This is a genomic window from Priestia sp. MDV22-iso46 (genome assembly GCF_058629175.1).
This window is the reverse complement of record NZ_JBZVWT010000005.1, coordinates 627-58297: the sequence shown is the minus strand read 5'-3', so window position 1 is coordinate 58297 and position 57671 is coordinate 627. Positions and strand designations below refer to the sequence as shown.

51 protein-coding genes and 1 pseudogene (1 of these 52 only partly in view) are annotated in these 57671 nt (G+C 34.6%); 9 read left to right on the top strand and 43 right to left on the bottom strand.

Annotated features, from left to right (window positions below; all coding sequences use genetic code 11):
* Window positions 1–490, bottom strand: the 5' portion of a protein-coding gene (gene dndB, locus AC4NPH_RS22985; RefSeq protein ID WP_491938965.1) for a DNA sulfur modification protein DndB. 608 nt of this gene lie to the left of the window's left edge; only the first 490 of its 1098 coding nucleotides appear in the window; it begins with the start codon at window positions 488–490; its stop codon lies off the left edge, out of view.
* Between the two features lie 243 nt (window positions 491–733).
* Between dndB and dptF the strand changes: the two genes are divergently transcribed.
* The 3 genes from dptF to dptH are packed head-to-tail and all read left to right on the top strand — an operon-like array spanning window position 734 to window position 9764.
* Window positions 734–3034: a DNA phosphorothioation-dependent restriction protein DptF gene (dptF, locus tag AC4NPH_RS22980; protein WP_491938964.1), complete on the top strand. Its 2301-nt coding sequence runs from the start codon at window positions 734–736 to the stop codon at window positions 3032–3034.
* 6 nt (window positions 3035–3040) lie between these two features.
* Window positions 3041–4474, top strand: a complete 1434-nt coding sequence (gene dptG / locus AC4NPH_RS22975; protein ID WP_491938963.1) for a DNA phosphorothioation-dependent restriction protein DptG — start codon at window positions 3041–3043, stop codon at window positions 4472–4474.
* A complete protein-coding gene (gene dptH, locus AC4NPH_RS22970) occupies window positions 4455–9764 on the top strand; it encodes a DNA phosphorothioation-dependent restriction protein DptH (protein WP_491938962.1) in 5310 nt (1769 codons plus the stop codon). The genes dptG and dptH overlap by 20 nt, the downstream gene beginning before the upstream one ends.
* Before the next feature lie 24 nt (window positions 9765–9788).
* Here dptH and AC4NPH_RS22965 read toward each other — a convergent pair whose 3' ends face one another.
* The 4 genes from AC4NPH_RS22965 to AC4NPH_RS22950 all read right to left on the bottom strand — a co-directional run bounded on the left by AC4NPH_RS22965 (window position 9789) and on the right by AC4NPH_RS22950 (window position 13046).
* Window positions 9789–10157 (bottom strand): hypothetical protein, encoded by a 369-nt coding sequence (locus AC4NPH_RS22965; protein WP_491938961.1) that lies wholly within the window; start codon window positions 10155–10157, stop codon window positions 9789–9791.
* A gap of 4 nt (window positions 10158–10161) precedes the next feature.
* Entirely contained in the window at window positions 10162–12177 is a 2016-nt protein-coding gene (dndD, locus tag AC4NPH_RS22960; protein WP_491938960.1) for a DNA sulfur modification protein DndD, read from the bottom strand.
* Between the two features lie 14 nt (window positions 12178–12191).
* Window positions 12192–12377, bottom strand: coding sequence for a DNA modification system-associated small protein (locus tag AC4NPH_RS22955; RefSeq protein WP_098383127.1), 186 nt, complete (start codon window positions 12375–12377; stop codon window positions 12192–12194).
* 342 nt (window positions 12378–12719) lie between these two features.
* Window positions 12720–13046 carry a nucleotide pyrophosphohydrolase gene (locus AC4NPH_RS22950; protein WP_491938959.1) on the bottom strand — a complete coding sequence of 109 codons (327 nt, stop codon included), beginning with the start codon at window positions 13044–13046 and terminating at the stop codon, window positions 12720–12722.
* Between the two features lie 105 nt (window positions 13047–13151).
* Between AC4NPH_RS22950 and AC4NPH_RS22945 the strand changes: the two genes are divergently transcribed.
* A complete protein-coding gene (locus tag AC4NPH_RS22945; protein ID WP_491938958.1) occupies window positions 13152–14057 on the top strand; it encodes an HNH endonuclease in 906 nt (301 codons plus the stop codon).
* A gap of 427 nt (window positions 14058–14484) precedes the next feature.
* Here the strand turns inward: AC4NPH_RS22945 and AC4NPH_RS22940 are convergent, their stop codons facing one another.
* From AC4NPH_RS22940 to AC4NPH_RS22900, 9 genes are all read right to left on the bottom strand, one after another.
* Window positions 14485–15036, bottom strand: coding sequence for a hypothetical protein (locus AC4NPH_RS22940; RefSeq protein ID WP_491938957.1), 552 nt, complete (start codon window positions 15034–15036; stop codon window positions 14485–14487).
* 1076 nt (window positions 15037–16112) lie between these two features.
* On the bottom strand, window positions 16113–18809 hold the full coding sequence (locus AC4NPH_RS22935) for a hypothetical protein (protein ID WP_491938956.1): 2697 nt from the start codon (window positions 18807–18809) through the stop codon (window positions 16113–16115).
* A 651-nt stretch (window positions 18810–19460) separates the two neighbouring features.
* Window positions 19461–19892 (bottom strand): hypothetical protein, encoded by a 432-nt coding sequence (locus tag AC4NPH_RS22930; RefSeq protein WP_377548726.1) that lies wholly within the window; start codon window positions 19890–19892, stop codon window positions 19461–19463.
* Window positions 19893–20440: 548 nt separating this feature from the next.
* On the bottom strand, window positions 20441–20695 hold the full coding sequence (locus tag AC4NPH_RS22925; RefSeq protein WP_491939021.1) for a L,D-transpeptidase: 255 nt from the start codon (window positions 20693–20695) through the stop codon (window positions 20441–20443).
* Window positions 20696–21161: 466 nt separating this feature from the next.
* Window positions 21162–22601, bottom strand: a complete 1440-nt coding sequence (locus AC4NPH_RS22920; protein WP_491938955.1) for a GntP family permease — start codon at window positions 22599–22601, stop codon at window positions 21162–21164.
* Window positions 22602–22803: 202 nt separating this feature from the next.
* Window positions 22804–23856, bottom strand: coding sequence for a ketopantoate reductase family protein (locus AC4NPH_RS22915; RefSeq protein WP_098383136.1), 1053 nt, complete (start codon window positions 23854–23856; stop codon window positions 22804–22806).
* A gap of 312 nt (window positions 23857–24168) precedes the next feature.
* A complete protein-coding gene (locus tag AC4NPH_RS22910) occupies window positions 24169–25020 on the bottom strand; it encodes a beta-keto acid cleavage family enzyme (RefSeq protein WP_098383137.1) in 852 nt (283 codons plus the stop codon).
* Window positions 25021–25788: 768 nt separating this feature from the next.
* Window positions 25789–26814, bottom strand: a complete 1026-nt coding sequence (locus tag AC4NPH_RS22905; RefSeq protein ID WP_098239903.1) for a LacI family DNA-binding transcriptional regulator — start codon at window positions 26812–26814, stop codon at window positions 25789–25791.
* Between the two features lie 575 nt (window positions 26815–27389).
* Complete coding sequence (locus AC4NPH_RS22900) at window positions 27390–27878, bottom strand: DinB family protein (RefSeq protein WP_491938954.1); 489 nt, start codon at window positions 27876–27878, stop codon at window positions 27390–27392.
* Between the two features lie 386 nt (window positions 27879–28264).
* Between AC4NPH_RS22900 and AC4NPH_RS22895 the strand changes: the two genes are divergently transcribed.
* The 3 genes from AC4NPH_RS22895 (at window position 28265) to AC4NPH_RS22885 (ending at window position 29892) form a co-directional block, all read left to right on the top strand.
* Window positions 28265–28774 carry a DUF3916 domain-containing protein gene (locus tag AC4NPH_RS22895; RefSeq protein WP_491938953.1) on the top strand — a complete coding sequence of 170 codons (510 nt, stop codon included), beginning with the start codon at window positions 28265–28267 and terminating at the stop codon, window positions 28772–28774.
* Window positions 28775–28863: 89 nt separating this feature from the next.
* Window positions 28864–29382 (top strand): hypothetical protein, encoded by a 519-nt coding sequence (locus AC4NPH_RS22890; protein ID WP_491938952.1) that lies wholly within the window; start codon window positions 28864–28866, stop codon window positions 29380–29382.
* Between the two features lie 45 nt (window positions 29383–29427).
* Window positions 29428–29892 (top strand): DUF2691 family protein, encoded by a 465-nt coding sequence (locus AC4NPH_RS22885; protein ID WP_491938951.1) that lies wholly within the window; start codon window positions 29428–29430, stop codon window positions 29890–29892.
* Window positions 29893–30519: 627 nt separating this feature from the next.
* Here AC4NPH_RS22885 and AC4NPH_RS22880 read toward each other — a convergent pair.
* From AC4NPH_RS22880 to AC4NPH_RS22860, 5 genes are all read right to left on the bottom strand, one after another.
* Window positions 30520–31077: a L,D-transpeptidase gene (locus AC4NPH_RS22880; RefSeq protein ID WP_491938950.1), complete on the bottom strand. Its 558-nt coding sequence runs from the start codon at window positions 31075–31077 to the stop codon at window positions 30520–30522.
* A 290-nt stretch (window positions 31078–31367) separates the two neighbouring features.
* A complete protein-coding gene (locus AC4NPH_RS22875; protein WP_491939020.1) occupies window positions 31368–31781 on the bottom strand; it encodes an NUDIX hydrolase in 414 nt (137 codons plus the stop codon).
* Window positions 31782–31855: 74 nt separating this feature from the next.
* Window positions 31856–32497, bottom strand: a complete 642-nt coding sequence (locus AC4NPH_RS22870) for a restriction endonuclease (RefSeq protein ID WP_491938949.1) — start codon at window positions 32495–32497, stop codon at window positions 31856–31858.
* A complete protein-coding gene (locus tag AC4NPH_RS22865; RefSeq protein WP_491939019.1) occupies window positions 32490–33443 on the bottom strand; it encodes a toprim domain-containing protein in 954 nt (317 codons plus the stop codon). The genes AC4NPH_RS22870 and AC4NPH_RS22865 overlap by 8 nt, the downstream gene beginning before the upstream one ends.
* Before the next feature lie 123 nt (window positions 33444–33566).
* Window positions 33567–34598 (bottom strand): guided entry of tail-anchored proteins factor 1, encoded by a 1032-nt coding sequence (locus AC4NPH_RS22860; RefSeq protein ID WP_491938948.1) that lies wholly within the window; start codon window positions 34596–34598, stop codon window positions 33567–33569.
* A 197-nt stretch (window positions 34599–34795) separates the two neighbouring features.
* Here AC4NPH_RS22860 and AC4NPH_RS22855 point away from each other — a divergent pair, with 197 nt between their 5' ends.
* Window positions 34796–34951: a hypothetical protein gene (locus AC4NPH_RS22855; protein WP_491938947.1), complete on the top strand. Its 156-nt coding sequence runs from the start codon at window positions 34796–34798 to the stop codon at window positions 34949–34951.
* A 419-nt stretch (window positions 34952–35370) separates the two neighbouring features.
* Here AC4NPH_RS22855 and AC4NPH_RS22850 read toward each other — a convergent pair.
* The 21 genes and pseudogenes from AC4NPH_RS22850 to AC4NPH_RS22750 all read right to left on the bottom strand — a co-directional run.
* A pseudogene (locus AC4NPH_RS22850) lies at window positions 35371–36396 on the bottom strand (ArdC-like ssDNA-binding domain-containing protein); the annotation flags it as partial.
* Complete coding sequence (locus AC4NPH_RS22845) at window positions 36389–36664, bottom strand: hypothetical protein (RefSeq protein ID WP_043977016.1); 276 nt, start codon at window positions 36662–36664, stop codon at window positions 36389–36391. The gene AC4NPH_RS22845 and the pseudogene AC4NPH_RS22850, both read right to left, overlap by 8 nt.
* Window positions 36665–36711: 47 nt before the next feature.
* Window positions 36712–37149, bottom strand: a complete 438-nt coding sequence (locus AC4NPH_RS22840) for a hypothetical protein (protein ID WP_491938946.1) — start codon at window positions 37147–37149, stop codon at window positions 36712–36714.
* Window positions 37150–38346, bottom strand: coding sequence for a MobP2 family relaxase (mobP2, locus tag AC4NPH_RS22835; protein WP_491938945.1), 1197 nt, complete (start codon window positions 38344–38346; stop codon window positions 37150–37152).
* Window positions 38343–38600, bottom strand: coding sequence for a hypothetical protein (locus AC4NPH_RS22830; protein WP_098526575.1), 258 nt, complete (start codon window positions 38598–38600; stop codon window positions 38343–38345). The genes mobP2 and AC4NPH_RS22830 overlap by 4 nt, the downstream gene beginning before the upstream one ends.
* 258 nt (window positions 38601–38858) lie before the next feature.
* Window positions 38859–39746 carry a hypothetical protein gene (locus tag AC4NPH_RS22825; RefSeq protein ID WP_491938944.1) on the bottom strand — a complete coding sequence of 296 codons (888 nt, stop codon included), beginning with the start codon at window positions 39744–39746 and terminating at the stop codon, window positions 38859–38861.
* 10 nt (window positions 39747–39756) lie between these two features.
* Window positions 39757–40338 carry a YddI family membrane protein gene (locus AC4NPH_RS22820; RefSeq protein ID WP_491938943.1) on the bottom strand — a complete coding sequence of 194 codons (582 nt, stop codon included), beginning with the start codon at window positions 40336–40338 and terminating at the stop codon, window positions 39757–39759.
* 14 nt (window positions 40339–40352) lie between these two features.
* Window positions 40353–41465: a bifunctional lytic transglycosylase/C40 family peptidase gene (locus tag AC4NPH_RS22815; protein ID WP_491938942.1), complete on the bottom strand. Its 1113-nt coding sequence runs from the start codon at window positions 41463–41465 to the stop codon at window positions 40353–40355.
* A 3-nt stretch (window positions 41466–41468) separates the two neighbouring features.
* Window positions 41469–43403, bottom strand: a complete 1935-nt coding sequence (locus AC4NPH_RS22810; RefSeq protein WP_491938941.1) for a VirB4 family type IV secretion system protein — start codon at window positions 43401–43403, stop codon at window positions 41469–41471.
* A 17-nt stretch (window positions 43404–43420) separates the two neighbouring features.
* Entirely contained in the window at window positions 43421–44134 is a 714-nt protein-coding gene (locus tag AC4NPH_RS22805) for a TraC-like domain-containing protein (RefSeq protein WP_491938940.1), read from the bottom strand.
* Between the two features lie 13 nt (window positions 44135–44147).
* Window positions 44148–44438 (bottom strand): DUF5592 family protein, encoded by a 291-nt coding sequence (locus AC4NPH_RS22800; protein ID WP_097813629.1) that lies wholly within the window; start codon window positions 44436–44438, stop codon window positions 44148–44150.
* 39 nt (window positions 44439–44477) lie between these two features.
* Window positions 44478–47210, bottom strand: coding sequence for a pLS20_p028 family conjugation system transmembrane protein (locus AC4NPH_RS22795; RefSeq protein WP_491938939.1), 2733 nt, complete (start codon window positions 47208–47210; stop codon window positions 44478–44480).
* A gap of 23 nt (window positions 47211–47233) precedes the next feature.
* Window positions 47234–47440 (bottom strand): hypothetical protein, encoded by a 207-nt coding sequence (locus AC4NPH_RS22790; RefSeq protein ID WP_029325363.1) that lies wholly within the window; start codon window positions 47438–47440, stop codon window positions 47234–47236.
* Between the two features lie 20 nt (window positions 47441–47460).
* Entirely contained in the window at window positions 47461–50043 is a 2583-nt protein-coding gene (locus AC4NPH_RS22785) for a VirD4-like conjugal transfer protein, CD1115 family (RefSeq protein WP_491938938.1), read from the bottom strand.
* Entirely contained in the window at window positions 50033–50542 is a 510-nt protein-coding gene (locus tag AC4NPH_RS22780) for a hypothetical protein (RefSeq protein ID WP_491938937.1), read from the bottom strand. The genes AC4NPH_RS22785 and AC4NPH_RS22780 overlap by 11 nt, the downstream gene beginning before the upstream one ends.
* A gap of 15 nt (window positions 50543–50557) precedes the next feature.
* Window positions 50558–51685, bottom strand: coding sequence for a hypothetical protein (locus AC4NPH_RS22775; protein ID WP_491938936.1), 1128 nt, complete (start codon window positions 51683–51685; stop codon window positions 50558–50560).
* Window positions 51686–51752: 67 nt separating this feature from the next.
* Window positions 51753–52058, bottom strand: coding sequence for a hypothetical protein (locus AC4NPH_RS22770; protein ID WP_047933325.1), 306 nt, complete (start codon window positions 52056–52058; stop codon window positions 51753–51755).
* 21 nt (window positions 52059–52079) lie between these two features.
* Window positions 52080–52328 carry a hypothetical protein gene (locus AC4NPH_RS22765; protein WP_491938935.1) on the bottom strand — a complete coding sequence of 83 codons (249 nt, stop codon included), beginning with the start codon at window positions 52326–52328 and terminating at the stop codon, window positions 52080–52082.
* A 28-nt stretch (window positions 52329–52356) separates the two neighbouring features.
* Window positions 52357–52821: a hypothetical protein gene (locus tag AC4NPH_RS22760; protein WP_491938934.1), complete on the bottom strand. Its 465-nt coding sequence runs from the start codon at window positions 52819–52821 to the stop codon at window positions 52357–52359.
* A gap of 482 nt (window positions 52822–53303) precedes the next feature.
* On the bottom strand, window positions 53304–53552 hold the full coding sequence (locus AC4NPH_RS22755) for a hypothetical protein (protein WP_491938933.1): 249 nt from the start codon (window positions 53550–53552) through the stop codon (window positions 53304–53306).
* A 37-nt stretch (window positions 53553–53589) separates the two neighbouring features.
* Entirely contained in the window at window positions 53590–53886 is a 297-nt protein-coding gene (locus AC4NPH_RS22750; RefSeq protein WP_491938932.1) for a helix-turn-helix transcriptional regulator, read from the bottom strand.
* A gap of 59 nt (window positions 53887–53945) precedes the next feature.
* Between AC4NPH_RS22750 and AC4NPH_RS22745 the strand changes: the two genes are divergently transcribed.
* Window positions 53946–54365, top strand: coding sequence for a helix-turn-helix domain-containing protein (locus tag AC4NPH_RS22745; RefSeq protein WP_182030597.1), 420 nt, complete (start codon window positions 53946–53948; stop codon window positions 54363–54365).
* A gap of 155 nt (window positions 54366–54520) precedes the next feature.
* On the opposite strand, the gene AC4NPH_RS22740 is transcribed toward AC4NPH_RS22745, so the two are convergent.
* Genes AC4NPH_RS22740 through AC4NPH_RS22730 form a run of 3 tightly spaced genes read right to left on the bottom strand, consistent with a single transcriptional unit; the run spans window position 54521 to window position 57163 of the window.
* Window positions 54521–55150 carry a response regulator transcription factor gene (locus AC4NPH_RS22740; RefSeq protein WP_491938931.1) on the bottom strand — a complete coding sequence of 210 codons (630 nt, stop codon included), beginning with the start codon at window positions 55148–55150 and terminating at the stop codon, window positions 54521–54523.
* Window positions 55119–56531, bottom strand: coding sequence for a sensor histidine kinase (locus AC4NPH_RS22735; protein ID WP_491938930.1), 1413 nt, complete (start codon window positions 56529–56531; stop codon window positions 55119–55121). Before AC4NPH_RS22735 ends, AC4NPH_RS22740 begins: the two co-directional genes overlap by 32 nt.
* The gene (locus AC4NPH_RS22730) at window positions 56528–57163 is read right to left on the bottom strand and encodes an HAD-IA family hydrolase (RefSeq protein WP_251623069.1); all 636 of its coding nucleotides are present in this window, start codon (window positions 57161–57163) and stop codon (window positions 56528–56530) included. Before AC4NPH_RS22730 ends, AC4NPH_RS22735 begins: the two co-directional genes overlap by 4 nt.
* Between the last annotated feature and the right edge of the window lie 508 nt (window positions 57164–57671).

Here is a 57671-nt window from a genome sequence, read left to right as displayed (position 1 = left end):
TCGTATTTACTGCATGTCTATTCAAATCCGAAAAAATTTGTTGGGATTTTTTTAGACCTTCATCATGAAAAAAAACAACTGATATTGTTTCATTTCCAAGCTCTGGAGATATTTTCAATGCTTCCTCAATAGCTGCTCTTCGATGTTGACCATCATTAATTAAGAACCTTGCATCAAGTGAAATTCTTAATTGCCCTAGATCTTTCGATGATGGGTCATTGTTATAAGGTTTAAATTCGATTTCTCCATCTATCGATGCGGTAATGGACGAGAATACATAATCTTCTTGGTTTTCTACTATGTAGTTTGTCATCTCCGGTATTCTGGCTTTATTTAAAATTCTTTGAGCTCTATATTCAGGTGGAATCTCTTCCTCATCAAAAAGAAAGATTTTTGGAATGATGCGAAGTGGACACATCGCAACAAAGTATTCTTTACCAGCCTGCATTCCTCTAATAGAAGGAAAATTATAACTAAATGTGGCGTCCATGTTCGAACCTCCTTATTACGTACGTAAAAGATAAATTGATTATAAAACAATTGACGTTAAGATACAATAAAAAAAGCCGAATGAAAGTTCGGTTTTTTTATATTTACTATTTAACTTTATTATTTGAATATATTCTATTTGGAAAATATAACCTCTAATACAACCATAGGGAAAATATAAAGAAGATATGTTAAAATTGAAATGAAATGGAAAATGATTATAGTAATCGGAGATGATTAATAAATGAGTTCCCAAGAGGTCTTTTTTTTAAGCTTCTTAGAAGATATAAATCCTACAGCAGCTCAAAGTGCTAAAAAGATGCAAGAATTAATATATGAAGATCCGAGTAGTTCTATTATGAAGGCCAGACTGTTCGCTGAAGCAATTCTTAATGACATATTTAAACTCGAAAAAATACAAGAACCTTATGTAAATACTTTATATGAGAAGATCTCGTATTTAACAAGAAATGATTATATTGAAAGAGAAATTCAAAAATCATTTGATACCATACGCTTATCTGGCAATAAGGCTGCTCACGACGGGCAATTTAATGATATTACAGAGGCTTTCAAGCTGCATAAAGAAATGTATAAGATTGCAGTTTGGTTTTATGAAGTATATACCTCAGAACAACTAGATTTACCTGTCTATGAGCTCCCTAAACCTCGACACCAAGAGAATATAGAAGATATTGTAAAAAAACAATTACTCGACCTTTTTGGCCCTGAAGGGTTAAAGATAGCCCAAAAGGAGACAACCTCGGAGAAAGAAAAACCTCAATTTGTAGAGGAAATGGCATCTCCAGATCATAATTATAAGCCTTCTCTTTTAAATAAGGATTTAGAAAAAGGCCAAAGTTACCTAATAAGGGAGTTAAACAGATTAAAAGATTCATCTAAAGAAGCAATTGAAAATGCAAATAATTTTAGTACTTTCAAGGACTACATGCATGTAGATCGAAACATTCAACTAGATTTGGAAAACATATTAGAACGTAATAAAAACAGAGAAAAAGGTAATTTAATTTTATTATGCGGTAGTGTGGGAGACGGAAAATCTCACCTTTTAGCATACCTCAAAGAAAAGAAACCTGAGTTAATAAAAGACTATAAGATCTTTAATGATGCAACTGAAAGTTTCTCGCCTGACAAAGATGCAATGGAGACTTTAGAGGAGATCTTAAACAACTTTTCTGATGAGAAAATTGACCATTCAACTCAGAAAGTAATTCTCGCAATTAATATGGGAGTATTACATAACTTTATTAATGCAAAGCACGAAGAGTATTCGTATAAAACCTTAAGGCATTTTATTGAACAAAGTGATTTATTTTCTCAAAGTATAACTACTTACTTTAGTGACGAGAATTTCGATTTACTAAGTTTTGGTGATTATCAATCATATGAGCTAACTGAGAAGGGACCTAATTCAACCTTCTACTCTTCCCTACTAAAGAAGGTATGCACCCCTTCAGAAGAGAACCCCTTTTATTTAGCCCTGGAAGAAGATAAAAAGAATGAAGTTAATAGTATTGTTCATGCAAATTACCAATTAATACAGAATAAATTTGTTCAAGAGCAGATTATACAGCTGATTATACAGACAATTGTTAGAAAGAAATTAGTTATCTCAGCTCGTGCTTTCCTTAATCTCATTGCTGATATTTTAATTCCGGACAATATTCAAAACATAGAGCTTATGTCCAAATTTGATATTCTGGAGTTCTCATTACCAAATCTTTTGTTTAATCGAAAAGAACGATCTTCAATTCTTCAAGCTTTAAGCCAATTAGATCCTATTCATCATCGATCTGTTTTTATTGATCAATTAGTAGTTGAGCTTAGTACGCTCAATGATTGGAATAATGTAATTGAAAATTATATACAAGAGGAAATATCACAAAGTTGGTTTAAACCTTTTATCTGCAAAGAAAATTTGACAGACTATTCTTTCAATTTGTTTTTTGAGACATTTATTAGAAGTACGTTTTTAACCAATGAGAAATTTGCTTCTAATATTGCTGATCACAATTATTTAGACTTTCTTAAAAACCTTTATTATTTCAATGTCGGAGATAAAAGAAAAATCAAAAGCTTTTATGATGAAATTAAAACAGCGATCTTTAAATGGAAAGGCAGCCCAAAGAAAGACTACATTTACGTAGATAAAGCTTCTGAAAAATATCGTCTAGCACAGAAATTGGAGTTAAAACCTTCAATCTCTCATCTAAAACCAAGTACAAAAGAGATAATAGAGTCATTTAGATCTTTTATCACACTTGCTTATAATGATGGAAAACAAGAAAATAATATCTTTTTAGATATTGATTTTCCTTTATATCAATTACTAATGAAGGTACGAGAGGGATACTGTCCAAATAAAAAAAATGAAGAAGACGCAATTAAATTTGTCGAATTTATTGAAAAACTTATGGTATATGGAGATAAGAAAAAAGAAATGCTTGTCCATTTCCCTAAAGATAATAGGTTTTATACGATTAAGCGTGATACTTTTGATTCATTTGTATTTGAAAGGGAGTAAATTTAAATGGTTCAGACCTTGGATAGAGAATATTTAAAAAATCATCTAGAGCAAACAAAAAGGCACGACACAGGAAAGGTTTTGGATATATTACCTTTTTCGTCCAACAGAAAAAAATCTATTAGAGGACAATTTAATCAGATTCTTGGTGAATATATAAGAAATATCTGTGATTTTGAGCTAAACAACAAGGCCTTTAGAGAAAAGGAATTTGTTCTATCTACAGACAGTCATGAATTGAGTGAGCATATTGCAAATAATGTAGATTACAACGATGACGACGATGCCTATGACTTTGTACGCTTTTTAGACCAATACTTATTTAATCAGAAAGATATTAGACCTATTCACCCTTTCTTATTTAATTATATAGAAGTAGAAAAGACCTTAAAAAATGAAGTTGGGAAATACGGTCAGTTTATGAATGGGACCTTGGTCAAGGAGTCTCCTGAGATAAAGGCTATTTTTAATAATAAAGAATCAGATGATATTTTAACCGAATTAATTTTAGAGATGCTTGACGGAATAGAAGAAAAACAGAGTCAAGGGAAAAATACAAAGAGTAAACAATACCAACCTCTTTTGGCTAATTTCACACGCATTTATCAAGAAGATATTCTGTATTTAAGTAAATATAAGGATTATTTTTTAAGTTCATTTCCTTTATTAACACAATACTATGTTTTTATGTATACATGTCAATTAACTTTGAAGTTCGAACAATTTATTGAAGCTAATATGGAAGATGCTCATCCTTTGTATTTTGCTTTAGAGTGGGAATCTATGAGTAAAAGAAGAAAAGCAACTGATGAACTGGAAAGCTATAAATATATAAAAGAAAACGCCATTAATCTATTCCGACATATTCATACTATCTCACATATTAGTCATAATTCTCTTAATAAAGGTGAAGATGGTACTGAAAAAATTAAGTTCGTTCCATACAGTACTCTTTATCAACTTATAAAGAATAAAGGTGTAGAATATGAGGAAGATTTTTTAAAAGAGATTAACCAATGGATTCAAGATTATTCAAGTTTAAGTTGGCTAAATCTTGATTCAGTGTCGGTTGACGAAGCGAAAACTATTCCTCAAGCCTTCAAATTACTATTCAATTGTCTAAAAGAAGGCACAAGTACAGATGTTGCTAAGAGATTTGGAGAAAATATAGGAGATTTAGGCGCGAACCAATTTTTAAAGACCCGTGGGAATTATGGACAAGTCTTCAATATTAAACATGATTTTCTACTTTTACTAACAGCAGTTTCTGTAAAGGATAAAAGAATCCCTCTAAATGATTTATTTAAAGAGTTAGAAAAAAGAGGAGTAGCATTTGATCGATACTCCAAAAAGGAAATCATAAGTTTATTTGATAACCTGAATATTTTAGATAAAAAAAGTGATAGTGGAGATGCACAGTATGTCAAACCAATTTTATAATTATATTTCTGCATTATTAACAGATTATTTTAAAGAAATAGGGATTAAAAAAGGAGATCGGTTTTACTTACAATTAGATAGTGAATCTGATGTTTCTTATTTAGTTCAAGCGTTAAAGGACATCGAAGGAACTAAATCATTTAGATACAAACATGAGTTAGGAGAGGAATATGAAACTTTTTCTATCCCTTTTCAGAAAATCAATTTAGTAGTAGCACATACCTCAAACAATGTTAAGCCAGATTTTCTTGTTACACTGAGAAATTTAGTTGGAGAGCAAAAAGGAGTTTGGGGAAACACAGCTTTGATTAGTATTGTTTCAGAGCAATTGGACTCCATTCAAGGCGGAAGTAGTGATTTGCAAAAAGAAGGAATGCCTTTACATCCAACCTCACTATTTAATAATTTAAAGAATGAGATTGAAAATAGCGTTTTAGTAAAAATTGATCAAATTATATTATTAGATAACCTTAATAATTTAGTAAAAGAGCAGCCTCTTCAACAAGTTACTTTTTTTGAGTTTGAGGATATTTTTGCTACCTTACAAAAAGGTTCTATTGAAGATAAAGATTATCATAAATTTGGACTTTTCAAAGACTCTGATCTAGATAGTTTCAAAGGTAAAGATCAGAGAGAGCGTCTAAGAGAGAATAGAGAACTTTTCGATTATGTAAGAAAGGTTCACAATTTCGGTCTTAACAAAGAAGACTTAGAAAAACGATTTTCACCAGAAGGTGCAAATGAGCTAATTGAAGAAGCATGGAGAGAAGTACCGTTCTCAAGGGTTTATAAATTTAATGAAGATTATAAGAAACTTAATAAAAAGAAAAAAGTAGACTTAATAGAAGTAAAGACTAACCAGAAGATTAAACCTTGGGATAAACCCTATAAAGAATCGGCTTCAGGGAAGAGAAAAAGACATATTGTAATTTTCAATCCAGATGGTAAAGATCAAGTTGAATTACAGGCTTCCTTTAATCTAGAGGGAAATGTGAAAAGTTTGAGTTCCGATTACCTTAAGGTGCAAAACACTTTTACAAAACACCTTACCATTGAGGTTAAGAAGGCTAATATTTTAGCAAATATTAAGACTGAAAAAGACAGAGCAACATTTGTCCGGTTCTCTTATAAACATGATAACAAAGCTTCCTTAGGTGCTGAATTTTTTATTGCTGTTTTACCCATTGACCCTATCTATCTAGACTTTTACAAATCCAAATATCTAGTTGATCCAAGTGGCGGGTACATAGAGCTTCAATATGAAGAAGATGAATTAAGCTTCGGAAACGGAATTGATATTAAGAAGATAGAAGTAACAGAGGGAAACCAAACGATTACCACCTCTCAAGATCAAAAATTGGTTGTTGTTCCCTTACCAGAAGCTTTTAATGATAATGATGAATTAAAAATCAACGTCAAATTCGAAGAATCCCTTGTACCTATCCTTTTGAAAAATGAACTACCTGAGGCTATGCCAATTACCGGTCAACGAATTTGGAAGCTCATTAGAGAGACAAATAAAGATATTCAATGGATCAAAGAAAATAATCGCTTAGTTTTGGAGAACAGAGAATTTTATTTCCACTCTGAATATCGAGAATTCTTTGAATGGGAAAATGAATGGGTTACAAATGGTTTAAAGTACGCAATATATGAATCCGATCGGTTACTTAACAATAAGGATTTAAAACTTGGTGACGACTTAAAAGAGGCTTATAGCAGATTTATAACATATTTTAAAATCAGAAATTCAATTCCTAGTTTATGTACTGTTACTGATGATTTAAAGAAGCGTTCAATTGATTATATAGAAGAATATAAAAAAGAGATCAGTAAATTTGAAAGTGGAGCCCCTGCTGGACGTAAAGGAAGGGATTTATTTAAATTAGGTACTATCCATTCACATGACATGGTATATTTTACGCCATTTCATCCTCTAATGGTTGCTTTTAAACTGAAAATGTTTGAGTTATTAGGTTCTGAAGATCTGGATAACAGTATTTTAAACAGATTAAATCCAAACGGACTTATTCCATTTTTGTATAATGAAACAGAAACGTTATTTAAACCAGATTATCAGCAGGCTGCTATGGAATGGTTGGCATTCAAGCCAGTGAGTCAAGTATCTGTTTCGGGAGCTAATCAGTATTTAGCGAAAGTTGTTACTGATAAAATCACACAGTTTAAAGAGCATTTTTCGTATCTATTTATTAAAAAATCGCAAGCGCCCCTGCAAATTAATGTAATAAATATTGCCAATGACAAAGAGGTTATTCGAGGAATTTTACAATGGATGATAAAGGAAATTAATAGAGAAGGTTCTGAAAGCTTAAAACCAGTGGAAGTTACTCTATATAAAAAAGAGCATATAGAAAGCTACTTTGATTTATATGCTAGAATTGAATCAATTGATCAGTTTGAGCACCTTTTTGATCTAAAGCTTAAATCAAAGGATGTAGATGCAGATGACATCCTAAGAACAATACGAGAAAAACTCTTCTTTTATAAACAAGAACCAGATGTAGAGCTAAGATATGCTCATATATCCTTTTATAAAATGCAGGCACAAGAAAATCATGCTGTCCAACCACTTAATGGAATGACTTCAGGAATTGCTATTGAGGGTCTTTATTCAAGTGTACCTTCTATGAAAGATGAAGAGACTTATAGAAGTGGTTTCGGAACAAAAGCATATAACATTGATTCTCAAAATTACTTAACTAGTACTGCGTACTATGTCAATGAATTAGCCGCAAATTTGCGCAACGGAGGTAATGATAGCTATAGAAAAGGTGAAGCTATCTTCTCAAGAACGACCACTGCAGATGAGGAAACGTTGAAAAGAATCTTTAAATCATCCTATTGGGTAACATTTGTAGATCCATTAATTGATTTAGAGTTTTTTCATGATTATGATGATGAATTAGTTGTAATTCATTACAACGATCAATATTCTTCTTCAAGTCGTTATGATGCTATAACAGTTACTGATAAAGCACAGCAATATTATGCGGTTATTAAAGAATTTCTGAAACAAAAAGACGTAGAAGGAACAGATGAAAATGTTCTCACCACAATTAAAGCTTTCAATACATTTAACGGTGAATGGCTATTAAGGATTATAGGAAGTAAAGGTCACTATGATCGAGAAAAATTAAGTATTATATCTGCTATCAAATATTCTGTATCTTACTTTGATCATCAAGATATTCTTTGGGTTCCAATTTCTCTCGAAGAGGTATTAAGAGTTGCCGGAGCCGTTAGTCTAAGTAAATCTGATGGAGTATTTACTGCTAAAAACCTTAATGTTACAGGAAGTCATAGTGATGACTTACTATTAATAGGTTTAGAAACTGATAATGAAGCAATTTCACTCCACTTTTACCCCGTTGAGGTTAAAATTGGAATTAATAGAGGAGAAATATTAGATAAGGCAAGGAAACAAGTTCGAAAAACAAAGCAATTATTTATCGAAGCTTTAACTAAACAAACAGAAGACACATTTACCAGTAAATTCTATCGTAACTTTTTTGCCCAGTTATTCATTTCTAATGCTCAAAAGTTGGAACAAAGTAACTTTTGGGAGGAAAAATCATATAGCTTATCAGACGATGTAATTGAAAAATTACTAAAAGATGAATATGTAGTGTCTAACAAGTTGAAAAGTTATATAGGAGATGGAGCAATACTATCTTTTCAAAAAGATGCTTTTCATAGAAGTGCTGAGTTAGAAGATGATGTATTACTATTAAACCTTACAGAAAAAGATGGATACGAAGGTTTGGTCTTTCCACTTAAAGACATGCATCAGTGGATTCAATTGGAGTCAAGCGATTTTATTAAAGAGGATATGCTTTCATTCCGTTATAGGTTAAACGGTGATCAGGAGGAATTGATAACGGAAAATGTTCAATCCGATATTATTCCAGCAAGTGATAAAAAAGAAGCATTTGAAGAAGAGGAACATAATACATCAATCGCCAAAGAATTACCTTCCTACGAGAAAGAGGCAGTAAGAGGCCAGGATACCAGTGTTGTAAGAGAGATTATACCTAACAATGGTATTGATATAGACAATAGCTCTTTATCCAAGGAAGACGATTTTCAGGAAAATGATGAAGATAATTCTTCTGTTGATCAGGTAGAAGAAGGGTCTAGTCCCCTCTCATTAGAACAGTACAGAATTAAGATTGGGAAAGCTGAAAATTCTAATCGGGAGATTTATTGGGAATACGGTAATAAGGGTCTTGCTAATAGACATTTACTGATTTCCGGTAATTCAGGACAAGGTAAAACTTACTTTATGCAATGTCTGCTTTTAGAGAAAGTCAAATTAGGAATTTCTAGTATCGTCATTGACTATACGGAAGGTTTTCTACCTAATCAATTAGAATCTGAATTTGTGGAATTTATGGGGGAGAAATTAAAACAAAAAATTGTTTACAGTGAAAAACTCCCAATAAATCCATTTCAAAAGAACACCCGTGATATTGGTGGAATTCATTTACCTGAATCTAACACTGATGTAGCAGAGCGAATTAAAAGCGTTTTTGCGGCCGTTTATAAATCCTTGGGTATTCAGCAACAAAATGCAATATATGAAGCGATTTTAAAAGGTTTAGAGCTTTATAATGAGCAAATGAGCTTAATAAAGCTAAAAGAACTTCTTGAAGAAGATGGTTCAAGCTATGCTAAAACAGCTCTATCACAAATTAGACCTTTAATCGATCGTAATCCATTTAGCAATGACAATACTATAAATTGGGAAGATATAATACACAGTAATGGAGAAGTTTATGTTATTCAACTTACTGGTTTCCCTAGGGATGTTCAATTAATCATCACTGAATTTATTCTCTGGGACTTATGGAATTATTCTGTGAGATACGGCAACAAAAATACACCTATGCCAGTGATTATGGACGAGGCTCAGAACCTTGACCATACAGAAAAATCACCTTCTGCGAGAATTTTAACCGAAGGTAGAAAATTTGGCTGGTCAGCATGGTATGCGACGCAATTTTTAAAATCGCAATTAGATGCTGGTGAATTAGCAAGGTTACAGATGTCGTCTCAAAAAGTCTATTTCTCCCCTCCAGAGCAGGAGTTATCTAATATTGCAGCAAGCTTGTCTAAAGATAACCATGAGAAAAAGCATTGGGAACATAAGTTAGCTTCATTAAAAAAAGGACAATGTATTGTTCATGGTCCTATAAAAAAAGAAAATGGAGAATTATCTAATCCTACGATCACAGTAGTGGATATTAGTCCACTATCAGAAAGAATATAAAAAAACCACCATTATGGTGGTTTTTTATATTATGCGTAATCTGAAATCTTCCATTGAGGTTTTATTTTCTAGATCTTCTTTTAAATTTCTTAATCCTTTTTCAATAAAAGCTAGCATATGTTTGTGTAAATCATCATCATTTAAAGGTTCATTCACTTCATTAATAATTAGATGTTTGAACAATAAAAATTCCTTATCTTTAATGATGTTATCTGGTATAGTCCACTTATTTTTTCCACTAGTGTATTGCTCTGAAACTGGACCTTCAGAAATTGAAATACCTTTAGCAAGAGCTATTTTTACAGCCATAGGTCTTTCACACTCTAAAGAATCTACAATTCTATCTAATATTGCTTTACCTTCTTCAGACAATGACATTCTTCGATTAGACACTCAATCACCCTTTAACAAAATTGAAATAACCATCTCTGATAACGGTATATTTCTTATTTTCATCATAATCTAACATATATTGTTTATAAGAATTCTTTTCCATTAACGTAATATATTCTTGTGTAATTTCTGTATCTGTAGAAAGAATAATTACCTGGTCGCTCAGTTCTTTATAATAATGGTTAATTAGATGATTTCTATGGTAACTATCTAGTCGACCAAGAGGTGTATCAATAACCATAGGCAACGATAAATCGGAAGCTTTTGTTAATGCCCATATTAGCGCAGAGGCAATCATCTGCATTTCACCAGCTGAACGGTCTTGAATACTGATCTCCTGCATGCGGTCATTATATAGACGAACAGTGTAAGTATTAATATCGAATTCTATCTTGCCAAATTCATCTTGTTTTCTAAATAATTGACGTAACATCTTTGAAAACTCTTCTTTTATAAATGTTGCTTTCATCTTTGTAAGCTCTGAAACATACTGTTCCATTACTTTAATAATGCTTTCTACTTGAATATAACGTTTTTGCAATTCCTCTAAATTCTCATCTTGACTAGACATTCGACTAAGATTATTTAATAAGTTTGCTCTTTCTTCAGAAACATTATTCAGTCTACGGTTTAAAGCTTTAAACTTGGTGTTAATCTCACCTGATTTTTCTACTAAGAGATCAATTCTCTTATTTTCTTCTTCAATATTTACTGCTTCTGGAGCATTACGAATATCGAATTCTAATTTATTTAATTCTTGTTGTAACTTTTCGATTTTGTTTATCAAGTTGACTACTTGGCTTTTATCTTTACTGGTTAGATTGATTAAATAATTGTAGTCATTATTAGATATATCATGAACTTCTTGAAAATCAGAAGGCACAGTATGCTTTATATCATTTTCTTTAATCCAAACCTCTTCACCAATTTTTTTTATTTGTTCCAACTGGTCATCAGTTAAAGCAGGAGTAATGCTCTTACTAAGTAACTGTTCAATAAAACGTCGGTAAGGAGACAAGGAAGCATTTTGTAATAATTTTTTATGATTTATCTCATTCTCTAATTTAAGTTGTTTTTTCAGATCAAGAACTTTATCTTTTAAAATAATGTTTATGATGTTCTTTTCTAGGAAATCATCAAGCTCTTTAGTCGAAAGTTCAAGTTGGGTAGATACACGAGACTGATTCTTTACGATTACTTCACGAGACTTTGAGTTCTGTAAAATTTTCGCATTACGCTCCTCATGTGCTTGACTAATTAACTGCTTATATTTTTGAATATCTGCTAAAAATTTTATCTTCTTACTTTCTAGAGTTGTAATTGTACCCTCAATTTCTTCTGCTTCTCTTTTAATATTATTAAGTTTCACCTGACTAACGGATTTAGCTAATTTATTCTCAAGAGAGTTTTTAAGTGAACGAAGATCAATTAAAAGATGTTTGTGAGCCTCCATACCTGTTATTTTTTGGATAGATTCCTTCATTTCATTACTATTTTGTCGTAGAATAATATCTTTAATTTCTTCCCCATCAAAAACAAAAAAAGGTGCAGCATGGTAAGGAATAATCCTATCTATAAATTTATTAAATACTTCAATATTCTCAATGCGGGCACGTTTAGCAAGACTAGATCCTCTTTTCTTAACATCAAGTTCTCTTTCCTCATGAGTCATTCTTTTGGATTGATCAAAATACCACTTAACTTTTAAACTCCATTCCTCACCTGAATCCGTTTCTAAAATTAAGGAAACAGAGCATTGACGTCCACCTTCATCAAAGAAAGAATTGTTAATAACGTTAGAAAATAATCTTTTATATTCTGATTCAGATATTCCTCTTTTACCAAATAACACATAGAGGATAGCTTTAAGAATAGTTGTTTTTCCAGCACCGTTCAGTCCACCAAGAAGAATAATATTTTGACCCTTTTCTTCTCTAACCTCTTTAGGAATATACAGGTCAATTTCTTGGTAACCATAGTAGGTTTTATAATTGTCAAAAATCAACTTTTTAAGTAACATTAAACCTCACCTTATTAATTATTTTTTGTATAGTAACTAATTAAATCCTCATATTCTTTTATTCTCGTACTTTGACTAACATTTTCATATGATAATTTTTCAGCCGATCGAATTAATTCACCCGCCAGTTTTAAAGGAATATTATTTTGATTACATATTTTAGCTAATAGTTCTAGCTCTCTTCTTTTAACTTCTTTCATTGGAACCACCTTTTTAAAATAGAAAATACAGAAATTTCAAAATATATAATGATAAAGTTTCATAAAAATACGCAATTAAACTAATGATACTATTACTTAAGAGATATTTCCATATAGTTTTGGTGGGAAATTTATTATTTAAACCGTTATAATGTGAGGAAGTTAATAAGCTCTTTATGTCATAATAGAAGTACACCAAGAGTTGAAGAGACTATTGAGGAATTAGAAGGGCATTCATATCCGTTCTGGAATGAAGTCAGTGTAAAGTATTTTGAATGGCATTACAATTACCATACAAAGATGTAATTTGAAAAATAAAGATGGCTTATTTCTAAGTCACCTTTATAAATCAGTATCTTTTTTATTGTAACCAAATGCTTTTTCTACAAGGTATTTAAAATCATTTTTATGTAGTTTTTGTTGTATGATCTCTTCAATATTTAAGTTAAGTTCATGACTTAATAATAAAGAGTATATTAGGGCATTAGCAAGTTCTGCCTTAATATTATCAATGTTTTTCATGAATTCTGTACTACATTTCCATTGGAAGTTTTCGAGCAACTCACTAGCTTCAAGTGAAAGAGAGATCGCAAGGTCCTTTGGATTGTGAAATTTATCCCAATCTCTTTCATCTCTAAATTGGATGACTGTTTTCTTTAGGTCTTCCATATTAATACCTTTCTTTAATTTGATGGATACCGTAGTTTAATCACTTATAACCATCATATCAATCTATAGAATAGAAACAAGTTTGTAATTTGAAAGGGGATATATATGCTTGCAATTGCACCAACTGATATCAATTGGTTTAATTTTTTTTATACCAAGAGTCCACCCTCATTAGTTAATTTCTGGACTCCTACTCCATGGAATGTTCGCCAACTGAAAGAAAGAGACCATTTATTATTCTTATTAAAATCACCATATAGAAAAATAGCTGGCTATGGTACATTTAAATACTATGAAAATCTGACTGCTAATGACGCATGGAGTAAGTATGGGATAGGAAATGGCTGTAGTAACTTAAATGAATTGGTGCAAAAGGCAACAGGATATGCAAGAATCCATTCAACAAAACCAAATACTTATGAAAATACGAACCCCGTGATAGGGTGTATTGTTCTTGAAAATCCTATCTTTCTTGATGAAGATGATTTTGTTAAGCCCGAAGATGTTGGACTAAGCTTTGCCCCACAAGTGGTTAAGTTAAAGTATTTTAACACAACTTTAGACCAAGTTATTGGAGTAACCATGTTACAAAATAACGATCCTTTTCAACTGGTAGATTCTAAAGCAGGTTCAAAAAAGAAAGTAACTGTGAAAGAAAGAAAAGGACAATCTTCGTTTCGGAAAAATGTGCTTTTGGCTTATAATAATACATGTGCAGTAAGTGGCGAGGACTGTTCCGAAATTTTAGAGGCTGCACATATACAACCATATATAAATGAAGAAAGTAACCATATTCAAAATGGTATTTGCTTAAGATCTGATCTTCATAAATTATTCGATGCTGGTTTATTGTCGATAGATGCTAATAATAAAGTGGTGTTAAGTGAACATCTTTTTTCGAATTACTACAGATCATTTAATGGGAAAAATATTGCATTACCTCTTAACCCAAAAGAAAGACCATCAAAAGAGGCTTTCAGTTTTCATTTCTCATCCCTTTTTAGAGGGTAAATCTAATTGTACTTACAGGCACCTAGTTAGTACAATTCAAACGATCAATTCTTTCAGTATTTTAGCAACCCCTTGATATGATATTATCCCCTTTAAATAGACAGGATAGGTTGCTTTCTTTTACTTGCCTACTATAGGGGGAGCATACCATACCAAACAGAAGTTGCTTTTTATTTTGTTAACTAAATGAAACGCACTTTTTATTTATTTTTATCCAAATTATGTAAATTAATTGATAATTTTAAAAATAAAGGTTGTACAGCTCATGCAGCTTTTGAAGAATATATGAACTTATTATCTTCCAAACTCTTATTCTTCTCACCTTTCTTTGTTTTGTTTAAAAACCATCTTAACTTTTAAACTTAACTTAGCTTAACTTAACCTTACTAGAAAACGGCTACCAATTTAGTGGTCGTTTTTTATTTAATCAAAGGAGATATATCGGCTGGATGAATTTCCTATGGAATATAAATAGATAAAGATGAAATAATAATGTTAATAAAAAAAGAACACCTTCATAACTGAAAGGAGTTCTATTAAATAAACTGTTGCAATTTGTAGAATTACTATCTATAGGAGTTATAATTAATTTAACATCTACAATAGCGATCTGGCTGTCCACAACCATCACAGCATTCGCATGGGTATTCATTACATTTAGAACAGCATCGACAGTCGGCATAACCACAAGTATCACAGCATTCACATGGATAACGGTCACATTTACTACAGCATCTACAATAGCGATCTGGTTGTCCGCATTCATCACAACATTCACACGGATATTCATTACATTTAGAACAGCATTGGCAATCAGCATAACCACAAGTATTACAGCATTCGCATGGATAACGGTCACATTTATTACAGCATCGACAGTAACGATCTGGTTGTCCGCATTCATCACAGCATTCACATGGGTATTCGTTACATTTAGAGCAGCATTTACAGTAGCGTCCAGGTTCTCTGCAACTATCACAAACGTTTTCCCACTTCTCATCCTCATAATCACGCTCAAATTGGTTTCGTTTCAGCTCATCATCCGCAGCATCAATTTTCCATTGAGGACCACCATGAGTACGATAGAAATAGGCTTCATCTTCTGCATTTCTAAGGCGCTTCTTTTCTTTTTCCATTATATCTTGCTCTTTCAATCTATTACTATTTAGAATTCCATGATTATACTTGTTGGTTTCGTAACCCTCATAATTTGCATTATCCCCATCTCGACTCTGATTTTCATACTCATATTCTTCATATATCTTATCTTCATTTGAGGTTGCTACTTCATTAAATGAGCGTACTTTAGTTGATTGTTTATATCTTTTAGTATTAGAGGTATGCGAAGTTTTCCTTATTTTGTTTCCTTTTTGAACTTCAGAATTTGTATATCGCGAATATTTACTATTGTAGTCTTTATAAGGGTTGTATTCTTGTGGCTTTTTGTAGGTTATTTTTTTTAGGCTACTTAATACCACAATAAACATAACAATTCCTACTATGGGATGAATGGTAAATCCTCCAATTGCAAGTAGAATAAATACTAAGAGCATTAGAAATTTTATCATTAAGTGCTTCCTCTTTTCTAACTTTGTTATTTTGTGTTCTTTTCCTTCTCAAAATTTTTAAATTATATTCTTATTTCACCATGACATACCTAATCTATTTATTATAAGGGTTATTAAATTGTTTTAATCTTAATGTTATTAGTATTCTTTCATTGATTCCTCTTTCTTTATCATATATATCCTTTTTCTGTATATTAGGAAGTCTGTTAGTATATTGCATAGCAGATTTTTTACTTAAAAGCGTTTTATTGTATATATCTATTAAGTTAGTAATAACTCAGAAAGCACTCATTCTTATTTTTCTGAAATAAGCGTATATGATGTAAACTAAAATAAAAGACCTCACCCATTTCTGAATGAGGCTGCTTATTTAAAACTTTATAATTTGAAAAACAGATACACTCCATTTAGATTTAGACCTTTGTAATTTTAGCCCGATCATTACAATAACTTAATTGCATAGTCTGTTCTTTTGTTACCTTCATTATTAATCAGCATTCACATCCATAACTTCCCCTGTTCTTGGGTCCACTGTAAAGAAACCATAAGGGGCTTCGTGCTCAGTTGAATCAGCTGTAGCTTCTTGATATTGAAATACACGTATTAAATACTTACCTGTCGCTGTATCACCATCATAAACATATGTCATATCACTATCAGCCGGTAACTGTACGAACTCTTTTACACGTTGTATTGCTTCTTCGTGTGTTAATAAAGATTGTGCACCTTCGATTGGCGTTTCCTCTGTAGCAGATTCTTCACTATCTTCTGTTGCCTGATCTTGACCTTCTTCCTGCCACCAATTTTCTTCAGGTATATTACCTTTTTTGTATTTACCTTCGTAGTAAACCCCTATTCCACCTTCTAACGAACAGTCTGCAATTTCTTCAACTTGAATATAACTATTGTAGTTCGTCATTTTAATCCTACATTCACTTCCTAAATCGTTTGTTATTTGAGTGGCCACATTACCTTCAACCTTAGCGGTACCCGCCACATCACCCGCACTCACAATACCATTTCGTGCAGCTTCTGCATCTTGAACGTGAGTAGCATTGAGTTTAAATCTAAATGTATTTCCTTCTAGTTGTGTAATATCAATACCAGCACGATCTGTATTAATATCTCTAGTCCAAGTACTTCCCCACAACTCTTTGTTGCCAGTTTCTTGTGCCTCTTTCTCTTTCTTCTCTTTTTCTTCTTTTTCTTTTCGTTTCTGAATTTCATCATAGTTGGTAATAAGAATAGGAACAGACAATTTATCTCCCTTTAAATTACCCCTTGTAACTGTCAAATTCATTGTTGTACTTTTTGCTTTTGGTTGTTCCTTGGCTGAAACAGACAAGGTTGTTTTATTCTTATTCGCAGTGGCTACACCACTTTGGTTAAAGTTCAGTTTTATTCCTTTGGTATTGAAGGATCTATTCTTTATTTCAAAGTTTTTAACATCAAAGTATTCTTCATCTACTTTTAAGTTTTGTGATTCTCCAGCTTTCATTTGTAGCTTAAACGGATTAGCTTTAACTGAAATGGTTTTTTCACATTCGCCAAACTCAAAGCTCTTTTTCAAGAAGGTGGCTTCAGCAATCTTCCAATCTACTAATTTCTTACGCTTCTTCCCTAGGCCATCAATTCCTAAGACTAAATTTCCGTTACCAACTAACTTAGCTTCAGCACTTCCGCAAAGGAACTTTAAGTCATTCTTAGACATTATACCGGATACTACTTTACCATCTGCTTTTGCCTTTACAGCTGTATCTACGCCAGCCCCAACTATTTTAAACGCTGTTAATGAAAATGACATTTTCGGACCTACGGCAAAACCCGCAGTTCCTATACCTGTAAATTCAGATTCTAATTTACCCGTGTTAGAATTAATCTTATTGATCTTTTTATTCTTATAAATTACTCCTTTTTTAGTTGTCTGTTTGAATGTAACCTCATACTTTATTTGACCTTTATAATCAATTTGACCCTGTAATACTACATCCCCTTCAATAAAGAGACCTGGGGTAGGTAAAGGAATAGAAAACGAGCCTAGTTTCTTTTCGAAACTTCCTTTCCCCTTATTTGAGCTTTGAATTTCTTGAACTAATTCTTTAGTTGTTAACTTTTCTGCTCCTTTACTACTACTAGTTACCAATAAATGTGCATCTGTTTTTGCAGTTGTTACAAATTCAACTTTTTTGATACCTAAAAGTTTAGCATCAATATCTACATCTACTTTAGGAGTATATAAATTCACATCCCCCGATAACTTAGCTTTTGATTTACCTAATTTTAAATCCTCTACCTCAATTTCAATTCCATTTCTCTCCACATCCATATCAAATGTTTTACTTTTATACTCGTATTTTTCCCCAGGAGAATTACTCGCAGAAATCTGAGTTTTTGGATCTAAACTTGTAATAGCTTGAGACTTTACACCTGGAGCCGGCTTGAAGTTACTTTCTGTTAAACTATAGGTTTTGTTAACATTTAAAGTATCAAATAATTCAAAAAAATTCGGAGCTTCCACAGCTACCGTGTACTTATTCACCCCACTATCAGTACTCGTAACTTTTACTGCTTGTCCTTGTGGATTTTTACTTGTCTTTAATACAAGAATGTCCCCTACTTTTACTATCTCGTTAATATCTTTTGAAATTTCCACTCTTGTACTTGAAGCACTAATTATGTTCTTGTTATCTATTATTTTTAATCTAGGGTTTAATTTGACCTCTTCTGCTTCTTCACGATCAGTGGAGAAATTTAATTGGTGAGATTTCTCTACCTTTTCACCTGTTGTATATCCTATCTGATCTTTAAAATGTATTTCATAATAGCTGCCACCTTTATAACCTCCACTAGGGGGGGAAACTAAAATTGTCTTCTGATCTCCACTTAGTTGAATCCCAGCATTCACTTTGTTTCCATCTTGATCTAAGACATATACATTATCCGATGTGACAGTACTAGTATCTAGCGGTTTGTAAAAGGAAAATTCCCAAACCTTATCTGTAGTGGTATTTAATTCAGTCTCTATGTCATTTTTTAGCTTAATTGTTTCTACTTCTTTTTCCTGTTCCACGTTAGTTGGTTCAGTTGTTGTTTGTACATCCCTTTTACTGATTACTTTATAGCCAGCAAAACCACCTAGGCCCAAAATAACCAGAACTAAAAACGAGACCAGTACTTTTTTCACCAAATCACTCCTTTTTATGTATTTTCAATAAACTATTTTACCATTATAACAATGGTATGTTTTAACTTTTTTTATAATTCTAACTATTTAATTTAGGAAATATGACATAAATGATCATTTTAGTATATTAAAACACCTATGAAACAAGAAGAGGGAAAATTATTAGAGTTTAGAGCTCTTCAGCTAGATTTCTAACTAAACCTATTTCGAATACTTATGGTTTTTATAATACTTTACTATGTGAACTAACTTACACTCCTAAAAAGTAAAATAAACCCTTTGATGAAATCTATAACACAAAGATTGAAATATAATGAAAGAGGACTGAAATCAGTCCTCCTGTATGTGTTTCTCTTTCTATCAATCTATTAAAAACGGTCGTAAAAGTGAAGGTACTAACGTTTTTTTATTAATGTTTTGGTGATCTCTATTTGTGGAGGATTGTTATTAACAAATGTTTTTATTTACTCCCCTATTATTGGTTGGCTTCTAGCAGGATTTTGTTTAATAAGGGCTTTATGGCAACTCAGTCCCTTACAACTAAGGTTTTTTATATATTACATAGCATGCTTTAACCTTCTAGAGACCTAACCTCTAACGGTCAAACTGTTGAATTCCACAACAAAAAAGACCTTCTAGCGAAGGTCTCCATTATTTATTAACACCCTTTGTTTCTGAACCAACTTTAGCTCGTTCTTTTCTTGCTACTAAAATTGAAGCTACAGCAGTAATCATTCCTACAGCAGCCATATAAAAACCATTTGCAGCAACCAGATCTTCACTCTTACTATTAAAACTTACAATACTCCATAGAAGAAAAAAAACTACAATTGCTGTTGTCGAAGATAAGGCACTGTTATACTTTCTATTCCATCCACAATATACATTTGCAACCCCCAATATAAGTAGCAAATAAATAAGGTTAAGTAAGAATGGTGGATCATACAACATTGTTTTTAACTCTGTACCTTTATAATAATTTAGACCCCCATCGTAAATCCAAGCTTGAAAGAAGCTAATAAAAACCATAATACCACTTAGGATTTGCAAAATTTCTTCCTTTTTAAATTTTTGTTTCATCATTTGTCACTCCTAATATATTTATTTTTTTCTATACTGATTTCAGATCCCTACTGCCCCCCTATTTAGCACTATGTATATTCCAGTATATGAGAAAATTTTACCATAATAACTATCGTTACAATAGTTAGATTTTTTAAATAATTTAATCCCTACCTCAACAGAAGAAAAATATAAAGTGGCTACTCCACAAACTAACAAAAAGCAAAAACTAGTCAATAACTTGACTGGTTTTATGGCTATAACTCCCCTTTTATTTCAAAACATACGTTGCTCTTAGCAGGTTATTTTACCCAAATATAATTTAAGTAAAGCGAATTAGTAACTAGATCAATAACTTTAATTATTTTGCACTGAGACTTTTCAGCATTTATATAGCAAAGAGCTACCTGCATTAAGAGGTAGCTCTTTGCATCCCTAATTTTTTTGTGCAATAGTACCTTTTAAAGCTACTATTAAGCCACATAGAAATATCTCCACACTGTGCGACTTACTCATAAGACAGGTATTATAATGCCCTTTCAAATCTCAACATAGTTTGATACCCAAAACTAAAAATAGAATAATACGCGAACATGCTCTCCAATGCTGCTTTCATTGTTGTTACCATGAATGCCGTATGTATCACCATACGAACCGTTTGCATTTAATCCTAACCAACGTTTTCCTAATGGATTGCGAGGATCGCCCCCAGGAATATGTCCTTTATAATAGGGACGGTTTTTAATCTTGTTCACTACTTTAAAAAAGCCAACGGGTGTTTTATCCCATGTTTTACCCGTTGCTACTGGATCAACGATTTCAATATAGCCATTATGAAAATACGCAAGCTTGTTGTAATACTTGTTAATGATGATTAAATCTTGATTCGCCAGTTTGCTTGCTGCTTCTGTTTTCCCTTGATTTACCCCACATAATGCAAGCTTAACAGGGTAAAAACAGTCATTGATTTCATAAACATGTTCTTCATAAAAACTCTCCTCTTTTCTATATTTTTATAAGAAACGCAAAAAGCACCTTTTAATTAGAAAGATGCTTTTTCTTTACAATCATTTATAAATAAAAATCTAGTTGATCTACGATTTTGACATGCAGAGAAACGTTCTCTGACGAAATTAACATTTGTTTTGCGTATAACTTATAACTACTCATTCAATGCAAATTTCATCTCCTCAAAAATCTAGCTGTTATCCGAGTTTAAGTCCCCTTAAATCTTTTAACACAAAATAAAATTCCGATTTATCTTATTTTAAAGTATCAATAAATGAAATATTAAACGATTCCAGTTAAACTATAAATTCCGATAATCACTAGAACAGTTAATGTTTTCAAAACAGTGATAGCAAAAATATCACGATATGATTGAACATGTGTCAACCCACAAACAGTAAGGATTGTAATGACTGCTCCATTATGGGGTAGTGAATCCATCCCTCCGGAAGCCATTGCAATTACTCGGTGCATGACTTCTGGAGGAATGTTATATTGGGCTGCCGCCTCCATATATTTTTCACCCATGACACTCAGTGCAATTCCCATTCCCCCGGAAGCTGATCCAGTAATTCCTGCCAAAACGTTAGTTGTTACTGCTCCGTTGACAAGTGGATTCGTAAATATATGCGAAACACCCTCTCGAACAATGCTAAAGCCAGGAAGTGCAGCAATAATACCGCCAAATCCATATTCGGAGGCTGTATTCATGGTTGCTAGTAAAGCTCCACCAATGCTAATACTTATCCCTTCTTTAAATTTAGATTGTACTTCTCTCCAGTTATATAATATGGTAGAAATTATTCCAAACAATAGGGCAAGTTCTACTGACCAAATTCCTGTAACCTGGGAAAGTTCGACCTTCCCAAAAGAATCCAGACCAATGGAAGAGAAATCAAATCCGTTTGGATACCACTTAGGAATAATCGTAGTGAAAAATTTATTAGTGACCCCAACAAGGATTAGTGGTACAAATGCAAAAAGTTCACGAGAACGACTGTTTGGAGTCTTGAGGTTTATTGAATAATTCTCCTCTTCAGCCTGGATAGTGGCTGCCATTTCTATTTCATTACCTTCAAAACCTGAATATCCTTCTCCAACTTTGCGAGCCTTTCGAGAACGTGATTCTAAATAAATCATTCCAACAGAAAAAACAATAACACCACCAATTATCCCTAGCATTGGAGCAGCGTAAATATCCGTCTTAAAAAAGGTAGTAGGAATTACGTTTTGTATTTGTGGCGTTCCAGGTAAGGCATCCATCGTAAATGTTGCGCCCCCTAAAATAATAGTTGCAGGAAGCAGGCGTTTAGGAATATTTGATTCACGAAATATGTTGGAAGCAAACGGGTAAACAGCAAAAGCAACAACAAACAAACTTACACCACTATAAGTCAGTATTGCACTTAGTAATACAGTAGCTAAAATTGCTCGTTTAGGTCCCACCCAACTGATTATAGTTTGAGCAATAGATTTTGCCACTCCAGACATTTCAACTATTTTTCCAAATATAGCTCCTAAAAGGAAAACGGGAAAATATAACTTAACAAAACCAACCATCTTTTCCATGAAAATATTAGAAAAGAAAGGGAGAACGTATGATGGCTCAGTTAACAAGACTGCAAACAACGCACAAAGTGGCGCAAAAAGGATTACTGAAAACCCTCTATAAGCAATAAACATAAGCAGTCCTAAAGATAAAAGAATAACAATAAGATCCATACAATCCTCCTTATTTTTAGTAAATAGCCAGTTTCTATAATACAAAATTCATGAAACTAGACCATTTAAGAAATTTTCAGTAGCCTATAAGTGATCTAACATCTATTATTTAAAGTCCCATATAATACACAATCTATTTATTGGATGCTCCCCTCCCTGTTCCGTAAATCCGTGGAGGCTTTACTCCAGACTATATAGCACGCTATTTTCTGAAGCTCATTTTACTCATAGTTGATAGATCAGGATTAAAGTACTTTATATTGTCTGTAAATCTTGGAGAACTACCTTTTTTTTCAGCTTCCTTTACTAATTTTACAACCAAATCATTATACGGAGTTTTGATTCCTGCCTCACTCCCCTTTCTACAAATAAAACCATTGATAAAGTCAATTTCTGTTTTTCTTTTCTTTTCTAAATCTTGTAACATGCTTGCTTTTGTATTACTATGTGGTCCCCAAACCTCTTGATAAAAATCCATTTTACTAGATATATCATTTTCATCTTGGAGTTCAAGAATCTCCATATCTTTTCCTTGAATCCTCTCTAATCTAATTCCATAAGCATGGGCAACCTTTATAGTTTCGTCTGCAATGCAGGCTAAGCTAACCATTGCCGACTCACTGGATAAAACCTCCCCAAAACAACAGCCTAATGCAGCTGACATGCCACTAAATGTTGCATTCATTAATAATTTTGCCCATTTTATTCCCATGATGTTAGAAGAGATATCACAATTTCCAACTAAATCTAAAATTCTCTTTACTTCCTTGAGTCGAGGAGTTATTGATCCATCTAATTCACCAATATCAAACGCATATTTTTTTAAAATTCGAGTTTCTGTTGCGAGTTCGGAAACACCTGGACCAAGCCAGGTAGCACCAAATCCTACAACGCCACCAATGGTTCTTTCATGTCCAATATAAGAAGCAACGAAGTCCTCAGGTATACCATTTTGCAACGTACATACAATACTAGTAGAGTGAAGATGCGGAAGCAATTGTTCTAAAGAGGCCTGATTGTAAACCTGTTTAGTTAATAAAAAAACTAAATCATATTGACCAGTTATTTCATGGGGTAACATGGCCTTTACAGGAACGCAAAGATCCATAAAGCCAGTGATCTTTGCACCGGAATGATTGAGCGCAGATACATGTTCCTTGTTGATATCGATTAAATCTACTTTTTGTCCTTCTGCAGTAATTAAGGCCCCTATTATAGTTCCTAAGGAACCTGAACCCATTATTGCAATTCTCATATGTATTCCTCCCTGGAGTAATGATTGACTTATTGAATGAACTTAAATTTATTAAGTGCATTTTCTTCTACTAAAGTTGATAAATAAAGAGACTATTAAAACTTGAATTTTCGCAATAATTATAGCAATCTCTTTTAATGCCTTTTTTGTGTCTTCTAAAATCCCACACGATAGGTCGAAAATCATTCAATCTACAATATTACTTTTTATTCAGAGGTGTTCATCCTCTCCTTTTACTCAGTTTAAGGAGCATTAGAAGATTCTGATTAGATTGATGCTTGGAAAAGAAAAGGGCATCCGAAATTTCCTAGGTTATTTACCAATGCTGCTTAAGCCCTTCAAATGCTTTGAATTACCCAAACCTAAAATTTCTCTAGCTTGGTTCGGAGTAGCGACATCTCTTCCTAAAGTTTTAGATAAATCTACAATTCTTTCTACAAATTGAGCGTTGGTTTTCGCCAGTTCACCCTGTCGATAATAGACACTGTCCTCCATTCCTACGCGAACATGTCCCCCCATTATAATACTCATTGTGTTGATAGCTAATTGATCTTTACTTGCTCCAATTGCTGACCAAGTTGAACCTGCAGGAATACTTTCAGCTAAAAATAATAAATTTTTAGGTGTAGCTGGCATCCCTCCCCTTATACCTAGAACAAACTGAAAATGAAATGGGGATTCGATGAAACCCTTTTTAGCAATTCGCAAGGTATTATCAATCATACCGACATCGAATATTTCAATTTCAGGCTTTATCTCATACTCCTTCATTTTTTTTGCCAAGCGCTCCAGAAAATTAGGTGAGTTAAGAAATACATCACTACCAAAATTCATTGAACCGGCATCAAAAGTAGCCAACTCAGATCCTAATTCACATACTCGAAGACGATCTTCATCGTTCATGGCCACTCCACCTGCTGTCGTTAAGTTAATAATAATATCGCATTTATCCCTTATGCGATTAACGACTTCTATATAGGTACCCAAATCAAGAGAATTATTCCCGTCTTTATCTCTTACGTGAATATGGGCTATGGATGCCCCTGCCTGCCACGCTTCATAAACAGAATGGGCAATTTCTTTTGGTGTAAAAGGTACATAAGGAGTATGTTTGCGAGTTGTCTGAGCTCCAGTTGGAGCAACGGTAATAATTAATTTTTCCAAAATAATCCCTCCATTTGATTAACATTACGAATATCCCAGCGAAACGTTTCGTTCAAAACACAATGAAAAAACTCCATAAATCATAAAAAAATATGAATTTTTCTTTATTTAATGGCTATTTTAATGGATTTTAAAAAGTTATACTTAAAATCTACTACATGAGTTAGCGAAACGTTTCGTTGATACTTATTATAATTTGTTAACGCTTACAAAATCAAGGGGTTTCTAAACAATTTTCAGAATATTATTAGTTATTTACCCTCTACTATTGAAATAATAAGCAAGTGTATATGATGATACCCTCTATTTGTTTATTAGTTTAGTTACGTATATTACGTACCATTGCTTATAAAATATAAGAAGTTTTTCTGGGGAAATTTAGGATCTTAGAGTCTATAAAAACAAGAAAGTCAGCATGAACTTCTTTGATATCATACCTACAAAATATCAAAAGAACCAGGACCACCAAGCGATTTAATAATCATGAAAAGATGAATACGTATGTTGGTATTGATTGTTATTCTGTGGTTCATCTCTACGACACTTTTTTACAAAGAAAAAATTAATAGGCAAGCTGTTAAATATTAAGACACATTAAAGACGCGCCTCTATAACGTTTGTTATAGAGGCGCGTCCATCAAATATGTGAATACGTTTTTAAAAACCTATTTTTTGCTTTTTAAATCATGATTGTGTTTTTACTTCATAGTATCTGTGGCATTAAATTAATTTAATCCCTTTAACTTTCATTGTTGCCCTAAAATCGATTTAAGAAAGATTATCAATCTTATTTCTTTTATATCCACAGCTTTCACGAACTACTAAAGATGGTGTAAGTATGATTTGTCTAGCCCGAGTTTCATCTTTTTCTTTGATCATTTCTAATAGAAACTCCATGGATAGTTTACCCATGTCATATGTAGAATGGTCAATACTGGACAAAGGAACAAGAAAATTTTCAGAAAAGGAGTTGTTATCGTTTCCAATAACCGAAATGTCCTCTGGAACACGAATACCAGAATCTCTTAGCCCCTTTATCACTCCGAAGGCTATTATGTCACTTGCAGTGCAAATAGCCTCTGGTAATACTTTCACCTGCTCAATCATCTTTTTCACATTGGTATATCCTGATTCTAAGGAATATTCTCCATCATAGATAAGCATTGGATCAATATCTAATCCAGTTTGAGTCATGCAGCTTATAAATCCTGCTTTTCTTTCTCTTGCAGTATTAATATCCGGATCACCTCCGAAAAAAGCAATTCTTTTGTAACCTTGCCTTACTAAATGATTAACTGCTAGTTCAGAAGAAAGTGGGTTATTAACTCCAACAAAATTTTTATCATAGAATGAGGGTTTTCTGTTGATTAAAACATATTTTAATCCTGTTTTTTCAACTTCATTTAAATCCTCCGAATTAGCAATATTGGCTAATAAGAGACCATCAACCTGCTTTTCCAGCATTAGTTCTAAATAAGTCAAAATTTTTTTGTGTCCATTTGATACATTACACAGGATTACATTGAAATTATTATTAAACGATACATCTTCTATACCCTCGATTAATGGGGGATAAAAGGGGTTTGAAAGATTTGAAACTATGACACCAACCGTGTTGGTTCTCTTCTTTTTCAAGCTTCTTGCTACTGCATTTGGTTTATAATTTAATTCTTCAATTGCCTGCATCACTCTATTGGTAAGTGCCGGACTGACGTATGCTGATTGATTAATTACAGCCGACACGGTAGAAAGTGAAACATTAGCTTTTTTAGATATGTCCTTCATCGTAGCCATGTAAAAACCTCCAGGCGAAACGTTTCGATATCTCTAATCTATAATAAGTTGAGAGCGATTGCAATTTAATAGTATTATCTCCAATTTAAAATAGTTTTTTCACTATTTTTGTGGAGCCTATCCTAGGTATGTATAATCTCTTCTTATTATCTCTATAGGATTACTAACTCTCATCGCTATAGAAAAAACTCTAAGTGCTTATGTTAAGTAGACAAATAGATAGTTTTTCTATAAGGTATGTAAATAATAAATTTTTTTTTAAGAAAGTGCGTTTAAGTTTACTTAACGATATGGAAGAAAATAAAGATAAATTTAGTTAGATTTACGTAACTAGAAATTACCTATCGTATATATTCAAAGTGCATAAAATAACGTATAAAAAGGTTAATTTCTTTTTGTACGTACCATAAGGTTTATTTCGAATGTTAAATAGACTGTCACTTTAGGAGTTATTTTGCACTATAAATAAACATAAAAAGCCCAATTTCTCAATATTAAAATTAAGAAATTGGACTTTTATCATCACTTCGGAATAGTGCTCTATAGTGGAATAACTGTAAAGCTAATAAAACTTTTTAAAAGTTGCGTTTCCCTGCCCAAGCTCCTTGCATTTTACTAAGGAATACAATTTGCCCAATATGATATGCGGCGTGCATTGCTAAACTCTTCAGTTCAAGCACTAATGGATTGTCATCAGGAATCGGTCTATACAAATCTTCTAGTTCTGATTTTGCTAGTATTTTTTCAAGTTCACGATGAACAGAAAAGTATTCTTGTTTTGTTTCCTTCCAATTTTGAAAGGTCTCAGTTGGTAATCGATATGTAGCGTCATTATTTTCTGCCTTTGGTTCATTTGCTGTTTCACCTAGAAAGCGTAACAGAATTCTCTTTTCATAGAAAAGTAAATGACAAACTAATTCCCAAATGGAATGTGCCCCTTCAACTGGTTTCCAAATTGCCTGTTCCAAAGTAATATTCTCTAGTACTTTTTCAAGTGGTGGAAACCAGTCTTCTTTATCTAAGCAGCTTGCCCATTGTTGTAACAAAAGTGTCCTTACATCCATTTTCTATTCCCTCCAATCTTATCCCTTTTAATAGATAATCCCTTTGGTCAATATTCATTTGCGGCATGTTGTTCTGGCATAACTTACAATTTCGAGATGAACCATCTGATTACCTCCCTTACCCAATTGCTGAACAACGTTAAAAAAGCACACATTTTATTATTTGTTCCAAAACTCGTACCTTTTGGGACTGTCTATATTGAACAGTCTTAAGAACAGATTATGTGTTATATCCTCAATGAAGGATTGGATTACTAGTGATACTCTTTTGTTCTTTACTAATGGGCAGTCAAGAAGACGTTCTATTTTTTGTAAAAACCATGATGAAAAGTCTGTGATATAATTACTCAAGATTAAATGTAGAATTTAGTTTTGGAGGAAATTTTTTGAATAGAGAGAAAAAGATAAGAGGCTTAAAAAGAAAAACAAAGAAGTTGATACAACGTTTAACAGAAGCAACAACTGAATTTCCCAATGAATTCTGGCATGGATATTGGCATTTACATTTACCTTGTTCTCAAGGATTTATTAATTCCAATAAGACGCCGCATGCCATTAAGAGGCTTTGTCTTCAGATTTTAGTAGATAGAACCAAATATCTTATAGATCTGAAACAACCATCTACAGAGACAATCCGTGTAATGTCTGCAATAGATATACCCGACATATGGTCTTCTCAAATTATTGTGTTTTCAGGCGACAGTCATTATGAGGGTTTCTTTGATCGAGATAATGAAGAACAACAATGGATTCCTCTCCCAAAAGAGCGTGATTTATCAAGAGAATGGCAGTTGATCCTGCCTGACGATATGGCCATATGGGGTTATCTTGTGAAAAATTTTGATGAGGGAGATGTGTACGAAAGCGAATTGTGGTTTATTGGCGAAAAGGATTAAATATATTAATGGTTTCATCAACTAACGTGTGCTTAAATTGATGGGTGAGGGTTGCTGTGGCAGCCTTTATAGTTTAAAAGGAGAAGAATATGAGAGAAGCAATTAGATCCCAAATAGGTAAATTAATAGGCTTAAATTTACGATACGCTGGAAGAGCGTCGAATCTGTTTTGGCTTGGGTTTGGCGAAATGATTTCAGTAACCAGAAGAGGAAAAACTGAGGAATTAGCTGAATACGCTTTAGATATTCAATGTTCGTGGCGTATTACCAAGGACAATAAAATATTAGTAGGCTCACGGGATTTCTATTCTCCAAGAACAGGATGGAATGAGGAAAACGATGATTTTGACTGGGATGTACAAGGAAATAATAGATTTGATGAACGAATTGAATCCTTTATAGAAAATGCAAAAGAACATGTAACTATAGAAAGGGTTGAACCAGACGAGATAGGAGGACTAAAAATCTTTTTATCTCAAGGTTATTTATTGGAGGTATTCCCGGATACTTCAGAAGACGATGAATACAGTGAGTTCTGGAGATTTTTTAACCGAAGAGAAAACAGCCCTCACTTTGTTGTCACAGGTAATGGCATTGAAAACAAGTAACTTTCGATGAAAGGGTACTTTGGTTGAAGATTAGGAGAGGTTTTTATGAAGAGAGGAATAAGTTTTGAGATCCCCAATGAATGCGGAACCTTTCTAGGAGATGTACTAAAGCCAATAGATATAACAGATTTTATTTGGCGAGTTAGTAATGAAGAATCATATCTAGAGGTGAATGATAAATTAGATGAAGAACTCTTCCCTGAAGAGAAAAAAGTAATGCCAGGTACTGAACTTAAAAACCTATTAGAAAACAATGTCTATTATATTATCTTTGCTGATTTAAAGGCATATCCAAAAGAAAAGATTTCAGAGATTGCGACCTATGAAGAGTTTATCGAAAGTGATTGCGAACTTGTTCTGTTAGTAGTAGATAGTTGTTACACCACTATTTATTGCAAGGATAAAGAAAAGCTCGAACTACTTTATAGGAATGCGCAGGCTTATAGATTTAAAGATGTTCAATATGTTACTGATGAAAATGACACAAGAACGGGATTAACTGTGTGGTGAAAAATTGTAAAACGAAAGAGCTCTTGTGTATCAAGAGCTCTTTTTTTAGTTAGTTACCTTCCATAGGATAACCTTTAAAATTGTAGCCATACACTTTCGTTAACTCTATATTTCTTCAATTAACTCCTTTAGGGTATTTTTTCATATTATTATTTAGAGCCCAAACAGATATTTTTTAATCTATGACCAACACACCTCGTCGATCTCATAGTCTTCCGAGGAATCCGCCTCGCCAGTTAAACACGAAAAACATCCCTGATAAGACAATGCACTACCAATTGCCCAAATTTCCTGACCGCAGTTGATGCAGATCGCTCCATTTTTCTTATCTTTAACTGCCTGTTTCAGACTTTCCCTTAACTGATTTGGTTCTTCTCTAGGATTATTCTTACAATGCTTATTAACATAAGCTTCTATTGAAATGGGTACCATTGATGATTTCCTTTCTTATGCTCTTTTTTCTTATTTTATTTAAAAATAATTTGAGCTTTTTTGTAGTTCATCATTATTTATGGAACAAAAAGGATTTTATATATTTACTTTATCATATCGCAAATACATGTAACACCTAGTTTACACAGTAAAAGGATGATTACCTTTAGCCTTAAAGGAAATCATCCTTCATTATTAATTTTTCATATTGTAACCTTTAAACTCGTATCCATAGACTTTCGTTAAATCTATAAAACTCTTATAGGAATAAGTGATAGCAACCGGTGTACCCACTTGAACTTTATCATAAAGCTTTTCAACGTCTGCGTTATGCATTCTTACGCAACCTTGGCTCACATATTTCCCTATACTGCTTTCATTGTTATTTCCATGAATGCCGTATGTATCGCCATTCGTACCGTTTGCATTTAATCCTAACCAACGTTTTCCTAATGGATTGCGAGGATCTCCACCAGCGATATGTCCTTTATAATAAGGGCGATTTTTAATCTTATTAACTACTTTAAAAAATCCGATAGGTGTTTTGTCCCAACTTTTGCCCGTTGCTACTGGGCCAACGATTTCAATATAGCCATTATGAAAATAAGCAACCTTGTTGTAGTATTTGTTTATAATAATCAAATCTTGATTCGCTGGTTTACTTGCTGCTTCTGTTTTCCCCTGATTTACTCCACATAATGCGACCATTAATAATGTAAGAACGGTCATTGATTTCATAAAAATGTTCTTCATAAAAACTCTCCTCTTTTTTATATTTTTATAGGAAACGAAAAAAACACCTTCCAATTAGAAAGATGCTTTTCCTTCACAATCATTTATAAATAAAAGCCTAGTTAATTGACGATTTTGACATGCAGAGAAACGCTCTCTGAGCAAATTAACTTTTGTTTTACATATAAGTACTCATTCGATGCAAATTTCAGCACCTTAAACATACATATAAAAAAGACCACTCATGGAAGAGAGGTCTTTTTGTATTGAGAAATTAGTTTAAAAATGATAAGAACCATTTTTTATCCTCTTTATACTATTCCTTGGTTGTAGTAAAATGCATGCCCTTGTAAAAGTTTATTAATTCCTTCTAAATAGTAAGGAGCACGTTGTTCTACTTGTTCAATATCGACCCATTCAAGTTGGAATATTTCTTCAGGCATCTTAATTTCTTCAGTTCCACCTACAATATGTCCTTCAAAAGTAAAGAAGATAGCATGATGATTCCTTTTTAAAAATTTCCCTTCGTTGATAGCTAATATTTTGCCAGGTTCAATTGTCAGTCCAGTTTCTTCAAATACTTCTCGAATTACAGCTTCTACTAATGACTCACCAGATTCCACTCTTCCACCTGGAAAAGACCAATGCCCTTCGTGATTATCAACCATTAAAATCTGATTGTACTTATTTTTAATGAGGGCATAGACTACTTTTACTTCATCCATCAAATATAAATCCTCCTAAGCATACGGATGCAATATATAAAATCTTAAACAACCTTATCGTCATTTTACATTTTTTATTCCTTATTAATTTTCTCCGTATGACGACAAGAAGGGAAAGAGGAACAGCCAAAAAAACGAGTGCCATTTCCATCTCGTACGACTAAATCTTGCCCACATTTCGGACACTTACGAGGTTCTGGTGTGATATTTTCAAAGATTTCTCGTGCCTTGAAAACAGGATGGACTTCATTAATAAACCCTTGAAGGTCCGCACGATCCACTAACGTTACATCACATGCAGCTGCAAGCTCTTTTGCTTGTTTCGTAAAATAACTATTGGTCACAACCCATGCTTGATTCGCTTTATAATAAGCTTTTGCTGCGTATACTTCTTGTACTGCTGAAAGGCTAACTCTATTTTTAGCGCTATACCGTTTGGCCTGAATCACAATCTTTTCTTTTCCTTTCATCACCAAGTCAGCTCCAAAGTCCCCAGATGATGGTGTTACTTGTATCTTGTACCCTAACTGTTGGAAAAGAGCCTGCAAGTAAAATTCGAACTGCCTCCCATCCATTTTATCAATATAAGGCATGCCTGATTGGGCTAATTCTTTCCTATACTTCCGTTCACGAAGAACACGGTAAGCAAATTGAGAAAGCTTAAATAAAATGAGGATAAGAAAGAGATAAAATACACTTTGAAACACTTTATCCATTCATTGAAAGCTCCTGTTCTGTTTGTTTATTCCGGAGACGTGATGCCACAGGTTGAATGCTTTTTCCATTCTTTTTTAATTGGTCGTTCCAATCTTTCACTCCCTTTGGAATATCTGCTCTTATTAAATCAGCATTCACGATTTGGTTCATTTTGTCAATAAATTCTTTTCCCCCTTGGTCATTATCGACAGCTAACACCATTTCTTGAATGCTTAAGCCTTCTCTTCGAGCTTCGATATAAGATTGAGCAACAGTTTTAGGTTTTAAGCCATTCATACTAATAAGGCGTGTATTCTGCAATTGGTTTTCTTGTATACTCCAATAAGAAAGGAGATCAATTGGACTTTCAAAAAAATGAATTTTATTTGGGCGACCAACGTCAACTGAAAAGCCTGTATGGGGGTTATCGTTCGGTAAGACTTGTTTAAAGGAACCACGCTTATTATTTATAGAAGCTGTGCCTTGCCGATCCGCCCCAATTACCTTTCCTTTACCTCCATGTTCACGCCATTTAAACACCACATTGTTCCGTTTGTCCTGGGCGATTAAATCTTTTTGAAGAAGCCAGTCAACCAACCGAGAATCTATTTTACGTTCTTTTATGAGATAATCCTTTATTTTGCTTTGATCCTTTACTTCTAACTCTTTTGGATAGCGAAAAGGCTCTTTTAATGGTGAAACCGACGGTTGCTCATGCGATTGTGAAAGCTCTTTATAATCGCCTTTGTTGATATCTAATATGGCTTGTGGAAACGACATTCCATAATACATTCGAGCGAAACTGATCGCTCCATATCCTTTTTCATTCCGGCTGTTCCAAGCGTACATATTTCCTTTGATGAGTAAGCTATCATGTTCCGTATGACGATAATACTTTCCCTCTTTTACAAAGGTTTCGCCTTTGGCTTCCAGATACGACAACAAATCAATATCTCGTGCTTTCATGATTTCCCCCTCATTGACGTGTTTTCGTTCTCCCACCTAATCCCTCCTTCTCTTTCACCCTATGAAAAAAGAGGACTAAATATAATATTTAGTCCTCTTACCTTTTTCAAACTTTTGTCATTTTTAACGTTCTATTTCTTGTTGATCTTTCTGTTTTTTTGAAGAAAATGCTCCACTGTTCCGTGCAAAAAACTTTGTAAATCCATTTTGTGATTTCTCTTCTTTTTTCTGCTTGTCGTGATCCTTCTTCTCTGTGTCCAACGCCTTTTCAAGCTTTGTTAACTTCTCACGTTGAGAATCAGTCAAATTCAGCTCTTTTAACTCCTGCAGCACCTCTTTTTTCAATTTGTACACCTTATCAAAGGAATGCTTTTGTTCAAACTCCTGCATTTTGGCCAAACGCTGCTCTTTCTCTTGAGGTGTTTCTTGCTTCAGCTGCTTTTCGACAGGAGCTTTTTCTGCTTCGGCTTCTTTTTTCGCTTCTTTAGAAGAATCTTTTTCACTTGATATGCCTAATTGAGCTAACAAGTTTTGTTTAAACATTTGCTTATACTGTGTTTCTTCACTAGGCTGCTGCATAACTTCTAGTACTTCTTGTTTGTAATCTTCTTGATATCGGTCCTTCTCTTGTGTCTGTTTACGTGCTTGAAACTGATGAGAAAGCTCATTCTCCATGCCTTTCAATTGGTCAGAGGTGAACTGCTTTTCCTTTAAGGCACTTGATTTCAACATGACATAATCGTTTTCTGCATTCACACGGGCTAACATGCTATCAATATCTTGAGGTTTCTCTTTGTCATGAGCCTGTAAAAACGTAATATAGCTCGTTTTGAGCTGCGTTTCTCGATCTTTCTCTAAAACAGGGTTCACATCATGACTCTTTAAAAAATCAAGTGTTGCTTCACTTTTATAGGCTTGTTTTTGTCCTCTTTCATCGGTGGAAACAAGCAAAACCTGCGGTTTTTCTTCTCCTAGAGCTGATCGTGTTAAGTAAACAGCTCCAGAAGGGATGTCTTGCAGCTGTTCACCACTGATATTGGCCCAACCTGCCTCGATCTTTTCATTTTGTGGGTGTTTCATAAACTTCTTTAATTCTCTTTTATCGGAAATAAGCGTTTTAAATTGGTCATTTGAAAGAGACGTAATTTTTTTCATCGTTTATTCCTCCAATTAATTTGGTTTTAAATATGAAAGAAAGGATTATTTATAAAAGAAAAAGCAGAGGAATTAACAGGCTCTGCTTGTTAAATTTAATTTTGTCAGGTTAAAATCACTTCATTTTTTCCAGTATAAAATTGATTTCTTTACAGAAAATATCCTTATCTACGAATTATGAACAAGGAGGGGGAAACTTGGGTAATAAAAATGACTCGTTACTTGGTATTGGAATTTTGTCGATACTATTAACATCAATTTATACAGCAGTACTTGCATCACAGTTGACGGCCACTAAACACAAGGTTGATTACCTTTATTTTAAAAATAAGTTCACTGGAAATAAAAACTAGTTCTATTGAGACGGTCATTAGCCATCGTCTTTTTACTATTCTTTGTTTACACAATATTTATCTGATGTGCCGTCAAATATTCTTGCTATACTTTACCTTTCGAGTTCCTGTTCTTCTTTTTTCTTTTTGACGGTGCCTGTACGTTTCTGGAATTGCATGTGATTACCCACTTCAACACGCTCTTGAAAAGTAAGCGATTGTTCTTGAACTTGACCATTGATGATCCCCATCTCGTTTTTAGTCATAGTTGAATCAATTTGATGCTCAAGCTTCACGACTTCCTCCTTTGTCATCCATCCATTTTTGATCGCTTGTGTTTTGGTTGAATAATATTTTTCTTCAGCCGTGACACGATCTAAAATGCTATCTACATTTTGTGCCGATTCCTGTTGCTGTTTTTGTTTATAATCTTCATATCCTTCTTTCATTTTCTGTTGTACATTTTCAGATGAAAGAGGATCTGCTTGCTGCTGTTTTTCATCCTTTTTTTCTGATGACTGATTTTTTTCTCGTTCTTTTACCAATGTTTCTTCTATTGTTTCAATAAAGCCAACGGACGTTTCATGTACTTCTTTTAAAATCTTGGTTTTATCTTCAAAGCTCTTTCCTTTCGTCCAGTGTGACAGGTATCCTAGAGAATACTCACTCGTATCAACGCCAAAATAAGACGAAACCGTATAGGCTGTCATTTCCGCCTGAAACTCTCTTTCTGCATCCGTATAGTTTGCCCGTGACTCCTCCGTATGAAGTTTGGCATGCGTGATTTCATGAAGGAGTGTCTTTACATTTTGACGTTCGGAGTTACGAGGATTCAACGCAACTTCCTTTGTTAATGGATAGCAAGCGCCTTTTGCGCTGCCTAGTTCTTCTTTAGGAGCAATGATGGAAATACCATTCTTTTCAGCAATGGCTTCCATTCCTTTATAAAGCGCCTTGTAGTCCTCCACGTTTCCTTCTAACCAACGATTTGGGAATATCTTAGGTAAATCATTAGCCGTTGCGTTCGTTTGGTGAATATCAAAAACATGGCCGACTGAAAAATACAGTCGGCCTTGAGTAACTTCTTTTTTCCCCTCTTTAATCAGCTTCTTTTCTTGGGGAGTAGCTTTATTAATGGACTTCCATTTCCCTTTTTCATCCTTGAATTTTGGGACTGTTTTATTTGGAACAAGGATCTTAATGCCTTTCTCTCCTTTATTGACAGAGAACCCTTTATCTTTCCAAAACTTAAATGAACCAACAGCTTGAGCACCCCTAAACTGTTTTTGAATGAGTGCCGTGTTCGACATGGAGTATTGATAAAACTTACCCATAAAAGATAAGTAGTCTTTTAGTTCTTCGGCAGAATGAAAATGCTGCTCAATTTTTTTCTCCATTCCATTTGTTAGCTCCTCGACTTCTTTACGCTTATCTTCCACCGATTTTTTTGCATATGTTTTACTCATTTTCATCCTCCTCTTCTTGATAGGAGATCCCCTTTAACTCTTCAAGCTCTTGTTCATACCAAGGTTCCTCTAAATCCACAAAAAGCTTCTGTGTTTTGATATTCATTGGCACCAACATATTTTCTTGATGCACCACATATTGATGAAACTCCTTCGCTTCTTCTGGACTTAAATTCACCTCTACCTCTTTGTCTTGATACTGTACAATGGCATGATCCTCTCCTACAGCTTTAATCGAAGCTAACACTAAATCTTTGTTAAAAAACATATTTCGTTCCTCCTCTACATTTTTCAAACTATCTTTATATACATCCATCAATGAGATGGTTGTTTCCCTTTGGACTCTTCCCAATCAATTCGTTTTTGACGTTGATTCGCAATACGCTTCTCAACAGCTTCCTTCGCCACCTTTGTGCTATCTAACTCTTGTAAATCGGTTGTCATTAATCCATCAAAACCGTGATGGAAGAAAAGACCGTTCATATATTCAATTAAAATTTGTGTGTTTTTATCAGCACTATTTGCCCCGAGACGAATCCTTGTTAATTCATCTTTTAAAACCTGATGTAAGTTATTGCTGACCACTTCCGAAATATATTGCAATGACCATTCATTACTTTTAGTTTTTTTATGCTCCATACAGATCTGAGCAATAGCCTCACCTGTAAATCCGATATTGTTTTCTTCCATATATGTTTGGATATATTGTTTTGTTTCCTCATCCAGTGATAATTTCATACGTTGTTTATTCATTTAATAACTCCTCTCTTCCTGACGATGATGTTCAATTTCTTTTTGTAATCGTTCATAATGTTGTTGGTTTTTCCAACTTTCATATTCTGATTTAAACGCTCGCTCCATCTTTTTTAATGCAAAATGCATAGAGACCTTTTGATTAAAATTTGCAGGACGTTTTGATTGTTTCTTACTTTCTGCCATTCTTTTAATCTGTTGCTGCTGCTTATCATACTCTTTCATTTCTTTTAAAAAGGCATTCCCCATTCGCTTATAAAGATCATCTATTTTTGTTTGCTTATAGTCCTTGTATCGCTTCTCATCTCCTTTTCCTTCTCCATAAGCTTTCTTTAATTCTTCTACTTCTTTATCTAATTTTTTAAGCAATTGTTGGTATTCATTGCGATGATACTTTTCGATATATTTTTGACTCAGCACATCAATAAATGGCTTCATTGGTTTTAACGTTCGGTAGCTATATTGCCATTGCCTTTTATCTTCTGGAAGATGATTATAGATTTGAAGAAACAATGGTTGAATATCACGATTCTTCCACCTTAATGAAGAATCCTTCTTCTTTTTTTCGACCATATCATTTCGAATTAACTCATTTATTTTTTGGTGCTCCTCACCTCGATTTAAAATTTGATTCACGACTGTTGACTTCATCGCATCCAATGTTTTAGGCTTTCTTTTGCCTCGCTCACGAGTAGGTTGTGGTTCTACGGTTGCAATATGAATATGAATGTTCCCCGTATTATAGTGTATGGCAGCCGACCAAACAGCCGACTCATTTAACCTTTCCCTTTTAAGCATTTCCTTCATGGACTGACGGGTAATCTCCATTAATTTTTTCTCATCCACTGTATGAGTATGAGCGTCATATAAACCGTTTTCTTGGAGCCAAGGATTATGAAATGTAATGACATCTTGCCACATAATACTGTTATTTTTTTGCGCTTTTTCAAACAACTTTTTTAATTTCTTTTTCTCCACATCATTCAAGTGATTGGATTGTTGAGTAAATAAAGAAGATGTTTTATCAGGGTTATCCATATAATCTTGATAAAGAGTAAACAGTTTCTCATGTACTTCCTGTTCTTTTTTCGCCTCATCACGATCTACATAATCAACATAATCTTGAAAAGCTTTTTTATCAGATGTGACAAACTTTGTTTTTAACACCACGCCTGGAATAACAGAAGGTGTACTCACTCCTCATCTTCTCCCGTCATATCTTGAATAAATCCATTGATTGTTTCAATGGCAACTGCACACCTTTCCATCATCTTTATGTTTCGATCAATGAGACGTTCTAACTCTGCTTCACGATCTTTTTGTTCTTGAAAAACAGCCAGTGTTTCAATCTGACCTTTTAAAAATTCCTGTCGAGAAATCTTTTTTTCTTTTGCGATTTTATCAATTTTTTTTAGTGCAACTGGATCAACATATCGAATTTTAATTTCCATTTTATCCGAACTCTCTTTTGTAGTAGTGCTCTTCCCCCTAAAAAGAGAGAAGAGCATAAGGGGTTTTTGCCCCCACCATAGGTGTGGGGCTAGGCAGAGCCTAGCAAAACCGTGGGTACAAAGAAAATCGCTAAATGTCCCCTTTACGTCCCCTTTTTTTGGTGTACGTCCCTTTTACGTCCCCTTTTAAAATCCCAATGTTCCCTTTATGTCCCCCTGTTTTGGAGCCATGTCCCCTTTGCGTCCCCCTGTGTTTTTTCACTTCATGGCTAAATCTTGTTGCTTTTCATTCAATTTTTGGAGCTTTTCTTGCAAGCTTTTTTGTTCATCTTTATAAAGCTGAATGCTTTCATCACTTGATTGAATGGCATCCTTTTTCATCGCAATTTTTGATTCAGTATCTGCTTTTTCCTCCTGCACTTGGTACTTCATATCACGTTGTAATTCGTTCATTTCTTGTTGCGTTTGACGCTTATGTTTGGCTTCTACTGTGATTGCTTTTTCATAGTTTTTCATTTTCTTTTTTACAAACTGCTTCTCTAAATCATTGACCAAAAGCGCATATTCTTGCTTGTTTTTTGTTCCTTTTCCTTCTTCACTTTTTGTTTTTCGTTGGTCAGAATAGAGCGTTGTAATTAACGCATGAGCGTCTATTTCCTCTGTTGAATCTGTTTCTGAATCACTCGTTACATCATCCACATTTACCGTTTCTTTTTCTTCATTTTCTTGATACAGATCAAAGGCAAGTGCTTCCCAATTTGGAGATAAATCGCTGATTCTTACCACATAATAGCCATCATCTTCATACAATAAATGAACAGGTAATTTGATGTTTGGATTCGCTTTTTCTTGTGCAAGGAAGCTTACTTCCTCTTCATCTGTTTGATCCATTTTGATAACCATATCCAGTGAGGCATTAGCCGGATGATACACACGATTCTCAATGGTTACGGTTCCTGTTATGTTAGAAGAAACCGCCTCATAGGTATTCGTATGATACAAAGGATCTTCTGTTTTTAAATAAAATTTCGATGTCAGTAAGGATAAAAAACCGATAAAGAAAAAGATCAACATCGCTGTATACTTCCATGACCGATTACGATTTAAATTAAATCGATAATCTTCCAATTGCTTTTTAAATGCCATCTGCTCCACCTCATTTCATGATTTCTGTTTTCAATTCTTCAATACTATAAACCACCCATTTATTCTCTTCTTTCCGTAGGGAAACTTTAATAATGTCATGCGTCTGATCGTCGACGTTTTCATCTCTTATGACAAGATGATTTGTAAATTCTGCAATGACTTCAACCTCTTCTTGCCCTCCATCATATTGTTGTACATAAAGCTGTACATCGTTTGGAATCGAAGTGTAACTATCTCCATATACGAACTTTTCAGAAGGGTAAAATTGTTCATAAAGCTCTTTGTCCATGATGGATTTTGCAGTCTTTTTACGATCCTCAAATCCATCTTTTTCACGATGATAAGACACATCGATGAATTGATTAACCGTATTCAAGTAATCTCGTTTTTGTTGTTCTTGGGCAGAAGGGCGAACTTCACGTAGTTGTTTTTTTAACTCTTTATTTTCTTCTTGTAAGCTCTCATTTGTGACTTGAATTTGTTTCGAAGCTGTTGTGTTGGAGATATTGTGATTCAGGTAAATGTTGAAAATGGTTACGCCTGCCACCACAATGGCAAGCGCTCCAAATAGTAGTGCTGCTTTATTTTTCATCGCCTTTTCTCCTTTTAGAATCGTTTTACTCTTCCATTGAATCGTTCACCAAAATAGGTTCCTTTTGCCATACTTGCGATGGCTACACCTGTTTTCCCTTGGCAGCCTAAAAACTGATTATTGCCGACGTATATCCCAACGTGTCCGTCTATTTTATAGGTATCAAAAAACACTACATCCCCGGGCTTCATGTCTTTTGGATTGATTGCTTGCCCCTGCGTTTTGAGTGTATCGGTTGTTACGCCTGACATTGGACCGACATTCATTCCTACCTGTTCGAATGCCCATCTGACGAAACTTGAACAATCAAAACGTCCTGCATTAATATCAGATTGAGAGCGTCCGCCACCAAATACATAGCGTGTTTTACCAATCAACGTTTTGCCTGCATCAATCACTTTCACACCCGATTTACCACCACTTCCTCCATTCGCAGGAGCAGCCGGTTTTCCATCAGCTGTGATTGTTCCTGTGTAATACTTTAAAACCGCGTTAACGTACAAGGCGTCGCCATAACAGGCGGAATAAGGCACCATTTCAGGACGTACACAGTGATAATTTCCGGTATGTTTTACCTTTTGATATTGCAATTGTGAAAAAGAGATTGCTAACTCTGGTGTATATTTACCTCCATTTTTCATGACGTAATTGATAAATCCACCGCCAAAGTTGTACGACTGAAGGCAAAGTTTCAAATCATAATGAGCCTTTTCTAGGACACTTTTAAAATGTAAAACTCCTTTATCGACGGATAATTCAGGACTAGAAATATATCCAACTGATCCACAAAAGGACTCGCTACTTTGCATCGGATCGTTTCCTCTTCCTCCACTTTCTTGCATCATGAGTGCCATCATAATTGGCACATAGGAAGCATCTAACCCATGTTTTTGTGCGTATTTTTCAAGCAAAGGTTGATACTTCATCACCTCTGGTGACACATTAGCCGTTCCTACACCAATGCCTCCGCCTTCAATCTCAGTTACCTCACTTTGTTGATTATCTTTTTCAAATTCACCTGTAATGGCTACAATCGTACTCATGACTAAGAGGCCCGATAATCCTAACAGGATCAACGTGCCTCCAATCAAATATTTTTTGGGAATGAGCTGTAAAACGATATGCAAGGCTTATGCACCTCCACCGTACAGCACTTTTTCTTCCTCATCGATTTCAATATGAAAGAGAATGTTTTTTACAGACTTAATACAAAGGAGCACATCCCCAATTGGTAGCTTCGGGATCTCAGCCAATTCACTATCTGTAATCCCTGTTTTAAACACTCGCTGAATGGTATCTAAGTTGTTATCATCCTGCTGCATGATGAATTTATATTGTGTTAAGTCAAAAAGCTTTTTAATTTTTTCAATCGCTGTTTGTTCCGAACCATCTGGCACAAAGTCACTAATTAAATGACTTGCGTAAATCAAACCTGCGAAGTATTTACGTGCTTCTCGACTAAACTCTGTTAGGAAATCTAAGGCATGCTCATTCCCCCTTTTCGTGTTCACGATGTGATGAGCCTCATCGATCACGATTAAGTAGCGAATGGCATCTTCAAAGGCTAATGTCCCTTCTGTATAGGCATCTAGTTGAGGTTCACCATTTTGCAGCATGCCATCCCATAATAAACTCATGACGTTGAAAAGCTGTGCTTGTGCAATTTCATCTTTTAATTTCGATAAATGGCGGATTGAGAAGAATACGACTTGTTCGTCATTAAAATCTTCAATGGTTGAAATGCCATCAAACAAATGAGCGTACGTTTCAACCAAGTTTTCAATGTTAAGCTCAATAACTTCAAGACGACGTTTCCGATACTCTCCTAGGTTCGAATGGTGTTCTCGTGTTTTCTCATCTGCATATAACTCTTGGCGAATAAGCTGTAAAAACTCACTAAAGGTTGGGTAAGCTTCTGGTGAAAGCCCTGTGATGTAGTTAATTGCGCCTTTTTCATCGTTCCATAACTGCTTTTGGATATAGAGTTTACGAAGTAGCTTTTCGTACTCTTTTAACTCATCGTCTTTTGCTTCTGGTGCGATAAAGCGATAGAAAACAGTTAATTTAGATAGGTGCTGTGTAAAGCTATTAAGCTCATGTTCATGTGTTTTAAATACCTGTAAGGGATTAATTTGCCCTTCTGATCCATCTAGCGCAATCTGTTTACCTCCTAACTCTCTGACGAGACTTTCAAACTCTCCAACGATATCAAAGCCTCGAATCTTATAGCCTTTAATCGCATTATCTGTCGTGACTTTCTTTAAAAACGTGGACTTACCTGCGCCCATTAAACCCATCAACACCGCATTATAACTTTTTCGTTGTTGGTCTTTGTGAAACAAATCAAAGATGACGCTGCCACCTGTACGAGTTGTTCCTTGATATGTGCCGTATGGATCATCTAAGTGAGTAAAATGAAAAGGAAACCCTCCGGCTAGTGCTAATGCGGGGATTTCCTTTCCTTTTCGCTTATTAGGGTATTTCTTTTGTATGTCAAAATGCGTCACTAACGATTCCCACTCATACTCTTGTTCATTTAAGAAAATGGATCCTCTGAAGTTATGGGTTTCCAGATGATGAATGACTTCTTTTAATCGCTTTTCTAAGTCAGGAATCGTTTTTTCTGCAATATAAATGCGAAGGTGTATCCGTTTGATTACTTCACCATTTGTGACTTGACGGTATAGCTCTTTCATATCTAAATACTGTTCTTGGGCATCCATACGATCAATGTTTTCTTTGGCATTCACATGCCGTGCATTTTGTTCGGACATATTTTTATTGATCGCTTCTACGACTTGTTTTCGCTCATCGCTTACTACATCTAGGGTTGTAATGGCATTTGGCATATTCATGATCGGTTCCAGCCAAAAATCATTCACGTTCGTTGGGTACTCATAAATATGAATACAAGTCGAATATCCATCCCCGTTTCGAATAAGGTTTTCTTTAAAGCTCACGCCTCCTTGTGGTTGAATCTGTGCCACAAAATAGGGATTGTATCCTTTTTTCTGCTTGATTTCTTGAGGTGTTTTCTCTTTTTTACGAAAAGGTAAAGTTATCATGGTTTTATCATCCTTTCTTATTGTTTATTACCAAGCTTGGCGTTTTGATTGTAGAGTTTGTAAAGAAGGTTCATTTGTTTTTCATCCGAAACAGGTAACAGAGGGATAGCCAGTTGAATATCTCGCATAAATTGGTCTTTTCGCTCTTTTACAGCGAGTTCAGTCGGTCCATATAGGAAAAGAAAGTATTCTCGATTGGTTCGCCCCCATTCTAAATATTGAAGTTCTTTTAACTTTTTTCGTAAGAATCGAAGTGATAACGCATTGTCGGCCTCTCGAATCTTCTTTTCAAGATACTGTTGTTGCTTTTGGGTTGAAACGGGCAAGTTTAATGAGATGATTTTAAAAGGATCTTTGTCGCCCTGGTATGTTTTAGCCAGTGTATAAATATTGCGTCCTGCCTCTTGGTCATGCATGGCATTGATATCGGTACTTTGAAGCTGCCAGATGCCAAAAAAGCCTCCCTCATCTTTTAGCTGAAATAATCCACTATCTGTTTGATCGATAATGGGAATAATGTCAGCTACACTTTTCTTTACCTCCGGTAATTTCTCTTTCTTTTTTTCCTTTTCAGCCTTTGGAAGTTGTAACAGAGAAAAAGGATTCTTTTTCTTTGTACGAGCGATCTGTTTATCCAGTTCCTTTTCATCAAAGAGAAGGGAGTTACTTGTCTTTTTTTCTTTTAAAATAGGTTTCTCTTTTTCTAGGATTCTTTCATCAAATAATGCCATCTATTACCCTCCTTTATTCTTGATCCCGATCTATCGCACAATACGTGCTCTTCTTTCGTACCAATGTAAGCAATAACGCCTCATACATCCGTTTTTTAGGGTTCGTACTTGGTCTAACGATCATCAATAGCCCAAATATGCCCATGAAGATATAAAAGGGAATTTGAAGTGTAGGATGAATAAAAAAACGTAACATCATCGTGACCATAAGTAAGCCAATAATGAACAACAAATCGAAGAGATAAAGTGATTTATTAATCTTTAATTCCGTCGAGATTTCTTTCGGAATGTTATAGTTTGCCATGATTCTTCTCCTCCCTATAAAAAAGAGAAGTAACGCTTGTTACTTCTCTTTTGGTTTATTTCGTTTCTTTGATCCAAGATTTCGTAAATCTCGCCCTGTATTTCGTCCAATTTGATAAGAACGTTTTGTTTTGTGGATTGTTTGCGAATTATCAATACGTTCTTTTACCTTTCCTACCCCTCCCTTAAAGTTATCTTTTACCACTTGTGCAATATTGCGTGTTTCTATCCGGTTCTGATCTGGCATTGGAATATCGTCTGTTGAAGCAGGAACTGTGTCTTTTTCAATTGGTTGTTTTCCTTGGCGAGGTTCCTGTGTAGCTGCCACTTGTGCTTGGGCTTGATCCATCCCTGTCGGTATGGAAACAGACGGTTCTCTTGTTGGTGTAGGATAACTTACACTTTCTACAGAAGATCCACCTTCACTTGTACTTCCGCCGTAACCAGAAGTTTGAATTTCTTCATGAACAGGTGTACTCACATTTCCTATAGAAGAGCTACCTTCACTTGTACTTCCGCCGTAACCGGAAGTTTGAATTTCTTCATGAACAGGTGTACTCACATTTCCTACAGAAGATCCGCCTTCACTTGTACTTCCGCCGTAACCGGAAGTTTGAATTTCTTCATGAACAGGTGTACTCACACTTCCTACAGAGGAGCTGCCTCCATTTGTACTTCCACTATGACCAGAAGCTTGCATTTCACCATGTAGAGGAGTACTTGCCTTTCCTACAGAAGAGCTGCCTCCGTTTGTACTTCCACTATGACCAGAAGCCTGCATTTCATCATGTAGAGAAGCACTTGCCTTCCCTACAGGGGAGCTGCCTCCATTTGTACTTCCACTATGACCAGAAGCCTGCATTTCACCATGTAGAGGAGTACTTGCCTTTCCTACAGAAGAGCTGCCTCCATTTGTACTTCCACTATGACCAGAAGCCTGCATTTCATCATGGAGAGAAGTACTTGCCTTTCCTACAGAAGATCCAGTGCCTTCATTTGCGCCTTCAGCATAACCAGAAGCTTGCATTTCGTCATGTAGAGAAGCACTTACACTTTCTACAGAAGATCCAGTACCTTCACTTGCCCTTTCACTTTGATCAGAAGCTTGCATTTCATCATGAAGTGAAGCACTTCCACCTTCTACAGAAGATCCAGTACCTTCACTTGTGCTTTCACTATGACCAGAAGCTTGCATTTCATCATGTAGAGAAGTATTCCCACCTTCTACAGAGGAACTTGACCCCTGACTATCAGTCGAAACACCTGCTGCTTGCATTTCATCTTGTAATGATGTTCCTTGACCTGCTCCTTTCCCTTCTGACGAATTCCCTTCAGTATTTTTGCCCCCTTCTTGTTTTTCAGTAGAAGATAATCCCTGTTGTTGAGCTTTCTTCTCATTTCCTGCGTTTTGACCTTTAGAGGCAGCGTTTCCTTTCTCACCTGCCATTCCTGCCTTTTTCATTTCTTCATGCAGAGCTGGTTGTTTTTCTTTATTTCCTTGTGTAGCTAACCCTTTACCAAAACCTCCAACTCCTGCTGCTGTCTGAAGAGCGCCACCAGTCATGCCTTTTCCTACATTACCAACACCTTTTGCGAGATTGGCTCCTCCTTTTAAGGTTCTGCCCATCATGCCAATACTACTTTCAAGTCCTTTTGCCATCGCAAAGCCCCCTGCTACAGCGCCCCAACCACTTCTGAGGCCAGCATCGATACCAAAGAGACGTTCACACATTACAGGCCCATCTACAACGGCAATACTAAAGGCGATCAATGCGATAAGATACGGAATACCTTCTAGCTTATCGCTAATAAAAACCGTTCCCATTAGATAAACCTTCATGGATATAAAGATCATAATCGTGACGAGAAATGTATTTAGGATGTTTTTCAGAACGGCTTTTAACTTCTGCCCATCTGCTACATCCGCAGGCGCAACTAATTGGGCTAGAATCGCATTGAATCCTAGCTCGTAACATAGTTTTGCTAATTTAATAGAGGTAAATAACAAGGTCATTCCTATAACAAAAAGAGAAATGGCAATCGTCCAGAAGTTCCATGACCATCGATAATAAAGTTCTGGAAAGAAATCAAACCATCCATTGTCTAATTCAACTAATCCCTCTTTTCCATCTGGTGCAATTGCTGTTTTGCTTTCTAATATCTTCTTACTATCATTACTTAAATCTTTTCCTTTGCTAACCTCAAAATCCTTATCAATTTTTTCTGTAATATCAATCATCATAATATTTTTTTGTGGCACTTTATTCGATTCTTTTAATTTTGGACTCTTCCACTTCGTAAGATCGAACTGCGCTACATCTGTTATATTACTTTTAATAATCTTTTCACTCACCGTGCCTTTTTCATTCAAATCAACGGCTTCAATGGCTTGATCGGTGAATTTATCTGCCTTTAACATACTTGTGTTTAATAAAAGTAAGACTGCCATCGAAATAAAAATGTTAATCATAATCTGTTCACGATTGACTTTCTTCTGAATAATCAACATATAGCCGATATACAGAAAGGAAAAAGCCAGTAACACATATAAAAAGGGTTGAAGCTTCGTAATAAAGTCTTGAATTTCGGGTGAATTAAAAAACGCTTTAACTCCTAATACATTATCAGTAATCCCTTCTAATCCATCCACTAAAAAAGAAAGAAGTTGAATACATGCCCACCCTAATTTTCGTAACAAATAGCTGAGGATATTTCCAACATCTAAGTAATCTGAAAACTCATGTAGCTTTTTAAGAATTTCTTTATCCTTCATCTGCTCATCTCCTTACGAAGGTATTACATGCCTTGAAACAATGTATCAACAGTTATCTCTAATCGTTCATCCAGAGGAGAAACACGAATTTGTACAGGTGCTTCTCCTTCCTGCCCTTTTTCCAAGTGGATAGTGCCATCTAGCAAGCCAATTAACACTTGGTGTCCTTCCTTCACAATCGGTGCATAGTCCTCTAAAATACGCTCTAATTCCTTTGAAATACTTGTCATTCTTTCTCCCCCTTTTGATATTAGGCTTCTTGTTTTTCCATCTCATGTTTCAAATTTCTAATAATGGTATTTATTTTCGTTTGAAGAAGTTGGTAGACATTTTTATTCAATTGGTCACTAACTCCTAGCATATTTAATTCCTCTTCAAAATCACTCATGGACTGTTGCTCAATCTCTTCCACCGTTTTATTCATTGCTTTTGGTAAGTGTACTTTTAAAGCAGTAGAAACGTTTTTATCTCCACCGAAAAACTCTTTGACTGTCTTAGTTTTATAGTTCTCATACGTTAGAGGAGTAAACGAATCGTTGGCTAGTTCCTCTTCTTTTTCCACCGATGGAGCTTGTGATTGAAAAGGAAAGAAATTATGAATCACCAAGGATCTTGGATTGACTTGTTCATGTAAAGACGAAATATCAATATCTAGAATCGAACGATCCGTGTCAAAGTCCTCTCCGAGGTATTCCCAACGGTATTTCAACGCTGTTTTTCCAGTGTTATAGATGGGATGTGCTTTAATTCTCTGACGTGCTTTATCTTGACGTTTTACAACACGTACAACCACACTTTCTCCTTCTTTAAGTTCCATTAACTCATTTGGTGTTAATAATGGTTTTCCATCAACCCCCTCTGTTTTACTTTTATCCGTTGATAATCCTTTCCCACTTCGAGAGGTAGAATTGATGGTACCGTCCCCTAATTTTTGTGAAATGGTCTTCGCTGTTTCATAGTTATTGCTTAAAATATAAATCGTATTCCCACAGTTCCCTTCAATCGTTTCAGCATCATTTCCATATTTATTTTTTAGTTGTGCATAGGCTTGAATCACTAAGTTAAAACGTATATTTCGTCCTAAACAAACTGTGATAATGTTGGACATTCCCTCGATTGCCGGCATGTTGCCAAATTCGTCTAACAACACCACTACTTCTCGATGACACTTGTTTCCTCGTGCCAATGAAGCATTTTTAGAAAGCACATAATATAACTGCCGAACAAAAATAGAGGCTATTACATGGTTACTTGAATCATAATCTGGTGTGACCATAAAAATGGCGATTGGTTTTGTAAAATACGTCACTTCCTTTACATGAATACTTGGATGTTGCTTCTCTACTGTAAACGTTGTAGCTCCTGTTTCTTTTGTGATCCTATTAATCGATATAACGGTTTCAAGCCTCGATGAAGTAACAATTTTATCACTCAACTTTTCAGTTAGAATAATTTCATCATTCTGCTTTATTTCGCTCGTAAAGTTGACCTCGAATAACCCTTTGGCATCGGTTTTAATCGTTTCTTTTTGACCATCTGGAAAGATGATTTCTAAGCGAGTAAGGGGTGCTGCTTTTCCTTTGATGGTTTTTCCAAAGCCCACACGTTTTAAATCGACGCTATTTTTAGAAGTCATCTTGGCAATTTCGTCAAACGTAAAAATGGATAGTCCATTCATCGTTTGGGTGAAGATCCCGCCTCTTGTCGTACCTTTTGAGAAATTTGAAGTCGCATACTGCATTTTGGCGACACTCTCTGTTGGCAGCCCATCAAAGTACAAATCTAACGCATTTTGGGTATCTCCTTTTTTATTAATCACAACCTCTTTCGAGCCTAACTCTGACAACATATTCGCCACTGTGTACATGGTGATTTTATTCTCTTCTTTTTCTTTAATACACTTATCTGTTACAGCTAGAATCATGGCGTTACATAAACTCATAGCACATTGTTGCCAGAACGGATCTTTGGCATTTGGATTGTAGTAAAGCGTATAGGATAACGTATTACATAAAGCCTGAGCTGTTGAATAATCCCCATCCTTATACGTTTCTTTGATCATTTCCAACAGATTATAACTCATTGATTCTAATGGATTGAGTAAGTTTAGCACTTCAACATGATAGCCTCTTTCTTCTAGCGTGTTTTTAGAAGCTGCGAGCAATTCCCCCTTGGGATCATTGCAGACTAGGGAAGGTTGTTTTTCAGCTCGTGAGTAGATATCAATCGTTGGAAAAACAAACGTCTCCCCTTTCCCTGATCGTGTAATCCCAATGATCAAATTATTAACGGGTGTGTCATCAATTAGCATGTAGCTTTTCTTCGTAAAGAATCGATGTGTGTGGAGAAGCTTCTGTATTCCCTTTAAAGCTTTATACTCTTTCCATGTTTGAATCAGATCATACGTTTGAATACGAGAAACAGGAACCCCACCTCCACCTTGATAGGTTGTCGTTTTTTCAGGTACTTTTCGATATTGTTTTTTCAATTCGCGTCTTGTTGTAAAGCGCCCCGACCCTTTTTGATTATGGTTTAAATCTTTGAAGTTGGATCGAATATTATAAGCAAATTTGGCCGTTAATAAGGCAGCCACTAGAGACATCGCTCCATATAAAGGCATGTACTGTTGAAGATGGATCTCTGTCAAAAAGGATGTGTCCAAATGAAATGGCTGCGGTTCAAACACATCACTAAACGTTGTTTGAACAAGGTTACGCATCATGTTAAACAGAAAATTTAAGATGAGTAGAATAGACACAAAAAAACAAGCACTTAAAGGAATAAGTACTTGTTTTTCAGCGACCACATATTTGATGGATTTATTAGGTTGCATTTCTTATTCGCTCCTGGTCAATCTCTTCAGAAGTAGGAATGACATAGTAGGCACTCGATGAAAGAGAAAAGAACGTTTGATCTCTTGCCTCATACTTGTGTTGAAGGTAACGAAAAGCCGTGTTAATGTCCCATTGTACCTCTTTCATATCCTCTTCGGTTATTACATAGGCTTCATTACAAACTAAGTCGTCTTTTTCTTGTTGAGTAAGCTTGGAGATATCTAGAGGTGGCATCGTTGGTTTCGTGCATAATCGAAACTTGAACGCATATGTCAAAAAATCGTCTGTAAGAGTGATCGAATCAGCATTTTTAAAGATCATGACAATCTGATTCTCTAAAAGAATGACATTATGAACACTGTTCGCAATGCGTTGGGCATGAAGTTGAGTGGTGTAAAAGCTGCCTAATTCAATTTCCAGGAATAAATCTTCTTCATAGTACTCAACCCCTACGACCAAGGCTTGCTTCTGGTTTTTCACTTTTGTTTTTGTATACACCCTATCCATCCTTTCTTATAAATTCTTTAAAGCTTCTTCTTGTTTCTTTTGTTGATCCGTTAACGACTTGATTTTGTTTTCATCTTTTTTGTCTTTCTTGTTCTCTTCCTCCACTTGTTTTTTCGTTTCTTCTATATCTTTTTTCATTTTTTCATAGGTTTCTATTTTTTGATTCAAGTCTTGGCTTTGAATATGTGCTGCTGCTTCTTTGGCCTCCTTTACTTTATCTAGCTTCAGATATCCATAAGCCTTCATTTCATATCGTTTATCGGTCATTTCTACTCCTGATTGACGCATCATATCTTCCCATCGTTGTTCGTGATAGGCAAGATCAAAGGCTCCATTTGGCGAAGGAAATGTTTGTTGAAACTCTTTTAACGCATGAACATCTCCCTTCTTTGAAATCATGCTTTCCACTACTTCTGGATGGTCTCCCTGAAGTTTAACAGCCTTCTCATACTTTTTTTGATCGACGAGAAGGCTCATATAAACGTTTTTCTGTTCTTTCGTGAGGCTTTGTTCATCAATAGAGGAAAGCCGTTTTAAAACACCTTCTGAATCCCCTAAGAGCGCTCTTTCATAGGTCCCTGTTATTTTTTGTTCGAGTTTGACTTGTTTTTGTAAATCTTGAATGGTTTCAGCTCGATCTTGAGAAGTAGCTAACGTCGAAAAACACGTTGCTGAAAGGATAAGAAGGGATAAAATCCCTCCTCCATAGATCAACCTCCGATTACGAGTAGAAATAACAGGTGTTTGAGTCGTTTGCATATGATCTTCTGTTTCTTCTTCTAATAAAGAAAAGGAACCATCTGTTGTTTTCAGATGGTCCGGTACTTCCTTTTCCAATTGTTCAAGAAAACTTCTCTTTCGAGCTTCCTGTATATCATCCATTTTTAAACTGTCTAACTTTTTCTTGATATGATCGACTACATGACGAGCAAGACCTGATCCAATGGATAATGTCCCTGCATATACCTCATGATCCTCTTCATCGAGGATAAAAAAATCCGCATGAGTCTTTTTTCTAGTACGTTGATACTGTGTTTCTACTGTTTCTGTTATCTCGCATGCTTCTGGAATCGATAATTTTTGAAATGGCTTTAATTCTTTTGTCTCACTTTTTATAAACATGACAGACAGCATGTTTCTCCATTCCTTTCGTCTAAAAATGAGCATAGAAAAAAGCTATACAATCGACTGTATAGCTTTCTTAACTTCCGAATCGGATATTTGTATTGACACCTTCAGCTAATGCATAAGCACCCATGACAACCACTAACCCAACTGCGCCTCCAACAAACCAAGCGATACATTTATGACGACCTCGTTCTCCACCTAAGATTAAGTGATATCCACCTACACAAAAGGCAAGAGCTGCCGCAACCATCGCAATACGCTGCATCCATTTGATAATAGACTTTCCACTTTCGATGAGGCCATTCATGCCATCTGCCGCCCCCAAGGTTAAATGCGAAGTTAACTGCGTCACATCAACGCTATTCAATAAATCTAACATGTGTTTCACTCCTCTTTTTCGTTAATTTTGCGTTACGGGAATACTTTGTGGTCTTACAGGAACTTGTTCAGCTGCTTTTGGTTCGTTTTTTTCTTCCTCCTCTTCTTCACCTGTAAAAGCACTTAATGCTTGAAGAATTAAATCTTGATTTTCTTCAATAAACTGTTGGTGTTGTTGGTGTAGCCAGTCATTGTATTTGTTTCCATTCACTTTTAGCAACTTTTCCACGAGGTCTTTGGATTTCTTTAATTCCTTTTGGGAGATCGTCAAGATACCACCACCTTTCAAAGCTTACCTCTTATTTTTCGAAATACAGTTCTTTGGATGTTTCAATAAAATGAGAAAGTTCTGTTTCTAACTGTGATGGATTATATTCATCTAGTTTAATTTGTTGTTTTAATTTACCATTCTTATAAGCAGCTAAGGTATCCGTTTTTTGAGTTACACCGTAATCACTTTGACTTTTTGTACCATCAAATTGTGGATCATAACTGTTAAGTTCTTTTCCATCTACATCGTTTTTTTCTAGGGCATTTTTAACTTCGTTCATGTATACACTTCGGTTATTCTTGTCAAAGGAATACATCACGAATCCTGTACCATCTTCCTTCATAAATTTTTTCATTTCTAGAGGATGTAATTCTTCTAGTTCACCATTTCCTTTCACTTCACTTGAATTGTAGGAAGAGACAAACGCTGTGCCTATTCCTAAAGCCACAACGATCCCTGCAACCGCAGAAAGTAACCATTTTTTGTTTTTCATAACCATTCTCCTTTGTTCTTAATATTCAGACATAACAAACGATTCTGAAACCTACCGAGAGTCATATTTTACCACAGGTTTAGCGATCATCTCTGTCTTTTCAAGGCTATGAAAGGAAATATATACCCGTTTCTGGCTGGAAGGGCAAACCCTATATTGGCATGCATAGTTTTCACTAAGCCCAATAATGCACAACGTTTTCGGCATGTACGAAGAACCTCGTATATCTACTGTTTGGAGTCTTGTCGCTTCTTCGGAGTGACCCTCACGACGAAACCCTTCACAGATCATGGATATACCGTCACTGTTTTGTTGCTAGATCACCGATGAGTTTTAGGACGCACTCATCGAACCTTATCGTTATCGTATACCTTAACCCCCTTGTGATCCGTTTAGGGGAGGCACGCAATATAAAATTATCAAGGAACCACTTCTCGTGCTCTCGGCACGTTTCAAAATCGCTTGTATGCTGCATCTAAGAACTAGCAGGTCTTTTGTAGAACTTCCTTCAATTCCTCATCTTTTTTTCTGCGCTTGGCGACGATGGTATGAGCCTGATCCATTACTGAGCGTACTTCATAATAAATATCTGCTACACGTTTGATATTGCCCGTTCCTTTTTCTACAGCTACCCCTCCTTTTAACGTATACAACTTTCCATCAAAGGTTTTGGCACTTTTCGCTCGTGCATCTGATATATCATAGAATGCTAGTCGCTTTTGTGCTTCCATGTTCATCGCCCCTTTAAGCTGTTAAGTATTTAAAAACTTAGTTCATATTCTTCTGACCTGGTAAGAAAATATCTTCTAATCTAAGATCCAGTGCTTCTGCGATTTTCTTCATATTTTCAAACGTTGGATATTGACGAGTCCCATTTTCAATTTGAGAAATAGTGGGTTGCGGGACTCCTGATAACTGAGCTAAATAAGTTTGGCTCCATTTCTTTTCTAACCTCTTTTCTCGTATGGTCTTTATTTCCAGCACCTCCTTAATTACATAATAATCGTTAACAAATAAATCGTAAAGAGTTTTTTGTAAAAAGTTACTCTTAAACGAATATTTCACAACAACTTTCTTTTCTGATAAAATTAATAATAAAACTTAAATGAAAGTAGATAGATAATATGACTATAGAGGAACTTAAAGAATATATAGGATTAAAGATCAAAGAGTACCGAAAGGTTCGTCGTATAACTACTGCTGAATTAGGCAAGTTATCTAATACCTCACAAGCCACTATTAGTGCTATTGAACGAGGAACAAGATTTGGCACATTTGAATCAATGCTAAATATCTGTGATGTATTAGGAATTAGCCTATATGATATCTTGCCTTCTGATTACACGCAGAAAGTAAACCTAAACAACTCTCATGAAGATAAGCAAGCACATTTATTATTAGAAAATCTATCTACAGAAGAGATACAAGTGTTGAAAAGCTTGGTTCTTAATGACTTTCCACTCTTAAAGGTACTAAATCGTTTAGATTCACAGGAAAAGAAACATTTAACAGCATTATTTGATTCAGTATTAAACAACTCCTAAATATAGGATATATAAGTTCTGAAAACTTGCATACTGTGATTTTTCATCACCCTATTTTGGAAATGGGGTGATGTTTTTTCACCCTTTTTTAGACAAGGGGTGACGAAATATCACCCATTTTGCAAACAAAAAAAGCGACTTGTTAATTTAACGAGTCACTTTAGGCCGCCAGTTTTTACTTTATCTATAAGATCTTTTGTATTAGATACCGATAATTTTTTGAAGATGTTTTTAAAATGTGTTTTCAGTGTATTGTCGGATTTATGTGTCTCTAGCGTAATTTTCTTACGCGAGTATCCTTTTTCAATATATTCAAAAACTTCTCTTTCTGCATTTGTTAAATCTTTAAGTTGCTCCTCAGATTTTAAACGACGAAATTCTTTTAATACAGCTTCGACTGGACTAGATTCATTGTTATAATTAGAACGGATAATTTCTGGTATGCGATGTACATCCTTCTTCAATATATAATCTGATGCTCCTGCCATAAATGCCTTTTGAATAATGTCTTCCTCCGACATAGACGTTAGCATTATTACCTTTGATGTTTTTTCACGTTTCAATTCTAGAGCTGTATATATGCCATCAAGATTAACCCCTGACAAATTAATATCTACAAGGAAAATATCTATATTGTTTAAAGCGTATGAAAGAGTGATCCCTTCCTCTTGCGTTTGAGCACATCCTACTAGAGTCATATCTTCTTCCTTGCCAATTAGGTTTTCCATTATGTTAAGCCAATCTGGATCGTCTTCAATTAGTACTACTCGAATTGGATTTTTCATAAACATCACCCTTTTTTAAATGTATTGGAAAAGTTAATTTAATTGTGGTTCCTTCATCAACCTTACTTTTAACTTTCAAGTCTCCACCAGTGTTAAACATTACTTCAAAGCAATGGTTTAATCCCAACCCATAATTTAAGTCACCTTTTTTCTTAGTACTAAAAAAAGGATCAGTAACATATTTCAAATTCTCTGATGGAATACCCATTCCATTATCTGAAAAGGAAACCATTATATTTTTACTATTCTTAGATGAAATAGTTACCTTTATTTCTCCTCCATGGTCAACTGCTTCAATCGAGTTTTTCAATATATTTACAAATACTTCGTAGGTCTGTGTACGATCGCAATATACAGTGTTTTTCTCTGATGAATAGAGTTTTTTAACCTTTATATTTTTCTTGCATAAATCCAATTCTAAATCTTCTAGGCTTTCATCTACTAACTTATTTAAGTTATTCTGACTTTTTATAATCTCTATCTCTTGTGTTTTGCTATGCATACGCTCAATGATCTCTGTCAAATGTTTAGAACTACGATTTATAATTTCAATTGAATTTTGAGAAGATGGATTAAGTTCATCTACGTTTATAGTTTGTAAGCTTGAATTAATTTTATAAATTTGATTCTTTATAGCATGGTTTAATAATGCTGTTCCTTTGTTTATTGCTTCTCTAGTCTTCTTATGAGCCTCTCTCTCGTAACGTAGCTTAATTCCATTAAGAGATCCAGCACCCTTTTTCAGAGCTTTCCATAAAAAAATAAAAAATGCTAATACGAGAAAAACAATCATATAGCGCCAATATTGGTGATGATTGTCTATTGCTCTTACAATATAATTTAAAATTAAAGCTGATAACATGACAGGAAATGAAATAGAAATTGTGGTAATGCGTTGCTTTTTCTTATTGGGATCACTCTCTGTATACCAAGCGTATATATGGACTAAACAGGCAGCAATAATATAAGGAACTGCCCAATATAACATAGAACGAAAATCCGGTATTATATCAGGGTAATACACGGTTGTTTTGAGCATAAAAATAATCGGGATAGGTAAAAGATACTTACAGATTTGGATAAATCTTTTAGTGAACTTGTCACTATAAGTAATGGCCCACATGAGTAAGGCATAAGGAAAAAAGTAAATAGAAATGAAGCCAGTTGCAATTCTTAGGTAATATAAAAGCGAATCTAATAAAGCAAAATCCATATTGAACTTATCTAATGTAGGAAGAAAAGTCTCTATGGTAGCTCTAGAGAGTCCTGCAAATGCTGCACAAACTAGTACAAGAACCCCCCATCGTATAGATGGTGATTTAGGATCGAAACGATAACTAATAATCGCAAATATTGTACTAATTAAAAATAGAGCAATCATTTAGTACCATTCCGAACGATATCCATGATCTCTAATGGACTTCTAACTAAGAAATCAGGATTACTTTTAGATAAAAGTTCCTCTAAATCATACCCCCAAGTAACAGATATTATTGGAATCTCACTTTTTCTTGCAGCCACAATATCACGATGCTCATCGGCAATAAGGATAATTTCATCTTTGGCTACGTTATATTTTTTCATGTAACTATTCATTGTAGTATGTCTTCCAAAAAAACGACTTGACTGAATAATTTCATCAAAGTATTCTATGTCATTTAATTTCAAAAACTTTTGGATATTTTCTTTAGAGTTAGCTGAAATCATAACAAGCTTAATTCCTAATTCTTTTAGATTTTTAAGTACCTGCTTCATTTCTTGATTTACTTCTAAAGTTGGGATTGATTTTTTGTATCGTTTAACAACATCCATAGTAAGCATAGGAACCTTTAATATGGACACCTCATATTCTTTGAAACGTTCTTTTACAGTCAATGCTCTAATTCGATCGCTTTCACTTTGAGGAATTTTTTTGTAGTCATACTTATCGGCAAACTCATTAAAGAGATCAAACACAACTTGACCAGAATCTACAATAGTGCCATCAAAATCACAAATTATTGTTTTAAACATCTCTACACTTCCAATTCATTTAACTAATTAATTTTTTACGGAACACTCGTTTCCTTAATCCTATCAAAGTTCTAACCTCTTTCAAATAGAACATAATTACTTTATTTTACATTTAACCCAATTAAATATTTCCTGTATAAATTCTATTTATTGTAATTAAAATACATAATCTTCTTAATTGATTACATTTTCCATTCGAAAAAAGATACATTTTCCCTATATTTACATCCTATTTTTCTTAGAATATTCCCATGGATATTTTCATTAATAATAAAAACATCACAATTGTAGCTATAAAACTTGCTCTCTCTAATAGAAACTGCATCAATGTAATGAAAAAACAGTTTACTAGGTTGTGTTGCCCATCGACACGTTCTTTATTACCCGGACATGATGCAGGGCGACATTAAGATTGAGGATTACCGAATCATGTTGCCCATCGACACGTTCTTTATTACCCGGACATGATGCAGGGCGACATTAAGATTGAGGATTACCGAATCATGTT

Bases quoted from the DNA above. Each gene is read 5' to 3' on its own strand.
- dndD (WP_491938960.1), bottom strand. From the start codon at position 12,177: ATGTTACTTAAAAAGTTGATTTTTGACAATTATAAAACCTACTATGGT.
- AC4NPH_RS22735 (WP_491938930.1), bottom strand. From the start codon at position 56,531: ATGATTGCTCTATTTTTAATTAGTACAATATTTGCGATTATTAGTTAT.
- dptG (WP_491938963.1), top strand. From the start codon at position 3,041: ATGGTTCAGACCTTGGATAGAGAATATTTAAAAAATCATCTAGAGCAA.
- AC4NPH_RS22795 (WP_491938939.1), bottom strand. From the start codon at position 47,210: ATGAAGGATAAAGAAATTCTTAAAAAGCTACATGAGTTTTCAGATTAC.
- AC4NPH_RS22845 (WP_043977016.1), bottom strand. From the start codon at position 36,664: ATGTTTTTTAACAAAGATTTAGTGTTAGCTTCGATTAAAGCTGTAGGA.
- AC4NPH_RS22830 (WP_098526575.1), bottom strand. From the start codon at position 38,600: ATGGAAATTAAAATTCGATATGTTGATCCAGTTGCACTAAAAAAAATT.
- AC4NPH_RS22890 (WP_491938952.1), top strand. From the start codon at position 28,864: ATGAGAGAAGCAATTAGATCCCAAATAGGTAAATTAATAGGCTTAAAT.
- AC4NPH_RS22920 (WP_491938955.1), bottom strand. From the start codon at position 22,601: ATGGATCTTATTGTTATTCTTTTATCTTTAGGACTGCTTATGTTTATT.
- AC4NPH_RS22740 (WP_491938931.1), bottom strand. From the start codon at position 55,150: ATGAAAAATCCAATTCGAGTAGTACTAATTGAAGACGATCCAGATTGG.
- AC4NPH_RS22820 (WP_491938943.1), bottom strand. From the start codon at position 40,338: ATGAAAAATAAAGCAGCACTACTATTTGGAGCGCTTGCCATTGTGGTG.
- dptF (WP_491938964.1), top strand. From the start codon at position 734: ATGAGTTCCCAAGAGGTCTTTTTTTTAAGCTTCTTAGAAGATATAAAT.
- AC4NPH_RS22860 (WP_491938948.1), bottom strand. From the start codon at position 34,598: ATGAAAAAAATTACGTCTCTTTCAAATGACCAATTTAAAACGCTTATT.
- AC4NPH_RS22770 (WP_047933325.1), bottom strand. From the start codon at position 52,058: ATGTTAGATTTATTGAATAGCGTTGATGTGACGCAGTTAACTTCGCAT.
- AC4NPH_RS22805 (WP_491938940.1), bottom strand. From the start codon at position 44,134: ATGGCATTATTTGATGAAAGAATCCTAGAAAAAGAGAAACCTATTTTA.
- AC4NPH_RS22730 (WP_251623069.1), bottom strand. From the start codon at position 57,163: ATGTTTAAAACAATAATTTGTGATTTTGATGGCACTATTGTAGATTCT.
- AC4NPH_RS22870 (WP_491938949.1), bottom strand. From the start codon at position 32,497: ATGGATAAAGTGTTTCAAAGTGTATTTTATCTCTTTCTTATCCTCATT.
- AC4NPH_RS22810 (WP_491938941.1), bottom strand. From the start codon at position 43,403: ATGATAACTTTACCTTTTCGTAAAAAAGAGAAAACACCTCAAGAAATC.
- AC4NPH_RS22865 (WP_491939019.1), bottom strand. From the start codon at position 33,443: ATGAAAGCACGAGATATTGATTTGTTGTCGTATCTGGAAGCCAAAGGC.
- AC4NPH_RS22885 (WP_491938951.1), top strand. From the start codon at position 29,428: ATGAAGAGAGGAATAAGTTTTGAGATCCCCAATGAATGCGGAACCTTT.
- AC4NPH_RS22955 (WP_098383127.1), bottom strand. From the start codon at position 12,377: ATGAAAGAAGTTAAAAGAAGAGAGCTAGAACTATTAGCTAAAATATGT.
- AC4NPH_RS22840 (WP_491938946.1), bottom strand. From the start codon at position 37,149: ATGAATAAACAACGTATGAAATTATCACTGGATGAGGAAACAAAACAA.
- dptH (WP_491938962.1), top strand. From the start codon at position 4,455: ATGTCAAACCAATTTTATAATTATATTTCTGCATTATTAACAGATTAT.
- AC4NPH_RS22785 (WP_491938938.1), bottom strand. From the start codon at position 50,043: ATGCAACCTAATAAATCCATCAAATATGTGGTCGCTGAAAAACAAGTA.
- AC4NPH_RS22950 (WP_491938959.1), bottom strand. From the start codon at position 13,046: ATGGAAGACCTAAAGAAAACAGTCATCCAATTTAGAGATGAAAGAGAT.
- AC4NPH_RS22760 (WP_491938934.1), bottom strand. From the start codon at position 52,821: ATGAAAAACAAAAAATGGTTACTTTCTGCGGTTGCAGGGATCGTTGTG.
- AC4NPH_RS22900 (WP_491938954.1), bottom strand. From the start codon at position 27,878: ATGGATGTAAGGACACTTTTGTTACAACAATGGGCAAGCTGCTTAGAT.
- AC4NPH_RS22905 (WP_098239903.1), bottom strand. From the start codon at position 26,814: ATGGCTACGATGAAGGACATATCTAAAAAAGCTAATGTTTCACTTTCT.
- AC4NPH_RS22875 (WP_491939020.1), bottom strand. From the start codon at position 31,781: ATGGATGAAGTAAAAGTAGTCTATGCCCTCATTAAAAATAAGTACAAT.
- AC4NPH_RS22825 (WP_491938944.1), bottom strand. From the start codon at position 39,746: ATGGCATTTAAAAAGCAATTGGAAGATTATCGATTTAATTTAAATCGT.
- AC4NPH_RS22800 (WP_097813629.1), bottom strand. From the start codon at position 44,438: ATGGCAAACTATAACATTCCGAAAGAAATCTCGACGGAATTAAAGATT.
- AC4NPH_RS22945 (WP_491938958.1), top strand. From the start codon at position 13,152: ATGCTTGCAATTGCACCAACTGATATCAATTGGTTTAATTTTTTTTAT.
- AC4NPH_RS22790 (WP_029325363.1), bottom strand. From the start codon at position 47,440: ATGACAAGTATTTCAAAGGAATTAGAGCGTATTTTAGAGGACTATGCA.
- AC4NPH_RS22915 (WP_098383136.1), bottom strand. From the start codon at position 23,856: ATGAGAATTGCAATAATGGGTTCAGGTTCCTTAGGAACTATAATAGGG.
- AC4NPH_RS22745 (WP_182030597.1), top strand. From the start codon at position 53,946: ATGACTATAGAGGAACTTAAAGAATATATAGGATTAAAGATCAAAGAG.
- AC4NPH_RS22775 (WP_491938936.1), bottom strand. From the start codon at position 51,685: ATGCTGTCTGTCATGTTTATAAAAAGTGAGACAAAAGAATTAAAGCCA.
- AC4NPH_RS22755 (WP_491938933.1), bottom strand. From the start codon at position 53,552: ATGGAAGCACAAAAGCGACTAGCATTCTATGATATATCAGATGCACGA.
- AC4NPH_RS22930 (WP_377548726.1), bottom strand. From the start codon at position 19,892: ATGATGAAACAAAAATTTAAAAAGGAAGAAATTTTGCAAATCCTAAGT.
- AC4NPH_RS22880 (WP_491938950.1), bottom strand. From the start codon at position 31,077: ATGAAGAACATTTTTATGAAATCAATGACCGTTCTTACATTATTAATG.